The sequence below is a fragment of the Stenotrophomonas sp. STEN056 genome, from assembly GCF_056759635.1.
On sequence record NZ_JBRRDL010000032.1, the window covers coordinates 1 to 46415 of the forward strand.

Genomic DNA, 46415 nt, shown 5'->3' on the forward strand with positions numbered 1-46415 from the left:
AACCGGCCCTTGCCCCTGCCCTAAAGTCCCTGCCCTGCCCGCCGATACAGGTGCATCAGCCACCGGCCCCGGCCAGGATCAGGAACCGCCATGAATGACACGCGCACCACTTCCGCCCAAGGCACCGGCGGCGAGTACCTCAGCTTTACGCTCGGCAACGAGCATTACGGCGTGGATATCCTCAAAGTGCAGGAAATCCGCGGCTATGACGCCGTCACCCGCGTGCCCGATGCCCCGGACTACATCAAGGGCGTAATCAACCTGCGCGGCACCATCGTGCCGGTCATCGACCTGCGGCTGAAGCTGCGCCTGGACCAGGCCCGCTATGACGCCTTCACCGTGATGATCGTGCTCAATGTCGAGGACCGTGTCGTCGGCATCGTCGTGGACAGCGTTTCGGACGTGATCCCGCTGAATGCCGAACAGATCCGCCCGACCCCGGAATTCGGTGCCGCGGTCGATACCCGCTTCATCTCCGGCATCGGCACCCAGGACGACCGCATGCTGATTCTGCTGGACATCGAAACCCTGCTCGACAGCGCCGACCTGGGCCAGCCCAGTCCCGCTGATGAAGTCGCCGCCTGAAGAAAACGGTATGTGAATCACATTTTGCATATCGTGACTTAAATCACTGACAGGCTCGGCCGATAGCCAATGCATGCCCGCCTCCACGCGGGCACTACATGCCCTCTCGGAGATGACAGATGTACAAGCACGTGATTCCGCTGTTCTCGGCAGCCGTCCTGGCTGCCTTCAGTTTCAATGCCGCTGCCGATACCGCCGAGATGATCCCGCCGGAGAACGCAGCGCGCTTCGCCGGCAAGGACGGCATGGTCTGCGGCAAGGTGGAAAAGGCCCGCTACGCGGAAGGTTCCGAAGGTCAGCCGACCTTCCTGCACATGGGTGGCACGTTCCCGCGCCATACCTTCTCCGCACGCATCGCCGGCGCCAACCGCAGCAAGTTCGGTTTCCCGCTGGAAACGCTGGAAGGCAAGACCGTATGCGTGATCGGCAAGATCCAGCGCGACTCCTCCCGCGCTGAAATTGAAGTCAGCTCGCCGGCCGGCCTGAAGCTGGCAAACATCAAGTAACCCGTCCGCCGTTGCGCCGGCACCGCCGGCGCGCTGCGCTGCGCCCGCCAGACGGGTGGCCGCCACCGGAGATGTAGCAAAGATGCAGTGGATCAATTCACTCAAACTGAAGCCGAAGCTGATGCTTACCTTCGGCGTGGTGTTGTTCGTGATGCTGTTGCAGGGCGTCGTTGCCTACCGCGGCCTGCACTCGCTCAATGACGTCACCACCGACCTGAGCAGCAACCGCATGCCCAGCCTGCGCGCCACCGGCGAACTCACCGGCATGGTCAGCGAGTACCGCAACGCCTCCTACCAGAGCCTGGTGCGCGCCAGCGACGAGGTGAAGGCCAATGCAAAAAAACGCGCCACCGAACTGCGCGCGAGCATTGCCGCAACCATCGCCAGCTATCCCAAGCTGATCGACAACCCAGAACAGAAGAAGCTGTTTGACACCTTCGTCCACGACTGGGAGGCCACCGCCGCTTCCTATGATGCCGTGACGGAGATGCTGGAGCTGGATCTGCCCGATGACGCCATCGACACGTTTGTTGGCGAAACCCGCACCCTGCATGGCAAGTCATATGCCGCCCTGCAGGCGCTGGCAGCCAATGACAATGCCCGCGCCCAGGCAGCAGCCAAACAGGCGGCCGACACCTACTCGGCATCGGCCGTGCTCATTGTGCTTGCCGTGCTTGTCGGCGCAGGTGCCGGCCTGTTGCTGGTGTGGCTGTTCGCACGCTCGCTGGTCAGCTCCATGCGTGGTGCGGTAAACGTGGCCAATGAAGTGGCTGGTGGCAAGCTTGATGGCCACATCGATGTCACCCGTGCCGATGAAGTGGGCGACCTGCTGCGCGCCATGCAACGCATGCAACGCGACCTGCGCGAGCGCATCGAAACCGAACAGATTGTTGCCAACGAAAACCTGCGCATCCGTACCGCGCTGGATTATTCCTCCACCGGCGTGTACCTGACCAACTCGCAGCTGGAGATCGTCTACGCCAACCGCGCCCTGCTCGACACGCTGACCCAGTACCACGACGATCTCGCATCCGGGCTGGACCACTATGACGCCAGCAAGCCGCTGGTCGGCCAGCAGGTCACCGCACTGGAATACCACGGCGAGGTGGATGCCAAGGTGCTGGAAATGCTGGAAAGAACCGGCGTCTCCAAGCGCGAGATGCGCTTTGGCAACGCCGAGTTCGCGCAGACCATTTCGGTCATCCGTGACGATCAGGGTGTGGCCGTCGGCCATGTGGTCGAATGGCGTGATCGCACCATTGAGGCACTGGTGGAGAAGGAAGTCGCACAGGTGATCGAGGCCGCTGCCGCCGGTGACCTGAGCGGCCGTGTCGGCACCGAGGACAAGGACGGCTTCTTCCTGCAGTTGGCCGGCCAGATCAACACCCTGCTTGATGCCAACGCCAGCAGCCTGGAGCAGATCTCCGCATTGCTGTCGGCACTGTCACGCGGCGACCTCACCGTGCGCATGCACGGTGACTACCAGGGCGTGTTCGCCACCATGCGCGACGACGCCAATGCCACGGCCGACCAGCTCACCGACATTGTCGGCCGCATCAAGCATTCGTCCACGGCAATCAACTCGGCCGCTACTGAAATTGCCAGCGGCAACAACGACCTGTCGCGTCGCACCGAGCAGCAGGCGGCCAATCTCGAAGAGACTGCCGCATCAATGGAGGAGCTGACCTCCACCGTGCGCCAGAACGCCGAATCCGCCCGCCAGGCCAACCAGCTCGCCATCGGTGCGGCTTCGGTGGCATCGCAGGGTGGCGAGGTGGTGCAGCAGGTTGTGTCCACCATGACCGGCATCGAGCAGTCGTCCAAGAAGATCGCCGAGATCATCTCGGTGATCGACGGCATCGCCTTCCAGACCAATATCCTGGCGCTGAACGCGGCGGTGGAAGCCGCGCGGGCGGGCGAACAAGGCCGTGGCTTTGCCGTGGTTGCCTCCGAAGTGCGTACGCTGGCGCAGCGTTCGGCCGGTGCAGCCAAGGAAATCAAGGGCTTGATCGATGATTCCGTCAGCAAGGTTGCCGATGGCTCGGCGCTGGTGAAGAAGGCCGGCAGCACCATGGGCGAGATCGTGGCCTCGGTGCAGCGCGTGACCGACATCATGGCCGAAATCTCCGCCGCCTCGCAGGAACAGTCCGCCGGCATCGAGCAGGTCAACCAGACCGTGGTGCAGATGGACGAAACCACCCAGCAGAACGCCGCGCTGGTGGAAGAAGCCACCGCCGCAGCTCGGGCCATGGAAGAACAGGCCGGTCATCTGGCCCAGGCCGTGTCGGTGTTCCAACTGGATGACGCTGCCGCCGACATCACAGCGCCCTCCGCACCGGCAATGCCGGCACGCCCCAGCGCACCCGGCAAGGTCATCGAACCGCCCGCTCCGGCACCGCGTCGGCGCAGCCCTGGGCGGGTTGCCGTGGCCGAACTGGCCGACTCCGACTGGCAGGAGTTCTGATCCAGACAAGACCCCGGCTCCGGCCGGGGTTTTGCTTTGGCTGCTCAATGTTCCCGGGTTACGGCCGATAGATACGTAACCCTCCCGTCCAGCGCCTCCGCGGCGCCGAAGCTCGCCTCCTGATGAACATCCATCGTCTCTGGTCGAACTACATCTCCAACATCTCCGTCCGCCGCAAGCTGAATCTGCTTACGGTCCTGATAGCGCTGGGTGTGATCGCGCTATCGGTCATTGCGGCACGCATGCAATACGTGGATCTGTATGAAACCCGCAAGGATGCGCTTCGCACCCAGGTGGAGCTCAGCTACGGTGTGCTTGACCACTATGCCAAGCGCGTTGAAGCGGGCGATCTCAGCCTGCATGACGCGCAGACGCAGGCCGCGGCCGCCGTGCAGGCCATGCGCTCGGACAACGACGTCAACTACTTCAACATCTACAACAGCAATTATGTGTTGCTGATGCACCCGTTCCGCGCCGACCTTGTTGGCAAGGACATGAAGGACTTCCGCAGCGACGACGGCGTCCGCATCTACTACGACCAGGTGCAGGTAGCCAAGAACGGCGGCGGCTATGTCGGCTATACCTGGGCCAAGCCCGGCCACGACGCTCCGGTTGCCAAGCTGGCCTTTGCCGGCTTGTATGCGCCGTGGAACTGGGTCGTTTCCAGTGGCGTCTACATGGACGATGTGCAATCCCAGGCGCTGGAGTTCACCGCCATCATGGCCATCTCCGGTGGCGTGCTGGTGCTGCTGGTGGTTGGCCTGAGCTGGATCATCGGCAACCGCATCGTGTTGCCGCTGCGCAACGCCACCGCCGTGGCCGACGCCATTGCCCAGGGCCGCATGGACAACACCATCGACACGCCCAGCCGCGATGAGACCGGCCAGCTGCTGCTGAGCATGCAACGCATGCAGGAGCAGCTGCGCGCAGTGATCAGCGCGCAGAATGAAATGGCCCGCCAGCATGAGGCCGGCTTCATCAGCTACCGCATCGATGCCAGCGCACTTCCCGGCGACTACGGCACGATGGTGGCCGAGACCAATGCACTGGTAGCCAGCCACATCGACATCAAGATGCAGGTCATTGCCGTTGCACAGCGCTATGCCGTGGGCGACCTCAGTACCGACATGCCGTTGCTGCCCGGCGAGAAGCGTGTCATCACCGAGACCATGGCTTCCATCAAGCAGAACCTGGCCGCGATCAATGGCGAAATCACCCGGCTGGGAATGGCCGCGGCATCCGGTGACTTCAGCCAGCGTGGCGACGAGAGCCGCTTTGAGCATGATTTCCTGAACATGGTTCGCGCTCTGAACGCGATGATGCGCACCAGTGACGACAACCTCGGGCAGATATCGGGCCTGCTGGGTGCACTGGCGGAGGGCGACCTCACCGTGACCATGCATGGCGACTTCCAGGGCGTGTTCGCCCGCATGCGTGACGACGCCAACCGCACCATCGCGCAGCTGTCGGGGATTGTCTCGCGCATCCAGCAATCGGCCGACAGTATCAGCCTGGCGGCCAGCGAAATCGCCACCGGCAACAGCGACCTGTCGCGCCGCACCGAAATGCAGGCCGCCAACCTGGAAGAAACCGCCGCCTCGATGGAGGAACTGACTTCCACCGTGCGCCAGAACGCGGATTCGGCGCGCCAGGCCAACCAGTTGGCCATCGGCGCCGCCAGCGTGGCCTCGCGTGGTGGCACCGTCGTGGAAGATGTCGTTACCACGATGGGCCAGATCTCCCATGCCTCGCGCCGTATCGCCGACATCATTTCGGTGATCGATGGCATCGCCTTCCAGACCAACATCCTGGCGCTGAACGCCGCGGTGGAGGCCGCGCGTGCCGGTGAGCAGGGCCGCGGCTTCGCGGTGGTGGCATCGGAGGTGCGCACGCTGGCACAGCGCTCGGCCGGGGCGGCCAAGGAGATCAAGGCGTTGATCGAGGATTCGGTCGGCAAGGTCGCCGAAGGCTCGCAACTGGTGCAGCAGGCCGGCAGCACCATGGGTGAGATCGTGGCATCGGTGCAGCGCGTTACCGACATCATGGCCGAGATATCAGCCGCGTCCCAGGAGCAGTCCGCCGGCATCGAGCAGGTCAATCAGACCGTCATGCAGATGGACGAAACCACCCAGCAGAACGCTGCGCTGGTGGAAGAAGCCACCGCCGCGGCACGCTCGCTGGAAGAACAGGCCAACCAGCTGGACCAGGCAGTCGCCGTGTTCCGCCTGGAACAGCACCGCGCGTCCGAGGTTGCGAACGCCCCAGCGGCATTCGCACTGGCCAGCTGAGCGGAGCAACATCCCCTATGCCCAGCATTGGCCACGGCGAGCGCGACTTCGAGTTCAATGACCGTGATTTCAAACGTGTCTGCGAGCTCATCCATGCGCGCGCCGGTATCGCATTGGTGCCTGCAAAGCGCGACATGGTCTACGGGCGGTTGTCGCGACGCTTGCGCACGCTTGGCCTGCGCAGCTTCAAGGACTATCTCGATCAGCTGGAGCGGCATGGCGGCGAGGAATGGCAGGCATTCACCAATGCACTGACCACCAATCTCACCTCCTTCTTCCGCGAGCCGCATCACTTTGAAAAGCTGCGTGACGAGCTGTTGCTGCGCGCCCCCAAGGCACCGTTGAAAATCTGGTCGTGCGCGGCCTCCACCGGCGAAGAACCCTACTCGCTGGCAATCACCGCCTGCGAAGCCTTCGGCACGATGACACCACCCGTGCGCATCCTTGCCACCGATGTGGACACCCAGGTGCTGGCCACCGCCAGCCAGGGCGTCTATGCCATGGAGCGCATCGCCGGGCTGGACATCGCGCTCAAGCGGCGCTACTTCCAACGCGGCTCCGGCCCGAACGAAGGCAAATGCCGGGTAGCCCCGGCCTTGCGTTCGCTCATCGAGTTCCGGCCATTGAATCTGCTGGCTCCCCGCTATGACGTCGGGGGTCCATTCGACGCCCTGTTCTGCCGCAACGTAATGATCTATTTCGACAAACCAACACAACGCGGCATCCTGTCACGCCTGGTCGAACACATGGGCGACGACGGCCTGCTCTACACCGGCCATTCCGAGAACTACCTGCACGCCGCTGACCTGATCCAGCCCTGCGGCCGCACCCTGTACCGTCGCACCCGTCGGGGCGCCGCATGAAACCGGCGCATGGCTTTCCCGATGACGTGATGCGCTATCACGACAGTCGTTTCCAGACCACCGCTGCCAAGCTGCTGCCCACGCAGTATCTGGTGGTGGACGACGATACCGCCCTGACCACAACGCTGGGCTCCTGCGTGGCGGCCTGCATCCGTGACCCTCTGCTGGGCATCGGCGGCATGAATCATTTTCTGCTGCCGGAAGGCCATGTCGGCGATGGTGCTCCTGCACGCTACGGCAGCTATGCCATGGAGCTGTTGATCAACGATCTGCTCAAACGCGGCGCCAACCGCAAGCGCCTGGAAGCCAAGGTGTTTGGCGGCGCCAATGTGCTCAAGGGCTTCACCAGCAATCCCGTTGGCACCCGCAATGCCGAGTTCGTGCGGCAGTACCTGCATGCCGAGCACATCCCGGTGATGGCCGAGGATCTGTGCGGCATCCATCCGCGCAAGATATGGTTTTTCCCCATCACTGGCCGCGTGGTGGTGCAGCGCCTGCCGCATGCACACGATGCCGAGGTTGTGGCCGTGGAATCGGCTGCGCGTGCCAAGCTGTCGCGTACCCCGGTCAGCGGCGGCGTGGAGCTGTTTGAATGATGCTGCAACCGCCCTGCCGGGTGCTGGTGATCGACGACTCGGCGCTGGTACGCCAGGTACTGTCCGAACTACTGGCCGCCGACCCCGGCATCGAAGTCGTCGGCACCGCTGCCGATCCCCTGCTGGCACGCGAAAAGATCAAGCGCCTCAATCCCGACGTGCTGACACTGGACGTGGAAATGCCGCGCATGGACGGCCTGGCATTTCTTGAAAACCTGATGCGCCTGCATCCGCTGCCGGTGGTGATGGTGTCCTCCTTGACCGAGCGCGGCGCCGACACCACGTTGCAGGCCCTGGCGTTGGGTGCGGTGGACTTCGTTGCCAAACCCAAGCTGGATATTGCACGCGGGCTGGAGGCCTATGCCGAGGAAATTCGCAGCAAGGTAAAAATGGCCGCGCGCTCGCGGGTGCGCGCGTCGGCGTCATCACCACGCCGGCCACCAGCCGCCAGCAGCGCAACGGCAAACATCGGGTTCCGCACCACCGACCGGCTGATCGCCATCGGCGCCTCGGCCGGTGGTACAGAGGCCCTGCGCGTGGTGCTGGAATCCATGCCGGCCGACGCACCTGCGGTGGTGCTGACCCAGCATCTGCCGGCCAGCTTCAGCACGGCCTTTGCCGAACGGCTGGACCGGCACTCGGCCATGTCGGTGCGCGAGGCCAGCGATGGCGAAGCCATCCTGCCCGGCCACGCCTACCTGCCCGCCGGCGGCCGCCACCTGCGCGTCATCCGCGACGGTGCCCGCTGGCGTTGCCGTGTCGATGACACCGCGCCGGTCAACCTGCACAAGCCGGCGGTGGATGTGTTGTTCAACTCGGTCGCACAGAGCGCCGGGGCCAATGCGGTTGGCGCCCTCCTCACCGGCATGGGCGAGGACGGCGCGCGCGGCCTGCTCGCACTGAAGCAGGCAGGTGCTTCCACACTCGCACAGGACGAAGCCAGCAGTGTGGTCTGGGGCATGCCTGGCAGCGCGGTGCGAATGGGCGCCGTTGACGAGGTGCTGCCGCTGGAGAGAATCGCCGAACGCCTGCTGGCCCTGTCACGCGGCTGAGCCGGCCGGCAAGGCCGTGCCTCAGCTCACCAGGCCGCTGGACTCACGGAAGGCGGCAACCTCGGCAATCAACTGTCCCAGCCCGCGCTCGATCTGATCGGCCAGCGTGTTCATTACCTCGCCATCAGGATCGACCATGGCGCACAGTTGCTCCAGCTGTGAACAGTCCTCAACGATGCCCTGCGCCTGCAGAATGCGTGCGCCGCCCTTGATGCGGTGGACCAGCTGCGCAAGGGCATCGGGGTCGTCCTGCTGCCGTTGTTGCTGCAGCTCGGCCAGGTCATCGATGTAACTCTGGTGCGCTTCCTGCAGCAGCAGCGCACCCATGGTTGTATCGCCGCCGGTCAATTCGCCCAGGATCGATGCCATCGTGACTTCCGCAGTCCCGCTGGCCGGCGCACGCTCCGCTTGCGACATGCCGGCCAGGGACAGCAGCAGCTGTGAAAGCGCACTCAGATTCACCGGCTTGAACAGGCAGTCATCCATTCCCGCCTGCAGACATTTGGCCTTTTCCTCCGGCTGCGCATTGGCGGTGAAACCAATGATTGCGCACGGCGCCAGACCTGCCTGCTCCTCTTCCCGACGGATGGCACGCGCCATCTCATAGCCGTTCATCACCGGCATGTTGCAGTCGGTGATGATCACGTCCACGGCCTGCTCACGCCACACCCGTAAGCCTTCGGCACCATTCTCCGCACTGAGCACGTCCTGCTCGAACAGGCCCAGCTGGCGGGCCAGCAACAAGCGATTGGCCTGCTGGTCGTCGATCACGAGGATGCGCATCCGCGGAATGCTGGCCGCTGGCATCTCCTCCTTGGCCCCGCTTGTGCCAAGCAACCCGGGCAGCACGTTGAATGGTATCTCCAGCGCTACCCGCGTGCCCTGCCCGGCCACGCTGCTCACCGCGATGTGTCCGCCCATCAGCTCGCACAGGGACTTGCATATCGGCAGGCCAAGCCCGGTTCCGCCCCGCGAAGTGCGGCCATGGTCGGCCTGGGCAAACGGCTCGAACAATCCCGCCAGTTCGGCTTCGGCAATGCCGATGCCCGTGTCCTCCACGCTCAGGCACACCAGCAGGCGATCATCTGCCAACGGTTTGCCCCTGACGATGATCCTCACCGAGCCGTTGTCGGTGAATTTGATTGCGTTACCCACCAGGTTGGACAGCACCTGCTTCAGCCGCATGGGGTCAACCAATACATCGCAGCTGACGGTGGCATCCATTTCCAGGGAAAGCGTGATGGACTTCTGCCGTGCAAGGCCATCAAACACCCGCGCCACGGATTCGATCAATTCACGCAGATTCGCGCGCCGCGGGCACAGGCTTGCATGCCCGGATTCGATGCGCACCACGTCGAGGATGTCGCCGATAAGCTCGAGCAGACCCCGCGCCGAATCGTAGGCCACCTCAATGGCAGGCTTGTCGAAATGCCCCTGCTCCGCGCGCTTCATCGCCAGCTCCAGCATGCCAATGATCGCGCTCATGGGCGTGCGTATCTCGTGGCTCATGGTGGCCAGGAAGGTGGTTTTCGCCCGGCTCGACTGGTCAGCGGCATCCAATGCGGCGCGCAGTTCCTCCATCAGCTGGCGACGATCACTGACGTCGATCCACCCACAGATCACCCCGATCAAGCGGCCCTGCGAATCGCAGTACGGATGGATCCAGTGGTACACGCTGAGGGTGCGCCCGGGCAGATGCAGAGTCCGGTCCATCTCCAATGCCTGGCCGCTGGCCGCAACCCGCAGGTAGTCATCGTGGAACTGGCGCGCCTCGTCCTTGTCCAGCTTCACCCCTTCCAGCGCGGTCCTGCCGACCACCGCTTCACGCCTGGCGCCAAAGACCTCCAGGTAGTTGCTGTTGCAGGTAACGAGGCGGCCTTCGCAGTCCCTCACATACATCGGATGCGGTGTGCCATTGATCAGCGATTCGGTGAAATTGAGCTGCTCACTCAGCGCCTTCTCAGCCTGCTGCCGACGCTTGTACTGCGAGCGGATATACAGGTTCCACAGCAGGGACATGAGGATCAACAGCGCCCCGGCCCCGGCTACCTTGTAGATCAGGCCGCGGTAATCCACCCAGGCCGAATGCGAAACATCGGACTTGGGCCGCCAGCGGTTCTGGAAGATATCAATCTCGTCCGGCGGAATCTGCAGCAAGGCCTTTTCCAGGATGGACGCCAGCTCGGCGTCACCCTTGCGCGTGGCAAACGCCAGGTTGGTCGGCGTGTCCTGCACAACCCCTGAGACCTTCAGCGCATTCCCTTCGTGCGTGGCCGTGTAGTACTGGGCGATGGGCAGCAGGGCCATCGTTGCATCGGCCTGGCCGTTGGCCACCATCTCCAATGATGAGCGCATGCCTTCCGAATCGACGAAGCGATACGCCCACGCCGGCTGCAGCAGCTCACGCAACGCATGCCCGGCCGGCAGCGCGATGCGCTTGCCACGCAGGGTCGAGGCGCTGTCCGGCTCTCCTGGCCGGTCCCGGGTGATGATGGCAAACGAGGTCTGCACGAACGGGCGCGAGAAATGGAATTGCTCCTCGCGCGCCTGCGTCGGAATCAGCATGGTCACATCGGCACTGCCCCGCTCCAGGGCCTCTATCTGCTCGCCAATGTGGGATTCCCTGGCCTGCTTGAACTCCAGGCCGGTACGCGCGGAGATGGCCTTGAGCACATCGGCGCTGATGCCACTGAAGCGGCCATCGGAATCGAAGTAGGACAAGGGGGCCGTGTCGTTGCTGACCGCAAAACGCACGACCGGATTGCGTGCCATCCAGCGCCGTTCGGCGGGCGTGAGCTCGGCCCGTTCGCTGGACGCAATGGCGCCGCCACCGGACCAGCGCTTGAGAATCTCGCTGGAATGATGGCCTCGGGTAGCCGTCAACGCCGCGTTCAAGATGGACTTGAGCTGCGCGGCGTCGGACTTCACCGCAAAGGCAAAGCCGCCGGTCGGCATGTCCAGCACCTGGTAGATCCTGACGTAGTTGAAGTAACTCAGGTTGATCAGATAATTGCTGGAAACGGCATCACCCAGGTAGACATCCGCCTTGCCGAAGGCCAGTGCCGACAATGCGTTCACATGCGAATCGTGGGTGAGAAAGGTGGCGTCTGGAAACATCGCCTTGAGCGGCTTCAGCGGCAGGTAGTCCTTTGCCATGGCCACGCGCATGCCGTTGAGCCGTTGCGGCAGCCGCCGGGTATCGGCCTTGTTGACGTACAACGCCGCATCATCGGCCATGTAGCTCTGGGTCAGGGCGATGGAGCGCACGCCAAGCTCGTAGCTGTTGGCACTGCCCACGGCATCCACGCGCCCTTCCTCCAGCGCCTCAAATGCGGCATTACGGTCCGGAAAGCGAACCACGCGCACGTCGACATTCAACATGTTGCCGACAGCCCCGAGCACGTCGGCGGTTACGCCTTCGTAATAGGCGTCGGCGTTGATCATCTCCACCGGCGGGAAGCTGGGAGACGACGTACCGATCACCAGCGCCCGCTTGGTGCGCAACCATTGCCAATCTTCCGTGGAGAGATCGGGCTGCATCTCATCGTTGCTGGCCCGGCTCAGCAGGCGCAGTTCATTCAGGCCGGCATCGGCCGCCGGCGCCCGCGTCGGCAGGAGCGCAGCCGCCACCAGCAGCAGGCAGATGTATGCACGCAACAGGCCGGCAGATCGTTTGAACACGCACATCGGAGCACTACCTCGTCTTGAACTGCTTATTGGTCGACGAGGCTGCTCTGCAACTTGAACAGTTCGGCGTCGGTGCGGATGCCAAGCTTCCGGTAAGCAGCCTGCTTCTGTCCGCTGATGGTTTTCATGCTTCTCAGGAACTTCCGGGCTATCTGCGAGACAGACATCCCGTCCAGGCAGCAACGCAGCACCTCACGCTCCTTGGGAGAGAGCTGCGCCTCGTTGAGCAACTGCCTGGAACCGTCGGGCTGCTCTTCAACCTGCTGCTGCGGCTGGCTTGAACAACGGCCCAGCGCATGCTGCAAGGCAGGCGATATGTAGGTTTCGCCCACCGCCACCCTGCGCACGGCATCGATCAGCAATTCGGTGTCCTCCGACTTCCCGAAAAAGCCGTTGGCCCCTGTATTCAGTGCAAGGTTGACCAGCGATGGCTTCTCCGCAGCCGATGACATCAGGATCCACAGGCGGGGAAAACGCCGCCTGATCAACCCAAGAAGATGCAGGCCATCCAGTTCGGCCTCACCCAGGATGTAGTCCAGGATCAGAATGTCCGGCCGCGTCTCGGGCATCGCCGCAAACAGGTCCTTGCTGTTGGCATACACCCCGACAACCAGGAAATCCGCCTCGCGTGCAAGGCGCATCTTCATCGCCAGTTGGATCAACGAGTGATCGTCCAGTACTGCTACTCGCAAAGGCTCCATGACGGACCATTTCAAACGCATACCCTAGACATCCTGAAACGTCGCCCCGCGTAGGACTCACGCACAGGCGAGCAGTGGCAACCAGGCCACTGCAGCGCGATTGGATACACCGGCCCGCCGATGTCACAGCCATACCCGCGTCACAGCTGGCGTGATCGCGCAGGTACGGACCTGCTCCATGGCCCCGATGCTGGCAGTAACTCAAGCTGCCCTGCCACGCATTGCAAACTGCATGGCCACAGCATCCTGCTTGTTCTGTTCAATGCCCCGGCCGACGGCCGGCATTGACCTGCTGGTATCTGCTCATGGGGCGATCACGGCGCCCGGCTTGAACGCACCTCCACCCTGACCACTACCCGACGATTGGGTGCATAGCACACCCGCTGTTCCTGGTGACTGCCGTAGCAGCTGTGACGGACAAGGTCGCGGCTTCCCGAACTGGAGGCTGACACTACCGATTGCGGCACACCGCGCTCGATCAGGGCGCGGCGCACACCGTCTGCCCAGCGTTGCCCCTGTGCCTGGTTGTCGGCAGTGGCGCCCATCGGATCGGTATGGCCTTCCACTTCGACACGGACGATCTGTGCATTGCTCTTCTGCAGCTCGGCCAAAAATGCCGAAACAGCTTGGTCGCCCTCGGCCGTCAACGCGCCCCGGGCATTGAAGCCGGTGTCTGCCAGCAGTGAGAAATCGCGCACCGAAAATTGCGGATCATCAAGGAAGTCGTAGTAGCGGCACGGCTCGGCACGCGATGCACGCGACAGCAGGTGCACCTGCCGACGGGTCGCGCCGAGCTCGGATTCAGCCGTTTTCCTGCTGACCGGCATCGGCTGGTTAAGCCCCTCCTCGCGCACCTTCAGGTAGTACGTCGCACCGCCCTTGAAGGTGGCCGCGAACAACTCGCGCGTCTTTCCGGCGTAGTCCGGCGCATCATCCAGATACGCACCCAGCGTATGCCGGCCCGGTGCAAGGCAGAACACGGTATAGCCGCCTGGCGTCAGCCCGGTCACGAACTCCTGGTCCAGGTAGACATTGGCTGCGCCGTGGCCCAGTTCGTCCGCAGCACGGTAATAGACCACCTGTGCCTGGTCTTCACCTACCCGGCCGGTTTCGGCGAAATGGTTGCCCAGCACATCGCCCTGCAGGCCCTGCGCCAGACTCGCCGCCGGCAACAGCGCTGACAGCGTAGCCAGCGCGGCGACAAAAGCGCGCGTGCTTGCACTCATTGCAGAACACATCAACCCGATATTCCAAAACATGAATCACCTACCTGTATTCCATAAAGGCGCCTGCGCTTGCCTGCGCCATGCGAACGTGGGCTCCGGGCGGCGCCAGAAGGCGCCGCTACGGATTACCTTCCGTTACTTCCGCCCGCGCGCCGAGACCTCGACCACCACACGACGATTCGGCGCATAGCAGGCGATCTGTGCACTGCGGCTGCCATAGCAACCATCGGTCACCGGCTGTCGGCTGCCTGCGGAACTGGCGCTGATACGCTCCGGCACGATTCCGGCGTCGATCAACAACTGGCGCACTGTCTGCGCGCGGCGCAGACCCAGGGCGTCGTTGTACGCCATGCTGCCAATTGCATCGGTGTGACCAACCACTTCGATCTGGTCAACCTGCAGGTTCTCCGCACTCAACTTGCGCAACATCTCAGCGAACTCCTTGCGGCCCTCCGCACGGATATCTTCGTAGGCCGACTTGCCAAAGCCGAACAACACATCGCTGGACAGCGAGTAGGCATGAACTTCCGGCCGCTTGACGTAATCGCAGGCCTGTACCGATGTCGCACGCGAGACCACATGCGCCTGGCGCAGCGCACCTGCAAGTTCGCGCTCGGCGATCTCCCGTTCGACCAGCTGCGGCTCCGGGCTGCCCGCTTCACTTACACGGATGAAGCGCGTCTGACCTGGCGTCAAACGGACACCCGGCTGCACACGTTTGCCGCTGTAACGCGGCGCATCGTCCAACACTGCGCTCAAGCCATGGCGGCCCGGCGCAACACAGAACACGGTATAGCCGCCAGGCAGCAGGCCGGTATGGAATTCCTTGTCGATATAGACAAAGGCCGGGTCTGCCTTCTGGCCCGGCGTGCCGGGACGGTAATAGACCACCTGGGCCTGGGTATCGGCCACGCCCTGAACAGGCTGATACGCATCACTGAAGGCAGACTGCAGGACTGCGGACTGGGCATTTGCTGCCAACAGCGACAGTGCGACAGCGGCAAAAAAAGCGGTTGCCAGCTTTGAGAAGTTGATTTTCGGATACATGGATTTCTCTTTCGGGGCGTGTAGTTGCCCAGATACGGGTTTGTGGTGACTGGACACAGACAATTTGGCTGCCGGTGTCCAATCCGGTAGCCAGCTTTCTCATGAGATGTGACTTACCTTCACCGCGTCCTGGACCAGAACTCCGGCATTCATTCCCGGGAGCAGGTGGACCGCAGGGGAAACTCCGGCTGCGCCGCTGAAGCGCCGTGGAAGACAATCATCGGCATCACGTCGCCCAGCCCGTACATCATCCGAGTCAATCGCATCACCCGTCCGCCCTTTGACCTGCCTTCGTGCATGAGCCCTGGAGGGAGATTCCTTGGCGGCTACAGCGGTGATTACAGCCATCTCGAACATACCTGCTTGATCCGCAACGAGTTCCGGAGTCATCCCCGGTGCACTGATGACGGGAGTAGGACTAAACGCCATCAGCACATCATTGCCGCGAGTATTCCGGCAGCGCCAATTTGAGTACATAGGAAATGTCTCAAACTGCAGGCGCACCGCCAGGGACCCATCCCAGATCGCACCAGCAGTACCGCCGAATGTGCATCACAGCACCTTTTCAGCCCATACCACATGCGCAGCAGAGCGCCCAACGCCCTGCATCCAACACGCAACCCAGCAACACGCAAATGCCGCACACGCTTCGCGCATCGGCGATGAACAGTGGATTCAGCGGCCATGGATGGGCAGCCACCTCAGCGGCAGCTGCCCAACCGTTGGATCAGATCAGGTTGACCTTCACCACATCCTGGACCATTACCTCGGCATCCATGCCCGAGTGCTGATAGACCGCGTAGGCAACGCCGTCCATCAGCCTGGAGCCCAACAGGGACCAATCACCCAGGTCACGGCCATCGGCCAACAAGTCGTCCAGTTCAATCGTGTCGCCGACCCGTCCCTTGACCTGCATCTGCATGCGACTCGGCGCGCCGTCATCAAACAGATTCACACTGCCCTCATTCATGACCTGCGAGAGATTCAGCGTCAGCATCGTTCCCGCCATGCGAACGCCCTCCCCGCCGTCGCCGCCATAGCTGCGGCCGGGTGCGTTGCTGACCGTGACGCTGAGTGTCTTCTGCAGAAGAATCTCGGCACCCAGCGCGGAATGTTGGTACGAGTCGTACATCACTCCGCCAATCGCTACTGCCGGCTTCACAATCCAATCGCCAAAGTCGTTGCCATTGGCCAGCAGGTCACTCAGGTTCACCTTGTCGCCTGCATTGCCCTTGACCATCATCTGCACACGCCCTGCACCATCGTTGTAGAACGCGTTGACTGTGCCATTTTCCAGTACATCCGAAACCCCGAGCGTCAGCGTGTTGTTGCCGCTGCCAGTGATGTCGATGATCTCAACCGAGCTGACCCTGGTGCCGAGTGCGGTCAGGTCAAGCACCTGGTTGGCACCCGTGAGCCTGAGCGTATCGATGCCACCGTTGCCGGCGATGCTCGAATCGCCCAGGTCAACTGCCCTGCTCACAAGGAAGGTGTTGTTGGCGGCATCACCGCGCAGCCCACCCACGGTGGCGCTGGTCAGCGTGTACAGCCCCGGCGTCTTGACGCTGCCAATACTGGAGATCTGGATGTTGTCGATCCATACCTGGTCATCGCCCTTCTGCAGCCAGTTGTAGGACGTGGTGATTTCAAACCTGGAGAACGATTTCCCGGTCGCCGATACATCAATGTTCACCATCCCATTCAGGGCGGCGACGCTGGAGCTGTGCAGCAGGCTTCCGTCCGCAGCGTACAAGCGGACTTGAGCGTAGTGGTTGTTGTCACCCATGTAGAAACTGAGCTTGTCCCCCTTCAGCCCATTGTCCAGGTTGATCCGCATGCTGCCCGCCACCCAAAGCGAGTTCGAGTACGGCTTGGAATGCATGTGGGAGGTGTAAGCGCTTGAAAAAAGGCCTTGCGGATAGAAGCAGTTCAAGAACCATCCACCGCTTGAACAAATGCTATGGAACGTCAAGCTTCCCAGCTTGTAGGTTGTGCCGGTGGCCATCTTGTAGCCACCCATGATGCTGTCGAAGTTCTCACTGTACGACGACTGCTGCAATGACTGGCTGGACATGTTACCTGCCTTGTCCACCAGCGCGGCAGCGGTCTGGGCTCCCAATGAGAACGGCGCAGTAACGGCAACGCGTCCGGCAGCCACGTCCGCGGCGGTCAGCACCTTTTCGTAACGATTGCTGCCATAGGTCAGGCTGATGCTGCCGCCCACTTCGGCATCCTTCTTGTTGAAGGTGACAGTCGCCTGCGTACCACTGGTCGTCAACGAAAGGGGCGCGCCAGGCGCCGTGGTGTCCAGGACAACCGCCTGCACACTGGTTGGTCCGGCATTTCCGCTGGCATTGACCACGCGCGTCTGCACTGACCAATCGCTCGCGTGACTGTTGGCATCCTGCGCGCTCCATGCATCGCCCTTGACCAGCGCGGCAGTCCAGGTCCGGCCTCCATCAGTCGAGACCTGAAGCACGTCGCCAGCGGCCAACGGCGCCGACAACGTGCCCACCATCAGGCGGCCTGCGCTGCCATCGTTGGTGAGGAAATCCGTTGCGCTGGAGCCACTGTCCTTGCCGATGCCGGTAAGCGTTGCCGTCTGCATCGGCGGAAGGTTCTGAATGGTGATGGCATAAGGCGCCGAAGGCGCACTGACGTTGCCAGCCTTGTCGGCGGCCACAACCGTGAACGCGTGCATGCCATAGGGCAGTGCAACGGCCGGCGTCAGGCTCCAGTTGCCCTGCGCATCCGCCACTGTGGTGCCCAGCTTGGCCCCGTTGTCATACACCGTCACCGTGCTGCCGGCTTCGGCCTGCCCCACCAGCGTGGGCGTCTCGTCATCGGTGGCAGCACCGTTCGCCAACACACCCTGTTGGCTGCCGACATCGTCCAGGATTTCGGTGATGCTCGGTGCCGCGGGCGCGGTGAGGTCGATGATCAGGTTGAACTCTGGCGAGCGCGCACTCTCACCCTTGGCCGGCAGCGTTACTGTGGCTTCAAACGCGTGCAGGCCTTCGCTCAACGGCGTGGTCATCGTGAATGTCCAACGACCATCGGCACCGGCCGTCGTATTGCCCAGCAACACCGCACCTTCATAAATCTGCACGACGCCACCGGCCGTCGCCGTGCCGCGCAAGGTCGGCGTGGCGTCATCGGTCAGGCTGCCGGACACCAGCATGCCGGTGATGCTTCCGACATCGTCTTCGCCACTGTCAATGTTGATCAGTTCCGGGCGCGTATCGACCAGGAATTCGAAAGGAGCGGACAATTCACTCTGGTTACCGGCCCGATCCATTGCCACAACTTCCAGCACATGCGTGCCATCGGCCAGCGCCGGCTCGGGCTTGAAGCGCCATGCGCCGTCATCGCCCGCCTGCACACGGGCGACCTCGATGCCGTTGTCGTAGACAATGACCGTAGCGTTGGCTTCAGCAGTGCCATTGACCACGGGGCGATTGTCGTCGGTAACTCCCTTATTGCCGATGGGGCCGGTAATGCGGCCTTCGTCGTCGGTCGCCCCAAGAATGATTGGGGTGTCCGGGCCAATCCTGTCCACATGAATTACGTGCGGAGCGGATGCGTCACTGAAGTCTCCATCTGGATACTGGTAGATGACGGAGATTTCATGCCAGCCATCCGCCAGCGACAAACGCGGAATGAATGACCACTCTCCATCCGCACCTGCTATGGCCTGCCCCATCAGCTCCGAGTCGTTATAGAGATGCACCACTATGCCGGGAGCCGCCTTACCCGTTACCTGGGGGCGGCTGTCATCCGTATATCCACCATTCTCAACGGCGCCTTGCTTGGCCCCCCTGTGATCCAGCACCAAACCCACCGCCGGCGTGGGCTTGTGGGTGTTGAACAGGTTGGCGTTACGCCAGGCGTTATCTTGTACGGGCACGATTGAACTTACCTCTTGAGCCGTGGGTTATTGGGGGCCGGAACATCTTTCCGGAAGATGAAGAAGATGCAGCAAGCTGCGTGACGCGGCCTGTTGAGACTGCGGCGCGTACTTCGGGTGTGGAAGCAGGTAGTCAGGCGAGTTTGTCAGCGGTCGCACCGCCAGCAGCTACGGCAATGCCGGGCGGATTACCACCCTCCACCGATACGAATGAGCTCATCATTTGAAGTTGCCAGTTGTGACTGCGCGGAATTCAGGTCCGGACGCATTGAGCCAGCAGGCGCTACACCGCGCAGCCGATTCGTGACTCGCGGCGAGTATCCCGACCTGAAAACTTCAAGTACATAGGAAAGCACTCAAACCGGAAAAAATGCGCGCAACATCCGTTTCAACCGGCATCGAAACGGTTCTCCGCCGGGCTCTTTTTACCAACGCCCATCCCGAGTAGACCTGCTGTGGAACGAACTCAAGCGCGACCAGGATCGTTCGGCTGGAATGCTGGCTCATGCAGAAACATCCCAACCGGCCCGATGTTCTGAAAAGACAGTTAAAAAACAAAGCGGCAGCCGACCCATGGTCGACTGCCGCTCTGTTGTGTCACATCAGTTTTTGAATGAGACCAGATTGACCTTCACCGCATCCTGCACCAGAAGTTCCGCGTCCAGCCCGGAATGTTGGTAAATGGCATACGAGATTCCACCGATGGACTGAAAACCCGTCTGCGCCCAATCGCCAAAGTCCAAACCATTGGCGCCCAGCAGATCATCCAGGTTGACGACATCACCGGCGTTGCCCTTCACCATCATCTGCACGGTGTGGTTTCTCGTGGCATGGAACAGATCCGTCTGCCCGTTTGCCAGCACATCCTGCAACGAGAGCATCAGCGTGTTGTTGCCAGTGCCGGTCAGGTCGATGACCTCCACACCCGTCAGCTTTCCTGCCGACGCAGGCAGGTTCAGGTTCATTGCATGCCCGGCACCAAGGAGCTTGAGCGTATCAACACCATCACCGCCATGAATGCCCTTGTTGTTGGCATTGTTGAAATAGATGGCCGCTGAGTAGCCCAGGCTGATGACGTCATCCCCGATGCCGCCGTAGTAGCTGTCTGCGCTGTCGTCGATCTTGTGTGCATCGCGCCCGTCGGCTACATGCAAGGCCTGTGTTTGATTGAAGGCATCCAGGGTGACGCTGCCGGTTGCCGACACCACCTCGAAGCTGCCCACATCCACGCCCTCGGCAGCCGTATAGACGAAGCTCTTGACGTATCGGCCGGAAGCCAGGGTTCCCGTCACTGTTTCACGATGGACCTCGTTGCCCGCCGTGTCGTAAATAATGATCAGCGCACCGCCAGCGGCGTTATCCAGGCCGGACAAGCGCAGCCCAAAACGGGTCGCCGGCAAGGTCAATTCAAACAGTGCGTTGGCCGAAACCGGATCCGTCAACGTCAGGCCGGCAAGCGTGGCGGACGTGGCCGCTGTTTTTGCCATGCCGGCACCGGCAGTGCTGACCTTCATCCCGTTGCCTGCGTAGGTGTTGTCGACAACAACCGTGGCTGCCACGTTCAGTGTGTCGGCAAGCGTCTTCGTCGAGAAGGTCCCACCGACCACCTCGTAGACATCGGAGACTGCGCCCTTCACGCCATTGGAAACAATGGACGCGGTGACCTGGAAGTCATGCAGCGTGCCCTGCCCGGTTCCAGAGCTATTGGAAGCCGTCACTGCGGCCGGCACTTTCACCAGCACCAGGCCCGTCATGACATCCAGTGTGGTCAGCACCTGCGAGTACATGCCGATCCCCCAACGCACGTGCACGATGTCGCCGGCCTTGGCTCCGGTATCGGCCAGGGACAGGTTGATATCCACGCCGTTCGAGGCTTCAGCAGCCGTCAGGACGCCCTCGGCCTCCACGATCCGCACGATCTTCGGCGCACCGCAGCGGGCAGCCAGCACCATGTCCTGCTCGATGAAGCCGCCGGTGTTACCGGCCTTGTCCACGATGCGGGTCTGCACCGTCCAATCGCCGCCGTGTGCGGCCTTGTCCACGGCCGCCCATTGCAGGCCGGGCAGCACACGCACGGACTCCCAGGAGGCGCCCTTGTCGAAGGACACCTGCAGCGCCATGCCTTCACCAAGCTTCATGGCGATTTCACCCGTGACCACGCGACCGGCGCTGCCATCAGCGGTGACATGGTCACCCGCATCACCGGAATCCTTGCCGATGGAGGTGATCCGGACCGTATCGCCGTCAACCCTGTTCACCGTTTTGACATCAGCCGTCAACGTGGCGGACTGACTGCCGCCACCCGCGTCCGCGGCGATGTATCCAAACACGTTGCTCACCACATCGAGCAGCGTCAGTGCCTGGCTGGCCTTCACCTCGTAGCGGTAGTCGCCAGCCTTGTGGCCTGGCGAGTCATGCATGTACATGATCAGTCGGCCGGTATCGTTCTCCAGCAGCAGCTTGCCGCTGACACGGTCATAGCTGGCCACCACCGTGTTGGACGCCCCTTCAATCTCCAGCATGTTTGCGCTGTTGATCTTGTAGAGGACGCCCTCAAAGCTGATCTGCTTGATATGCGGATCGTTGCCCTGGTCGATCCTGGCATCGTTGCCCAGAATATTGCCGTCGGCGCTGTCAACAACCACGTTGTTGATCACCGCTTGGCTCAGATCACCCGGATTGGTGGCCTGGATCGTGCCGCCGCTTGTGGAGATTTCGTTCAATTTCTGAACATTGGCACCCCCACCGATGCCTATCGTGGTAGTAACGATCGGGTTCTGCGTGGCTGCATTCCCGTCCGGATCCGCCATCAGCGCATGCCACCGCTGCAAGGTCTCCGTCGAAGTCGTCGCGCCGCCATCAGACAGGAAAAAGACCTGCTTGTTGGCATTGGGGTCATAATCGGCCGCGATGCTTTCTGCCGATATTTTTTGCATCGCGAGATTGAGTGCAGCTTCAAAGCTGGTTCCACCGCTGGCGGACAGCCCGTTCACCGCACTCAGGAGCTTGGCGTAGTCAGCATCATCGGTGCTGCTGAATTTGTAGATGCCCCGGTCCTGCGCCGAAGAGGAAAAGCTGATCAATCGGAAGGTGACGGGAGTGCCCATGGCAGCGTAGGTGGCAATCAGCTTGGTCAGCGCTGCCCGCATCTCCGCCTGTTTTCCAGTCATGCTGCCCGAAACGTCGGCGATGAAGGTCACGCTCATTGGCTTTAGCCCGCTGCCCAGCAGGCCGGTCGCGTCATCCCCGCTGGGATAGACATTCAGGTCAAAGGTATCGGAGAGCTGGCTGATGTTCCCAGCAGGATCCATCGCCTCGGCAGTGAACGCATGGTCACCGTCCTTCAGCGCCACGCCGGGCTCGAAGCTCCACTTGCCATCGGCGCCCGCTTGTACGCGGCCAATTTCCACTGCGCCATCCTTGATGATAACGGTACTGTTGGGCTCGGCCGTACCGGACAACAATGGCTGTCCATCATCTGTATGCGCGCCTGAAGTCAGGTTTCCGGTTTCAGCACCCACGTCATCGTAAGCACTGTCGATGGTCGGTCTATTTGGTGCAGTAGTATCGACCACCACCCCGTAGACATCCGATGCAGCACTGACATTGCCTGCGGCGTCGGTGCTGGTCACGAAGAAATCATGCGCACCCTCGGCCAGCGGCACCGCCGGTGTGAAGCTCCACAGGCCGTCACTTCCCGCCAGTGTGCTGCCCAACAGCGTGCCGTTGTCATGAATGTATACGCTGCTACCGGCTTCGGCATGGCCGGTCAGCATCGGCTGGGCGTCATCGGTAAGCTGTCCTTTGACCAGCACACCCTGAAGATGGCCAACGTCGTCAACGATCGTATCGATGCTCGGCTGGGCCGGGGCGGTGGTGTCCACGACCAGATTGAAGCCCGGTGAGCGCTCGCTCTCGCCCTTGGCTACCAGCGTCACCGTCGCCTGCAGCGAATGGGCGCCTTCGCTCAACGGTGTGGACGGCGTGAACGACCAGCGGCCATCCACCCCCGCCGTGGTTTCGCCCAGAAGCACCGCGCCCTCGTAGATCCGGACGATTCCGCCGGCAGTGGCCGAGCCCAGCAGCGTCGGCGTGGCGTCATCGGTGATGCTGTTGGAAACCAATACGCCAGTCACACTGCCAACGTCGTCATTGGCAATGTTGATGTCGATACGTTCCGGCCGCGTGTCCACAATGAACTCGAACAAGCCGGTCTCATCGCTCTGATTGCCGGCCTGGTCCATTGCCACGTATTTCAGGATATGCGTGCCGTCAGCCAACGGCTGCTCCGGGGTAAAACTCCAGTTGCCTTCGGCGTTGGCCTGCGCACGACCGACTTCCTTGCCCTTGTCATAGACAATGATCGTGGCGTTCGCCTCAGCAGTACCTTCTACCGTTGGGCGGTTGTCATCGGTGACGCCTTCACTGGCAATTATCCCGGTGATGCGGCCTTCATCATCTGTCATTCCAAGAATGACCGGAATGTCCGGTGCGATCTTGTCCACGAAGATCACATATGGCGCGGAGACATCGCTGAAATCGCCGCTCGGATACTGATAAATCACTGAAATTTCATGACGACCATCTGCCAACGACATCCGTGGAGCAAAGGACCATTCGCCATCTGCACCGGCTGTAACGCGGCCCATCAGCCCCGAGTCGTCGTAGAGATGCACCACCACGCCGGGAGCCGCTGTGCCGGTGATCAGTGGCCGGCTGTCGTCGGTATACCCTCCCTCCTCAACGACGCCCTGCTTGGCACCTTTGCCATCCAGCACCGCTCCAACGACGGGCAGCGGATGGACGACCGCCGGAATGGAGCCACGCAATGTGTTGCTGTCTACGGACGCGCTTGAGTTCATCTTCTTCAATCCCATCTGGTCGGTTGCGGCCATCCCGAAATCTCTGTTCCGGAACAGTAAAGAAGGGCTGCCTGCGAAACGAGGCCGCCCCATCATCACAAGGAGTATCACTACAACCAGTGGTTGAAAAAAATAGGAACTACCTCAAAAACAAGAAGCAGATAAACCGGCGCTTATTGAAGAAATATCTGATTGACGCCCATCAATATTCGCTTGTTCAAAAGCACTCGCAGGCACCTTCCGTACGCGCAGAGCACACGTTCTTTGATTGAATTGCGACTCGCTCACATCCAGGGTGATCGGCACGTTCCATCTACAGATTGACTTCATCCGGCCCACACGCTCTCCCGAGCTTGTGGATGGGTCCACCGATATCCGCACTGCACCCAGTACCTGTGAACCATCGATTCGACGCATAAAAAAAGGCGACTGGCATCACTGCCAGCCGCCTGTTTTCATCCATGTCAGATCAAATTGACCTTAACGGCTTCCTGCACCAGCAGTTCAGCCTCCATGCCGGAGTGCTGGTAAACGGTGTACGCCACACCGTCGACGGTATGGCTGCCCGATGCTGCCCAGTCGCCCAGATCGGTGACGCCATCGTCCAGCAGATCATCCAGGTTGATGCTGTCACCAGCGCCTCCCTTGACCATCATCTGGGTCCGGCCACTGTCATGGAACAGATTCACGCCGCCGTCGTTCATTACCTGCGAGAGGTTCAATGTCAGCATCGCATCTTCGACGGGAAGCCCACTACTCTTGACCTGATCCGTGCCGGAAGCACTCTCCACCCCCACCGTTGCAGAGTTGGTAACCGTCACTGTCACGCCAATCCGCACCAACAGCTCCGCGCCCAGCGACGAGTGTTGGTACGAGTCGTACGCCTGGCCGTTGACAATCACAGCCGACGCCTTCACCCAATCGCCAAAATCATTGCCGTTGGCCAGCAGATCACTGAGGACAACCTTGTCACCTGCATCGCCATTGACGAGCATCTGCACGCGACTCTTGTCTCCCGTGTGGAATGCGTTGACCGCACCATTTTCCAATACCTGCGACAAACCCAATGTCAGCGTATTGTTGCCGGTGCCGGTGAGGTCGATGATCTCCATTGAACTCACCTTGCTCCCCGCGCTTGAAAGATTGAGCTGGTGATTGGCGCCAGCCAGTGCGAGCGTATCGATACCGGCACCACCGTGAATGCCCGCGGAATCCTGCTTGAAGTAGGTCGCCGATGAGATGGACAGCGATACCACATCATTGCCTTCGGTTCCCGCAAAGGTCTCCAATGCGGAGTCGATCAGATTCGGATCGCGGAGTTCTGCCGAATGGGTGACTACAGTCTGGGTGAAGGCATCCAATGTCACGCTGGAGCCCAAGGTCACCACCTTGAACGAACCAATGTCCACCAACTCCGTGGAGGCGAACGAGAAGACCTTCGTGTGGCGTGCATCGGTTCCGCCGATGAAGTTCTCCGAATGGATCAGGTTGCCCTTCACATCAAACACCTGGATCTGCGTCCCCACGGTGTTGTCGATGCCCGTCAGGCGAAGCGTGAAGTAGCTCGCCGGTTTATCCAGTGCAAACGTGGTTTCAGCATGTACGTCCCCGCTCAGGGTCAGGCCTGCCAATGCAGTCGGAGTCTGTCCCGTCTTGCTGAGGCTACCCGTACTGCTTACCTTGAAACCGGATCCCACATATTCCCCATCCACCACCACCTTCTGCAGCGTATCGGACACGTTCGCCTTAACTGGCGTGCCGACCACCGCGTACGGGGCCGACACCGCGCCGATGGCACCATCGGTTGTGATGATCTGCGCAGTTACCGAGAAATCCTTGGACGCCCCCTGGGTTGAGTACGTGGCCGTCGCGGGCACATTGATGGTAGCCAGGCCGGAGTTGATATCCACCTGCGTCAATACCTGCTCGTAGGTGGTTATGCCCCATTGGATGTGCACCGTATCGCCCGCCTTGGCACCTGTACCACCCAATGACAGCAACACCTGCGATCCATCGCGCGCCTTGGCGGTGGTGTAGATGCCCTCGGCATCAGGAATCCGGGTGATGGTCGGAGCTCCAGCGCCTTCCACCAGCGTTACCTGCTGCGACTGCAACAGCTTGCCGTGCGTGGTGCCGTCACTGATACGGGCCTGGATCTCCCAGCTGCTGGCATGTGAAGTCATGTCCAGGTACATCCAGTTCTTTCCTTTGGTCACGGCCTCGTGCCATGTCTTTCCGCCATCGGTCGACACCTCGACCTTCAGCCCCTCTGCCAACGGGTAATCCAAGGTGCCGCTGACCTCCCGACCGGCTGAACCATCCGCTGTCGAATAATCCCCCATGGCACCACTGTCCTTGCCCATGGCAGCAAGGGTTACCGTGCCTTCCTTTTGTTTGATTTCGACATACAGGTTCGAGGCCTGGGTCCCCCCTGCGTTACTGGTAGCGACATAGCCAAATACATCCGTGATGACCCGCTCCAGTCCAGCCTCCAGGCGCATTTTTGACTGATAGGTGTAGTCACCGGCTTCATGCCCGCCACCGCCCGTCAGATAGACAATCAGCCTTCCGGAAACGGTATCGATGCTCAATCGCCCGGTGGTCGCGTCGTAACGTGCAGCTGTCTTGCCATCAGAGTTTTCGACCACCAGGGTGCCGCTGGCGTCGACGCTGAAAACCTGCCCTTCAAACGAAACCTGAGTCAGGCGCTCGCTCCCATCACGCACCACATCCTCATCGTTGTCCAGCAAGTTGCCAGACACCGTACCTGCGACAAGCAGTGAGGCCACGACTTCTTCAATCTCTGCCGGGCCCGGAGCAACCAACAGAGGCTGGTTCACAATCGCCTCAACCGGGCCCTGATAGGCCGGATATCCATTGTTCTTGGGCTCAGCAGGTATCAGCACGAAAGTGGAACTGATCGGCGATTTCTCGGACAGATCCGAGATCATGTTCTGCCAACTTGCGATCCCGGTCGCCGACAACGGATTGAGACCATCGCCAAAGAAGAACACCTGCTTGAGCGTGTTCGGATCAAAATTTTTATCGGCGTACTCCGCCTTGATTGCAGCTTCAACCCGACTGATCACGGAGTAGTGCGTATAGTCCAGCCCAATACTGCTATTCACTGACGTCACAAAGGCCGCGTAGGCAGGATCTTCCTTGCCTGTGATGGTGAATGTTCTATCACTGACGCCGGTTATCACATTGACAGTGACCGTAGAACCAAAATTCAGATAGCTCGACACCGTTGTTCTCAACGCTTCCCGCGCAGCAGCCAGAAAAGATCCATTCATCGAACCCGAGTTGTCCAGGACCACCGACAGACTGATGTTGCGACCAGTGGTCTCCAAGGGCTCGGCATAGTCATCGCCGTTGCTGACGACACTGAAGTCAAACCTGTCTGAAGGAGCACTGGTGTTGCCCGCAACGTCCATTGCCTCCACGGAAAGCTCATGGCCGCCCTTGTTCAGCGGAGCAGCCGGCTCAAAGCTCCATTTGCCATTGGCATCCGATACAACGCGGCCGATCTCAACGCCCTTGTCGCGGATTATCACGGTACTTCCAGCTTCCGCCTGGCCACTGACAAGTGGCTGCCGGTCATCGGTGGAGCCTCCATTCACCACCTCACCCGTCACCGCGCCGGCATCATCCAGGACGCTGACAATGGTTGGCTTCTCAGGTGCCGTGGTATCCACAATCACGGCGTGTGAAGCCGAACTGCCACTGGCGTTGCCCACTGCGTCCACCGCCACTGCAGTAAAGACATGCTCACCGTCCTGCAACGATGCAACAGGGGTGAAGCTCCAATTGCCATTGGTGTCGGCCACAGTGCTGCCCAGCAGAGTGCCGTGGTCGAAGATGCGCACTGTGCTGCCCGCCTCAGCCTTGCCGTTCAGCGTCGGCGTGCTGTCGTCAGTCGTGGCACCACTTGCCAGGCTGCCCTGATGTGGGCCGGCATCATCGAGCACCGATACGATGCTTGGTGCATCCGGCGCTGCAGAATCCACCACCAGGTTGAAATTCGGCGAACGCTCGCTTTCCCCCTTGGCCGGCAACGACACCGTTGCCTGCAGTGAATGCGCGCCTTCGCTCAGCGGCGTTGCCGGCGTGAACGACCAGCGACCATCGAAGCCAACCGCGGTCTGCCCCAGCAGCACGTCACCTTCATAGATTTTGACGATGCCGCCGGCAGTAGCAGTACCCTCAAGGGTCGGCGTGGAATCGTCGGTGATGCTGTCGGAGACCAGCAACCCGGTCACGCTGCCGGCATTGTCGTCGGCAAAATAGATTTGAACCAATTCCGGCCGTGTATCGACGACGAACTCGAAGGAGCCGGTCTCATCGCTCTGGTTGCCGGCCTGGTCCACTGCCACATACTTCAGGATGTGCGTGCCGTCGGCCAACGGCGGCTCCGGAGTAAAACGCCACTTGCCATCGGCATCGGCCTGCGCGCGGCCGATTTCCCTGCCCTTGTCATAGACAATGACCGTGGCGTTCGCCTCGGCGGTGCCTTCCACCGTGGGGCGGTTGTCGTCGGTGATCCCTTCACTGGTAACCAAACCTGTGATGCGGCCTTCATCATCTGTCATTCCCAGAATGACCGGCATGTCCGGGGCAATCTTGTCCACGAAGATCACATACGGCGCGGAGACGTCACTGAAGTCCCCATTCGGGTATTGATAAATGGTCGAGATTTCATGGCGACCATCCGCCAGCGACATCCGTGGAGTAAAGGACCACTCGCCATCGGCACCGGCCGTCACCCGGCCCATCAGCCCCGAGTCGTCGTAGAGATGTACCACTACGCCGGGCGCCGCCACGCCGGTGATCAATGGCCGGCTGTCGTCGGTATAGCCGCCTTCGGCGACGACGCCCTGCTTGGCGCCCTTGTCATCCAGCACCGCTCCAATGGCAGGCAGCGGATGGACGGTGGCTGGAATGGCGTTACGCGGTGTGTTGTTCTCTACGGACACGCTTGAGTTCATCTTCATCAATACCCATCTGGTCAGTTTCAGCCATCCGGAATTTTCTCTTCCGGAATGAAAATAATGAGGCTGCCACTAAACGCAGCTGCCCCATCGTCACAGGGGAGTATCACCACGATCATTCAGGGGAAAAATAGGGATTCACTCAAACAAAGCCGCGAGATAATCAGGCACGTCCTAGAGACAATGCTTGACTGACATTCGTTCAGACTCAACCGTGTCTTCGGCCTTCTTCATGCGCCCTTCCGAGCAAGGCGCTGGCATGAGCTCGGAACATATTCAAGAACCAGGCGTTGATCTTCAACGCCTCCACGGTGCTGCCTGCTTCCGCACGGAACAAGTATTGATCCGAAAGCACGTTGAAGATTCCAGGTTCCAACGCTGGCCAATTGCGGGGCGTGCCTGCGCAGAAGGTGCTCGCTGGCTGAGATTCGGTTCCCGACCTCTTGGCGGGTGTAGATGCATGGACCGCCAGTGAAGCAGCGATTCGACGCATAAAAAAACGGCGACTGGCATCACTGCCAGCCGCCGTTTTTTACTTGCTTCAGATCAGGTTGACCTTCACCGCTTCCTGCACCAGCAGTTCAGCCTCCATGCCGGAGTGCTGGTAGATGGTGTACGCCACACCATCGACGGTCTGGCTGCCGGACGTCGCCCAGTCGCCCAGGTCGGTGACGCCATCGTCCAGCAGATCATCCAGGTTGATGCTGTCGCCAGCGCCGCCCTTGACCATCATCTGCGTCCGGCCACTGTCATGGAACAGATTCACTCCGCCGTCGTTCAGCACCTGCGAAAGGTTCAACGTCAGCATGGCGTCAGCCGGAGCAGCCTGCACATCGTCAACGTCCTGTTCTGCTGCGCGGGTGACATTGCCGATCATCAAGGTCCATTTCGCCGAGTCACTGACGTTGCCCGCCTTGTCGTATGCCTCAAATTCGAATACATGCTCACCAAACTTGAGGTTGCTTTCAGGGGTCCAGGTCCAGTTGCCATTGGCATCCACTCGAGCATTGTCGCCAACGTCATCACCGTTGTCATAGATGACCACTATGGAACCGGGTTCGGCCTTGCCACTGAAGACTGGCCTGCGGTCATCCGTGTACTGTCCATCGCTCAAGTTGCCTGTCCACTCGCCAACGTCGTCATACACAGACTCGATGGTCGGTGCATCCTGAGTAACCGTATCCAGCTGAACCGAGTACTCATTGCTCGCAGCGCTCGGAACACCTGCTGCGCTGACCGCGACGGCAGTAAAGACACGCAGACCATCCTTCATGCCGACATCCAACTTGATCCGCCATGAGCCAAGGTCGTCGACAACAGTGCTTCCAGCCACGACGCCATCGACGCTCAGCAGGATCTTCTCACCGGGAATGCCCTTTCCGTTAATGGTCGGCTTACGGTCGTCAGTGAAGTTTCCGCTCTGAACATTACCGATGAACTGGCCAACCATGTCGATGACGCCCTTGATGGAGGGCGGGGTGGCCGGCACGGTGTCGATGATGAAGTTGAACGATGGAGTTGCTGCGCTCACATTGCCGGCGGTGTCCGTCGCCGTGGCTGAGATTGCATGCGCGCCCTGCCCCAGGTCGGCAGTGGGGGTGAAGCTCCACGTACCATTGGCCTGGATTGTGGTCTGGCCCAACAGGGTGGCGCCGTCATACACCTTGACGGTGCTGCCTACCTTGCCCGTGCCCTGAATCTCGGGACGGGTGTCGTCGGTAATACCATTGGAAGCGATCGCGCCGGTGATGGCACCCTGGTCATCCAGCAATGTATCGATCGACAACACCACGGGCGAAGTGTCCACAGTGATGTTCAGAACCGGCCCCTTGCCGGCGCTGTTGCCGGCCACGTCCACCACGTCGGTAGTGAATGCGTGTTTGCCATCCGCCAGTGGCACATTCGGCGTGAAGCTCCAGTTGCCATTGCTGTCCACCAGCGCGCCACCCAGTACCGTCTCACCGTCGTAGATGACCACGGTGGTGCCGGGCTCGGCCTTGCCTGTGAACTCAGGCGTGTTGTCGTCAGTGGTATCACCGTCAACCAACGCGGCCTGTTTGTCGCCCACGTTGTCGTTGACCACCAGATTGGTGACCTGATCGGGTGCCGTGATATCAACCACGAAGTTCCAGACTTCGGTCGCAGCACTGGTCTGGCCCACCGGGTTGGTAGCTGTTGCGGTGATGTCATGCGGGCCTTCGCTCAGCGCCGCGCCCGGAGTGAACTCCCACTTGCCGTCGGCACCCGCCAGGGCTTCGCCCAGCAGGGTCGCGCCATCGTAGATCTTGATGACGTGGTTGGCCTGCGCCGTGCCACTGATGGTTGGCATTTCGTCGTTGGTGACTTCGCCCTTCTGCATGTCATGCGGAATGCCTACGTCGTCCCACACGCTCACGATGACCGGCACCTGCGGTGTGCTGGTGTCGATGATGATCGTGTGTGGAGCGCTCGGTGCGGTCTTGTTGCCTGCCGGATCCATCTCGATGGCCGTGAACACATTGGAACCGGCGGCCAGCGGCACGGTCACCTGCAGCGTCCAGTTACCGCTTGCATCCACGGTTGCCTGACCCAGCTCACGTTCGCCTGCGCCATCCTTGACCATCACGAAAATGGTGTCACCCACCGTGCCGGTGCCACTCAGCAACGGGCAATCATCGTCGGTGGTGCTGCCCGAGGCCACATTGCCCTGGACGCCGCCCACATCGTCTTCCACCCCTGTGATGGCCAGCTTGCTGGTATCCGGCGCGGTGTAGTCGGTGGTCAACACGAATTCGCCGGAAAGCGCGCCCGTGTTGCCCGCCTTGTCAGTGGCACTAGCGGTGAACGTATGCACGCCCTCGTTGAGCGGCGTGGTCGGCGTGAGGCTCCAATTGCCCAATTCGTCAGCTACAGCCGTGCCCAGCGTTGCGCCATTGTCGTAAACCGTCACGACGCTACCTGCCTCGGCCTTGCCCATCAGCGTCGGCGACGGATCATCCGTCACCGAACCGTTGGCCAGATTCTCCTGCACTGCACCCACGTCATCCTTGGCCAGGTCGATGCTCGGTGCTGACGGCGGCGCCGTGTCGACAGTGAAATTGAACGGCGGTGTCGCCTTGCTGACGTTGCCCGCCTTGTCCGTGGCCGTAGCCGTGATGGCATGCTGGCCCTGGGCCAAATCCACAGCCGGCGTAAAGCTCCACATACCGCTGGCCTTGACCTCCGTCTGGCCCAGCAGCGTTGCGCCGTCATATACCTTGATGATGCTGCCCGCCTTACCCAGGCCCTGAATCTCGGGACGGGTGTCATCGGTCACGCCATTGGCACTGATCGCACCAGTGATCGCACCCTGGTCATCCACCAACGTGTTGATCGATACGGTCACATCCGTCGTGTCAACGGTCACGCTCAGTACCGGGCCCTTGCCGCTGCTGTTGCCTGCCGGATCCACCACTTCCGTGGTGAAATCATGCTTTCCGTCGGCCAACGGAACATTCGGAGTGAACGTCCAACTGCCGTCTGCCGCCACATCCGCACTGCCCAGCAGCGTGTCGCCGTCGTACACATTCACGGTTGCACCCGGCTCGGCCTTGCCGGTGAATGTGGGCGTGCTGTCATCAGTGACATCGCCGTTTACCAGCGCGCCCTGTTTGTCGCCCACGTCATCACTGACGAGCAGATTGCTGGCCTGGCCTGGGGCGGTGGCGTCAATCTCGAAGTTCCAGATGCCGGTTGCATCACTGGTCTGCCCAACCGCGCTTGTCGCAGTGGCAGTAATGTTGTGTGTGCCGTCCGCCAGATCAGCCGTTGGAGTGTACTCCCACTTGCCATTGAGATCGGCCAAGGTTTCGCCCAGCAGGTTTCCCCCATCGTAGATTTTGATGGTATTGCCCGCCTGTGCGGTACCGATGATGGTCGGCCGGGCGTCGTCCGTTACTTCGCCCTTCTGCAGCATGTGCACCGTGCCTACGTTGTCCTGCACGTTCTCGATGACCGGCACTTCCGGACGGCCGGTATCAACGGTGACCTTGTACGGCTCGCTCGGCGCCGTCTCATTGCCCGCAGGATCCCTCTCGATGGCCGTGAATTCGTTGGCGCCCGCGGTCAGCGGCGCATCTACCTGCAGCGTCCACTTGCCGTCCACATCCACCGTGGCGCGGCCAAGTTCGCGCTGCCCCAGGCCGTCCTTGACCATGACGATGACGGTATCGCCAGCCGTGCCTGTGCCACTAAGCAACGGGCGGCTGTCATCAGTGACGCCACCGGAGGCGATATTGCCCTGGATCCCACCCAGGTCGTCTTCCAGGCCTGTGATGGCCAGTTTGCTGGTATCCGGCGCGGTGTAGTCGGTGGTCAGTACAAACGCTTCCGAAGGCGCACTTGTATTGCCAACGTTGTCGATGGCAGTGACCGTGAAGCGGTGATCACCTTCGGTCAACGGAGCGCCCGGCGTGAAAGTCCAGTTGCCATCCTTGTCCGCCACAACCCCCGTCAGCAGGCTGCCGTTGTCGTAGATATTCACAACGCTGCCGGCTTCCGCCCTGCCCTTCAAGGTCGGTGTGCTGTCATCGGTAACAGCGCCATTTTCCAACGGGCCCTGCTGGACGCCAACGTTGTCGATTACCTCGACAATGCTCGGGGCTTCCGGCGCACTCAGGTCAATGACCAGGTTGAAGCTGGGCGAACGCTCGCCTTCGCCCTTGGCAGGCAGCGTCACTGTCGCCTGGAGCTCATGCGGGCCTTCACTCAGCGGTTGCAGCGGCGTGAACGACCAGCGGCCATCCATGCCAGCGGTTGCTTCACCCAGCAGCACCGTACCTTCATAGATTTTGACGATGCCGCCGGCTGTCGCGGTGCCGTGCAGAGTCGGCGTTGCGTCATCCGTGGAATTACCCGAAACCAAGGTACCCGTGAGGACGCCAGCGTCGTCATGGGCGTTGTCGATATTGATCAACTGGGGACGCGTGTCCACCACAAACTCGAAGGATACGGATTCCGAGCTTTGGTTCCCGGCCTGATCCACAGCGACGTACTTCAGAACGTGCGTACCCTCAGGCAATGGGGGCTCCGGGGTAAAGCGCCACTTACCTTCGTGGTTCGCCTCCGCGCGGCCAATCTCCTTGTCCTTGTCATAGACGATGACCGTGGCGTTTGCTTCTGTCGTGCCTTCCACGACAGGACGGTTGTCATCGGTGATGTCACCCACGGCAATAGTGCCCGTGATGCTACCTTCGTCATCCACCATGCCCAGGATGACAGGCGTGTCCGGCGCAATCCTGTCCACGAAGATCAGATATGGCGCGGAGACATCGCTGAAGTTTCCATCCGGATACTGATGAATGATGGAAATCTCATGCTGTCCATATCCCAACGAGAGCCGCGGGGTAAATGACCAGCTGCCATCTTCACCGACCAAGACATGCCCCATCAGCTCAGAATCGTCGTAAAGGTGTACCACTACACCTGCCGGAGCCTTGCCGGTGATCTGCGGCCGGCTGTCATCCGTAACACCGCCGTTCCCAACGTTGCCCTGATAGACGCCCCTGTCGTCCAGCACATTCTCGATAACCGGAGTGGGATTGTTTGCAGTCGCCAGGACGCCAGCGTCGGCATTCACAACCGCGCGGTCTACCGCGACGGAATTTTCTTCATTTTTCGATACTTGAGAGTTCATTGCCTTCTCTTCCATTCAATACGCAGCAAAGGAGAGGAATACCGATGCAGCAGCCACCTAAAGGCATGCGCTCGGCATCCATGATTCACACTGATCAATCCATTTCATCTGGCCAGGCAGCCTCATGACGGCAACCCGGCAAATGCGTCGGGGATGCCCAAACGACCGGGGAAACGTAGATGCCCCCGGCGATGTTCCGGCCGTTTCCATCTCATTCTCTGAGTGACGACCGGGGTCACTCTTGAAGATGCTTGAACGTTCTTCGCTTGAACGTTCTTCGCCGCAACGCTGGCCGCAGCAGAATCCGCCATGCCAATCTCGTGCAGGGGGCGGTCTGCACCAAGCACCGGAGAGTCTCACCGAGACTCTCCGGCAACTGTTCGTCAACCGACCATCTGGTTATCAAACTGATGCAGATTTTCCGGCAGGACAGCCACTTCAGACGCCACTCCTTCATTTGAAGAAGTGCTCAACGGATCCACCTCGGAAAGCCATTCATCAGCAATGACCTGTGCATTCAAACTATGCTCAAGAATCAAAACAGGATGCGCATCCATACCGCCGACAAGAACTTCATTGGCACCATCCGTCAAAAGCTCCTGGATGGACAGTGAATCGTCCAATTCATCGACCGACGATGCAGCCCGCGTGACACTGCCAATCATCAGTGTCCACTTTGTCGTTTCACTGACATTTCCCGCCTTGTCGTATGCCTCAAATTCGAATACGTGCTCACCAAACTTGAGGTTACTTTCCGGGGTCCATGTCCAGTTGCCATTGGCATCTACCCGCGCGTTGTCACCAACATCTTCACCGTTGTCATAGATAACAATCATGGAACCCGGCTCAGCCTTGCCACTGAATACCGGCCTGCGGTCATCGGTGTACTGGCCGTCGGTCAAATTGCCCGTCCAAGCACCGACGTCGTCGTACACAGATTCGATGGTTGGAGCATCCTGAGCCACCGTATCCAGCAGAACGGAGTATTCATTGCTCACATCGCTGGGGATACCTGCCGCACTGAGTGAGACCGCAGTAAACACTCGCAGGCCATCAGCCATTCCAACATCCAGCTTGATCCGCCATGAGCCATCCTCGCCCACAACGGTGGTTCCAGCCACGACACCGTCCACGCTCAGCTGGATCGTCTCACCGGGTGCCCCCTTGCCGTGGATCGTTGGTTTTCTATCGTCCGTGGAACTACCACTTTGAACGTTGCCGACGAACTCGCCAACCATGTCGATGACGCCATTGATGGAAGGGGCTGAAGGCAATTCCCGGTTGATCGAGAAATCGAAAGCTTCCGACGGCTCACTCACGTTGCCGGCCTTGTCCACGGCAGTCACATGGATTGCGTGCGCGCCAAGCTGCAGCGGGCCGGCCGGTACAAAGGTCCAGTCGCCATTTGCATCAGCCTGCACTTGGCCGATCTTCAGGCCGTTGTCCCATATGGTCACGCTGCTGTTGGCCTCGGCCTTGCCGGAGACCTCCGGCTGCAGATCGTCGGTAACTTCCCCTATGACCAGTTGCCCCTGTTTCGCGCCTTCGTTATCGACAACAGAAGTAATCTGCGGCTTCACCGGCTGCATGGTGTCGATGACGAGGGTGAAGACTTCCGACGGTGCACTTTCGTTGCCGGCGCTGTCTACGTTCACCACGGACAAGTCGTGCTTCCCGTCGAGCAGTGCCTGACCTGGCTCGAAGGTCCACTTGCCATCGTCGCCTACCACCGCTTCGCCGATCTTTTCCCCGTCGCTGTAGAGGACCACGGTGCTGCCCGGCTCGGCGCTGCCGCTGATCTGCGGCTTGGCGTCATCCGTGGCGTCACCGGAGTTCAAATTGCCGGTCACATCGCCCTGGTCGTCATACACGGTCTCGATTACCGGCTTGTTCGGTGCCACGGTATCAACCACCACGCCATAGACATCGGACGGCACGCTGACGTTGCCGGCCTTGTCTTCGCTGGTCACGGTGAAGTCGTGCGGGCCGTTGTTCAGCGGCGTGGTCGGGGTGAAGTTCCACAAGCCATTGCTGCCGGCCTGCACGCTGCCCAGCAGCGTGCCGTTGTCGTAGATATGAACCGTGCTGTTGGCTTCGGCCTGGCCCTTCAGGGTTGGCGTGGTGTCATCGGTGCTTGCACCCTTGGCAATCACGTCCTGGATGCTGCCCACGTCATCACGGATTTCAGTGATGCGGGGCTGGGCGGGGGCGCTCAGGTCTACGGTGAAGTCGTAGCTGGCACTGGGCTGGCTTTCGCCCATCACAGGCGTGGTGACAGTCACATACAACGAGTGCGGGCCCTCACTCAACGGAACGTCCAGCTTAAACGTCCAATTGCCTTCGCCATCGACCTGAGCCTCACCCAACAATGTGCGACCCTCAAAGACTTTCACCGTGCCGTTGACGGTGGCCATTCCATGCAGCGTAGGCATCGGATCATCCATCACCCCACCAAATGCTATGGGACCGATCTTGGCTCCAACGTTGTCAACGATAGAGAGAATGCGCGCTTCTGTCGTCCCGGTGAAGACGGTGAAGCTAATGCCCTCCGACATATCACTAACGTTTCCAGCCTTGTCCACGACCTCATACGAGAAATCGTAGTCCCCGTCATCAAGCGAAAAGGATGGCGTAAAACTCCAGTCGCCAAAAGAATCCGCCATCACGCGACCGATCTCGCTGCCATCGTCATAGATGACAATCGTCGCCCCCGGCTCTGCCTTGCCACTCAATGTCGGTGTCGTGTCGTCCGTGATCGCACCATCAACAATTTCACCCGTAATCTGCCCCGCGTTATCAAACAGCTTCGCAGTTCCCAGGTCCGGCGCCAGCGTATCCACTTCAATGGGATAAATACCCGTCTCGGGGCTTACGTTGCCGACTGAGTTTGTCGCGGTGGCGGTGATGTTGTGCTGGCCGTCTGCCAGATCAATGGATGGCGTGAAGCGCCATGCCCCGCCCGCACCCACCGACACCTTGCCCAGCAACGTGCCATTGCTATACAGCGACACCGTCGTGCCTGCCTCGGCAGTGCCTTCGATGGTCGGACGCGTGTCATCGGTAACACCGTTCTTCTGAATGTTGCCCTTGATCGAGCCGGCGTCATCAATCACTGCAGTAATTGCCGGCGATGGCGGCATGCCCGGGTTGACCAGGGTCAGATCAAAGTTGTCCGACTTGGCACCGACATTGCCTGCAGCGTCCACTGATTCGGCCGTCAGGCTGTGGTTGCCCAATCCCATCGGGAGCTTGGGCTCAAACGTCCACTTGCCCTGCGCATCGACCGTGGTGCGGCCCAGCTCCTGGCCATTGTCACGGATGATCACCGTGCTGCCGGCCTCGGCGGTGCCGCTGATGGTCGGCTTGGCATCGTCGGTCTCGGCGCCACTCACCAGATTGCCGGTAACTGCACCTTCATCGTCATAAACCGAGTCAATGGTCGCTTTGGCGGGCGCAAACGTATCGACCGTGAAGTCGATGGCATCGGACTTCTCGCCGACATTGCCGGCCTTGTCGATGACCTGGTAGTTCAGGCTGTGCGCGCCGTCATTCAGCGGCGTCGATGGCGTAAACGTCCACTCGCCTGCAGCATTTGTCTGCGTGCGGCCGATCTCCTTGCCGTTGTCGTAAATGACAACGGTCGCATTTGGCTCGGCCTTGCCCACGTAGGTCGGCGTGCTGTCATCGGTGACGCTGCCACTGGTGATCGGGCCAACAACCGCGCCCTCATCGTCGATCAGCTGTGCGTCCTGGGTGCCCGGTTTGGTCGGCGCCAGCGTATCGACGGTGAAGTCGATCACATCGGACTTCTCGCCGACATTGCCGGCCTGGTCGATGACCTGGTAGTTCAGGCTGTGCGCGCCGTCATTCAGCGGCGTCGATGGCGTAAACGTCCACTCGCCTGCAACGTTGGTCTGCGTGCGGCCGATCTCCTTGCCGTTGTCGTAAACGACGACGGTCGCGTTCGGCTCGGCCTTGCCCACGTAGGTCGGCGTGCTGTCATCGGTGACGCTGCCACTGGTGATCGGGCCAACAACCGCGCCCTCGTCGTCCATCAGCTGCGCGTCCTGGGTGCCCGGCTTGGTCGGCGCGGCCGTATCCACCGTCACCGCGTACTCGTCCGACGGCGCGCTGATGTTGCCTGCCTTGTCCTGACTGGTCACCGTGAAGCTGTAGTCGCCGTCGGCCAGTGGCGTGGCGGGCGTGTAGGTCCATGCGCCCTTTGCGTCGGCAGTCACACTGCCAAGCAACTCGCCATTTGCATACACGCGGACCGTGCTACCGGCTTCGGCCTTGCCGCTCAGTGTCGGGGTGTTGTCGTCGGTGATCTGATCCTGCGCGACCACGCCGGTGATCGCGCCGTGGTCGTCCACAATGCTCTCGATCTGCGGCTGCGCTGGCGCCTTGGTATCGACGATCACAACAAACTCGTCGGACGGATCGGAAGTATTGCCTTCCGGGTCTTTCACCACCACTTCAAGCGCGTGCTCGCCGTCCTCCAGCCCCTTCTCGGGCGTGAAGGTCCAGTTACCACCTTCGTCGACGACAACTTCACCAATCACCTTGCCGTTATCAATGACGATGACGGTGTCGCCCGGCTTCTGGCCGCTGCCACCCAGCGTCGGGCGGTCGTCATCGGTGATGCCGCCCTTGCCGATATCACCCTGGATTGGCCCCTTGTCGTCCACCACCTTGCCGATGCCGTTGTTCTCCGGCGCAGTGGGATCCACCACCGGCTTCTTGCCACCGCTGTTGTGGTTGTCGATGGCAACACCGCCGCCGATCAAGCCCAGCCCAGCCAGTGCCCAAGGCAGAATGCCACCACCGGCAACCACCAACCCGTCGGCAAAGCCAACCAGCTCGCCACTGCCCAGCGCCAGCGGCGATGAAACACCTTCAAGCAGGAACGGCGCATTGCTGTCGCTGTTGCCGTCCACTGCGATGTATTCGTGATACGCGCCATCTTCGGCCAGGCCAACCAATTGCCCTTCGCTGCCGAAGAAATTTTCAATGATCAGTTCGGGCTGATCCGGGTCGCTGCCTTCAAGCGCAACGTGCAGGTTCTTGCCCACACGCTTGACCGTGATGTTCTCCGGGGAAATGCCAGTCTCATCATCCGCAAGCAGGTACTTGCCATGCTTGATCGCCTTGATACGGGCGGGCTTGCCTGCCCCACCTTTCAACAACTCCTTGCTCGTTGCGATGGATTTATCGGCGACTACAGATACGATTACAGTCATTTCAGGAACACCCGCTTGGTCAGTTCGACGTACCGGAAAAATTACCGGCGCATAAGAGAGGAGAAAGGGTCATGCATGGCCCTCCGCCATCGTTGCGGCGAGTATTCCGACCGGGCGTCGCTGCGTACACAGGATTTGTCCCAAATGTAAGTCGATATCCATAGGATTAGGAAAATACTGATCCTGCGAATGGACCCATTCAGACTCGGATGTATTTTTTCAGGAAAAACACCGGGAATGGCTACCGCGACAACCTCACCCATGCTCCTGCATTGGCCTGCGGATAATTGATTCGCTCACCCATTCCAGCACATCAAAATTCAACATCCACGAATGCGGAAACATCACCGCAGCCGATTGCATTGCCCTGCGCAGCGGCGTTGATTCAATCGCGCCGGTCTTCCGCTATGCGATGCCTGTTGCTCGCATATGGAATGAGCCATTCGCGCGATTGCACTGGCACATCGCACGCAGCCGTACTCCGCCCATCTTCATGGGCGGGCGAATTTCATCCCTATGAATCAGTTTCAGGTTTTTCCGGCGCTCAACCAACGCACCAACGTGCCAGCACTTGCGTACTGCCGCATGACGGCCTGGTAACCATCGAACCGACTGGTCACCTCGCCCACCTGATTGTTGTAATGCTCACTTTCCGAGCTCAGCACATCCAGCAATGTGCGACGTCCCAGGTGATACCACTGTTCGTAGAACGCTTCGCGTACCTTGTTGGTTTCCACGGTCAGACCGCGATAGAGTTCAGCGCGGTCGATCAGTGCACGCGCATCATGATTGGCCGCGCGTATGCGGTATTCCAGGTCCAGCGCCTGTTGTTCCGCGGCCTTCCAGCCAGCTTCTGCACGCTGACGCGCGGCACGCTCGGAGGCCCGCGAGGAGCCGCCGCGGAACGCCCCCCAGGAGAACGTCAGCCCCGTGCTCCACGCCGCCTCACGCCCGTTCGCATCTTCGCCGGTGACTTTGCCGACCACCCAGTTCACCTGGGGCAGCGCGGCGGAGCGCACAACATCGGCCTGCAGGTCCGACGACGATGCCTGTGCCTGCGCCTGACGGATCACCGGGTGCCTGACCGCCTCGGCCAGCAACCAGGAAAGCTCCGGCAAACGGATGTCCCAGTACGAAGCCGAAGGAAGCGTAGGCAACGGTCGATCACCGACCATCCTTCGCAGGTTGATTTCGATATCACGCGCACGCGTATCGGCGGTGCTGCGCGATGCCTCGGCCTGCAGCAGGCGCGCACGCGCCTGGGTCAACTCACTCACGCGGCCGGCATCCACGGCAACGATGCCTTCCAGCATCTTCACCAGCTCGCTCATGCGGTCAACGTACTGCTGGCTGATGTCGACGATGATGCGCTGCTTTCCCAGCTCGACAAGGCTGGAAGTCACCTCGTAGGCGGAGGCTTCCAGTTCTGCCTCGAACGCCCAGTCTGCCGCGTTGGCCAGCTCCGAGCGCGCCTGGATGGTCTTGCTGATGCGGCCCCAGTCGAACACCGGCGTGGTCACATCAAGGCTCAGGCGGGGATCATTGCCGTTGCGGCTGCCGGAACCGAATTCCACCGAGCTGTTGCCGCCCAGGTTCACCTGCGGGTATCGCTGCCCCTTGGCTTCAGCAACATCGGCTTCCGATGCCGAACGCTCCGCCAGGGCGCGCGCGACGGTCGGACTGCGCCCTGCTGCCGCTTCCACGACATGCAGGAACAGCTCCCGCAGCTGGCGCTCGCTCGAGGTCGAAGAGCTCGATGCAGCCAACAGTGCCGCCGGCACCGTTCGATCCAGCCTGGGCACCCCACTGGGGACCGAAGTGGCATCCGGCGATTCCAGCAACATCCCGGGGCGGGCTGAGGACACATCCGGCACATGACGTACGCCGGGCACAACGGTATCCGCACGTTCGATCTTCTCGAATTCCAATGCGGGGATCTCGGGCTGCTGCGCGGCAAGTGGCGCCAGGCTCTGACGCACCGCCTGGATAACCTGCAATGAGGAAGACCGTCGGGCATCGATAAGCTGCGCCGCGACACGCTCCACCTCCGCATCCGCGCTTGCAGAGAGTGCAACCCTGCGCGGGGCTTCCGGAGACACCTTCTCAAACTGCAGGATGTCATCGTCAGCACGTGCCTGCGTGCAAACCAACCCCATGCAGGCCAATGCAAGTGCGGACATCGGCAGGAAGCGATCCCCCACCACCACGGGTTTGCGACGTCGATTGTCCGGGTACGAACTGCGCATATTCACCTCTGAATGCCTCATTCTCGATGAGGCGGAAATTTCAGATTGCCGCGCAGCTCCAGCCACACAAGCAACAATTTGCTGGCGATCGATTCAATAAACCGATTCGCCACCATCGCCAATGAATCGTTCTCTCACCACTGATGCATTCTCGCGATCGACGGCGGGAACAACCGGGCGCATTCAATATCGTTTGATGCACCAACGCTCCATCGACGAGTGATTCAGTAGATGCCAATCGCATCACAGGCCCCGAAACGCCGGCCCTTCATCAGCGATGGCGAAGGCTAAGAGTGGCGGCAATCAAAGTACATGGGACACGTCCGAAATCCCCGGCACCTTTGCCCGGATTGATGTTCCAGTTTCATGGCGAGCACAGGCAGCCCGTATCCGCCTTTCTCATTCCAGCGCCAAATAGGCCAGCAGCCTTTCGCCTGACGGGGATTTTGAGACAAATCCGATTTCCTACCCGGGGTTTGAGCCGCAGAATTCCGGCCTACTGTCCGAGACTGCTGTTGCAGTCCGTCCTATTGCGCAATTGCCAGCCGCACTTATCAGGGCGGTCACTCACGGGAACCTGCAATGACCTCCTCCACCACGCCAGCACAGGCGGACGAAGCCGTGCTGCTTGCCGACACCAGAACCAGCATCGACGACACGCTGCTGCAGAGCGTCTCCTGGATCTGCAATCACTACGAAACACAGCGCAGCACCGCTGCGCTCCTGGCCGGACTTCCACACGCCGGTCTGCTCACGCCATCACTGGCACTCTCTGCGTTGAACAACGCCGGCATGACCGGCGGCCTGGTCAAGCGCAACGTGCGCGCCCTGCCCGCGCAGGTGATGCCCATGGTCCTGCTGCGCAAGGAAAGCGGCGGTTGCATTCTGCTGGCGCGCACCGAGCGCCGCGATGCAGAGAACAAGCGGCAGCTTCATTACTCGGTGATCCTGCCGGAAGTTTCCAGCGAGCCGATCGAGCTGTCGCAGGAAGAAATGGATGCGATGTATGCCGGTTACGCCATCCTGGTGAAGCCGCGCGCCACGGTTGACAACCGCGCCGGCGAAACCTTGCCGGCGCCCACCGGCCATTGGCTGCTCAGCACACTGTGGCGCTATCGTCGCTATTACCGCAGCGCAGCCATCGCCTCGGTCGTGGCCAATGTGCTTGCGCTGGCCAGCATCTTCTTCACCATGAACGTGTATGACCGCGTGGTTCCCAACCAGGCGTTCGTGACGCTCTGGTCGCTGGGCATCGGCGTGATCGTGGCGATGTTGTTTGAAGCCATGATCCGCTTCGTGCGCGCACATCTGCTGGATGTCGCCGGCAAGAAGGCAGATCTGGTGCTGGGCGCCATGCTGTTCCGTCAGGCGTTGTCGGTGCGGATGGAACACAAGCCTGCGTCCTCGGGCAGTTTTGCCAACCAGCTGCGTGAGTTTGAATCCGTACGCGACTTTGCCTCCTCGGCAACGCTGGCCGCAATCTCCGACCTGCCGTTCGTGCTGCTGTTCGTCGGCGTGATCTTCTTCATCGGTGGGCCGCTGGGCTGGATTCCGCTGCTGATCCTGCCGTTGATCCTGATCATCTCCATCTGCATCCAGTGGCCACTGGCCCGGGTAATGCAGGAAAACCTGCGCGAGTCCTCACTCAAGCAGGGTGTGCTGGTGGAATCTGTCGAGGGGCTTGAGACGCTGAAGGCCACCGGCGGTTACGCCTACATGCAGCGCCGCTGGGAGCATTTCAGCGCGCTGCAGTCCGCGACATCCATGAAGTCACGCAAGCTCTCCAGTGCCGCCACCGGCACCGTGACACTGCTGCAGCAGCTGCAGACCGTGGTGCTGGTGATCACCGGCGTCTACCTGATCAGCGACGGCACCCTGACCATGGGCGCACTGATCGGCACGGTGATGCTGGCCGGTCGCGCCACTGCTCCGCTGGGACAGGTGATTGGCCTGGCGGTGCGCTTCCAGCAGGCCAAGGCCGCGCTCACCTCGTTGAACAAACTGATGGAGTTGCCGGTGGACCGCGATGCGCAGTGCGACTATCTGCCCAGCCCGGCACTGACTGGCCAGCTGACCTTGAAGAATGTCGGCTTCAGCTACCCTGCGCCACCGATGCAGCCCAATCCGCCGGTACTGACCGGCATCAATGTGAACATCCAGGCCGGTGAACGCATCGCCATTCTCGGCCGCATTGGCAGCGGCAAATCCACCCTGCTGCGCGTCATGTCGCGCTTGTACGCGCCCGTTGAAGGCCAGATGTTCAGCGACGGCCTGGACGTCAACCAGATCGACCCGGCCGATTGGCGCAAGAGCGTGGGCTTTGTCTCGCAGGAAGCACGGTTGTTCTATGGCTCGCTGCGCGAGAACGTGATGATCGGCAAACCCGAAGCAACCGCCGAAGAGTTCCTGCGTGTGCTGCAGCTCACCGGCCTGGACCACATTGCCGGCGCGCACCCGCGTGGCATCAACCTGCCCATCGGTGAAATGGGCGAAGGTGTCTCCGGTGGTCAGCGCCAGCTGATCTCATTGGCGCGCACATTGTTGAGCCGGCCCAACCTGCTGTTGATGGACGAACCCACCAGCGCCATGGATTCGCAAACCGAGGCGTTGTTCCTGGATCATCTCAAGCGTGCAATGGAAGGCCAGACCCTGGTCGTGGTTACCCATCGCCCATCCGTACTCAGCCTGGTGGACCGCATCATCGTCGTGGACGGCGGCAAGATCGTGGCCGATGGCCCCAAGGCAAACGTGATGGCAGCGCTGGCCAATGCACCGGCCAATGCAGATGCCAGCGGCGACGGCGCCCAAGCCACACCTGCGACACCTTCCGACACCGCCGCCATGCCTGCCACGCGCCCCCTGCGCCCCCACGGCATGCGCGTGCAACGCACCCGCGCAGCCGTCCAGGAGACACCGTGATGTTGGGCTGGTTCAAGCAGAACAAGAATGTTGCAGGCATCAGCAGCAGTGATGCCGCCTTCATGAATGATGTGCAGGAGTCACTGCTTGCGCAGACCACGCCGGGCTCGCGGCTGGTTCTGTACATGGTGGTTGCCGTGCTCGCCGCAGGGTTGATCTGGGCGTCCCTTGCACGCGTGGAGGAAATCACACAGGGCGAGGCCAAGATCATCTCCAAGAGCCGCGAACAGGTCATCCAGAGCCTGGAAGGCGGCATCCTGGCCGAGATGAACGTGCGCGAAGGCGATATCGTCAACGCCGGCCAGGTGCTGTTGAAGATAGATCCCACCCGCGCCAACGCCAGTTACCGCGAAGCATTGAGCAAGGTCATCTCACTGAAGGCCACGCTGGCGCGCCTGCGTGCCGAAGCCTATGGGCAACCGCTGGAATTCGACGCACAGGTGCTTGCCGCGCCGGATGAAGTTGCCAACGAAACCCGCGCCTACAACGCCCGCCGCCGCGCCCTGGTGGAAAGCGTGGCCGCGCTGGAGCGCAGCTATTCCCTGGCCATGCGCGAAATCAACCTGGCCGAACCGCTTGCGGCCAAGGGCCTGTTGTCCGATGTCGAACTGCTGCGCATGCGGCGCCAGGCCAACGACATCAAATCGCAGGTTGTCGAACGGCAGAATCGGTACCGCGCCGATGCCAACTCCGAGCTGCTGAAGCTGGAGATGGAACTGGCGCAGACCAACGAAAACCTGGTTGGCCGTGCCGACGTGGTCGAGCGCACCACCATCGCCGCGCCGGTACATGGCACGGTGAAGAACGTCCGCGTCAACACCATCGGCGGCGTGATCCAGCCGGGCGAGCACATTCTTGAGATCGTGCCGCTGGAAGACCAGTTGCTGGTCGAAGGCAAGATCCGGCCCAAGGACGTCGCCTTCCTGCGTCCCGGCCTGCCGGCTACGGTCAAGATCACTGCGTATGACTACGCCATCTACGGCGGCCTGACCGGCAAGGTCGAGCACATCAGCCCGGACACGTTGAAGGACGAGCAGAAGACCGCTTCCGGACGCGGCGACGACACGTATTACCGCGTGCTGGTGCTCACCGACAAGAGCGCCCTGCAGGCCGGTGACAAGGAACTGCCGATCATTCCGGGCATGGTGGCCTCGGTGGAAATCCGCACCGGCGAAAAGACCGTGTTGGAGTACCTGCTCAAGCCCATCCTCAAGACCCGCGAGGCATTCCGCGAGCGATGATCGCGTCGTGTAGGAGCGACCTTGGTCGCGAGGCACGCGATGCAACGGCAAGCCGAACTGAAGGCAATTGCAGAATGCTTGCAACATTCACGCACTGCCAGCTTCGCGGCTGAAGCCGCTCCTACAAAAGCACATCCGTAGGAGCGACCTTGGTCGCGAGGCACGTGATACGACAGCGACCCGAATTACATGCAATTGCAGAAGGCTTGCAACCTTCACGCACGACCAGCTTCGCGGCTGAAGCCGCTTGTGTCTGCCACCGGAGTAGGTTTGCAGGTGAGAGCGGAGTGCGGCAGCCCGTTATGCCGCGGTGCGCACAAGCACGTGTAGGAGTTGGGGCG

The 46415-nt window shown here is 61.0% G+C and carries 19 protein-coding genes; 9 read left to right on the plus strand and 10 right to left on the minus strand.

Annotated features, from left to right (window positions below; translation table 11 throughout):
- Positions 1-90: 90 nt before the first annotated feature.
- The 7 genes from ACVOLO_RS14760 (at position 91) to ACVOLO_RS14790 (ending at position 8354) form a co-directional block, all read left to right on the plus strand.
- Complete coding sequence (locus ACVOLO_RS14760) at positions 91-585, plus strand: chemotaxis protein CheW (RefSeq protein WP_481571072.1); 495 nt, start codon at positions 91-93, stop codon at positions 583-585.
- 200 nt (positions 586-785) lie between these two features.
- Complete coding sequence (locus ACVOLO_RS14765; protein ID WP_481571089.1) at positions 786-1091, plus strand: hypothetical protein; 306 nt, start codon at positions 786-788, stop codon at positions 1089-1091.
- Between the two features lie 82 nt (positions 1092-1173).
- Positions 1174-3555 carry a methyl-accepting chemotaxis protein gene (locus ACVOLO_RS14770; RefSeq protein WP_481571073.1) on the plus strand — a complete coding sequence of 794 codons (2382 nt, stop codon included), beginning with the start codon at positions 1174-1176 and terminating at the stop codon, positions 3553-3555.
- A gap of 122 nt (positions 3556-3677) precedes the next feature.
- A complete protein-coding gene (locus ACVOLO_RS14775; RefSeq protein WP_481571074.1) occupies positions 3678-5843 on the plus strand; it encodes a methyl-accepting chemotaxis protein in 2166 nt (721 codons plus the stop codon).
- A gap of 17 nt (positions 5844-5860) precedes the next feature.
- On the plus strand, positions 5861-6706 hold the full coding sequence (locus ACVOLO_RS14780; protein WP_481571075.1) for a CheR family methyltransferase: 846 nt from the start codon (positions 5861-5863) through the stop codon (positions 6704-6706).
- Complete coding sequence (cheD, locus tag ACVOLO_RS14785) at positions 6703-7302, plus strand: chemoreceptor glutamine deamidase CheD (protein ID WP_481571076.1); 600 nt, start codon at positions 6703-6705, stop codon at positions 7300-7302. Before ACVOLO_RS14780 ends, cheD begins: the two co-directional genes overlap by 4 nt.
- Complete coding sequence (locus ACVOLO_RS14790) at positions 7299-8354, plus strand: protein-glutamate methylesterase/protein-glutamine glutaminase (protein ID WP_481571077.1); 1056 nt, start codon at positions 7299-7301, stop codon at positions 8352-8354. The genes cheD and ACVOLO_RS14790 overlap by 4 nt, the downstream gene beginning before the upstream one ends.
- Positions 8355-8375: 21 nt before the next feature.
- Here the strand turns inward: ACVOLO_RS14790 and ACVOLO_RS14795 are convergent, their stop codons facing one another.
- The 10 genes from ACVOLO_RS14795 to ACVOLO_RS14840 form a co-directional block, all read right to left on the minus strand.
- Positions 8376-12035, minus strand: coding sequence for a transporter substrate-binding domain-containing protein (locus ACVOLO_RS14795; protein ID WP_481571078.1), 3660 nt, complete (start codon positions 12033-12035; stop codon positions 8376-8378).
- Between the two features lie 32 nt (positions 12036-12067).
- The gene (locus ACVOLO_RS14800) at positions 12068-12763 is read right to left on the minus strand and encodes a response regulator transcription factor (protein ID WP_481571079.1); all 696 of its coding nucleotides are present in this window, start codon (positions 12761-12763) and stop codon (positions 12068-12070) included.
- Positions 12764-13056: 293 nt separating this feature from the next.
- On the minus strand, positions 13057-13968 hold the full coding sequence (locus tag ACVOLO_RS14805; protein WP_481571080.1) for an OmpA family protein: 912 nt from the start codon (positions 13966-13968) through the stop codon (positions 13057-13059).
- Between the two features lie 135 nt (positions 13969-14103).
- Positions 14104-15015: an OmpA family protein gene (locus ACVOLO_RS14810; RefSeq protein ID WP_481571081.1), complete on the minus strand. Its 912-nt coding sequence runs from the start codon at positions 15013-15015 to the stop codon at positions 14104-14106.
- Between the two features lie 727 nt (positions 15016-15742).
- Positions 15743-18922 carry an Ig-like domain-containing protein gene (locus ACVOLO_RS14815; RefSeq protein ID WP_481571082.1) on the minus strand — a complete coding sequence of 1060 codons (3180 nt, stop codon included), beginning with the start codon at positions 18920-18922 and terminating at the stop codon, positions 15743-15745.
- A 602-nt stretch (positions 18923-19524) separates the two neighbouring features.
- Complete coding sequence (locus ACVOLO_RS14820) at positions 19525-23817, minus strand: Ig-like domain-containing protein (RefSeq protein WP_481571083.1); 4293 nt, start codon at positions 23815-23817, stop codon at positions 19525-19527.
- Between the two features lie 431 nt (positions 23818-24248).
- Positions 24249-28778, minus strand: a complete 4530-nt coding sequence (locus ACVOLO_RS14825; RefSeq protein WP_481571084.1) for an Ig-like domain-containing protein — start codon at positions 28776-28778, stop codon at positions 24249-24251.
- 538 nt (positions 28779-29316) lie between these two features.
- Positions 29317-34428 carry an Ig-like domain-containing protein gene (locus ACVOLO_RS14830; RefSeq protein WP_481571085.1) on the minus strand — a complete coding sequence of 1704 codons (5112 nt, stop codon included), beginning with the start codon at positions 34426-34428 and terminating at the stop codon, positions 29317-29319.
- Between the two features lie 383 nt (positions 34429-34811).
- Complete coding sequence (locus tag ACVOLO_RS14835) at positions 34812-39668, minus strand: Ig-like domain-containing protein (RefSeq protein ID WP_481571086.1); 4857 nt, start codon at positions 39666-39668, stop codon at positions 34812-34814.
- Positions 39669-40195: 527 nt separating this feature from the next.
- A complete protein-coding gene (locus ACVOLO_RS14840) occupies positions 40196-41914 on the minus strand; it encodes a TolC family protein (protein WP_481571090.1) in 1719 nt (572 codons plus the stop codon).
- Positions 41915-42496: 582 nt separating this feature from the next.
- Here ACVOLO_RS14840 and ACVOLO_RS14845 point away from each other — a divergent pair.
- Positions 42497-44833 (plus strand): type I secretion system permease/ATPase, encoded by a 2337-nt coding sequence (locus ACVOLO_RS14845; protein WP_481571087.1) that lies wholly within the window; start codon positions 42497-42499, stop codon positions 44831-44833.
- On the plus strand, positions 44833-46074 hold the full coding sequence (locus ACVOLO_RS14850; RefSeq protein ID WP_481571088.1) for an HlyD family type I secretion periplasmic adaptor subunit: 1242 nt from the start codon (positions 44833-44835) through the stop codon (positions 46072-46074). Before ACVOLO_RS14845 ends, ACVOLO_RS14850 begins: the two co-directional genes overlap by 1 nt.
- Positions 46075-46415 lie beyond the last annotated feature (341 nt).

What these genes read in the sequence shown, in the direction of transcription:
- ACVOLO_RS14760 (WP_481571072.1), top strand. Translation starts at nt 91, where the DNA reads ATGAATGACACGCGCACCACTTCCGCCCAAGGCACCGGCGGCGAGTAC.
- ACVOLO_RS14765 (WP_481571089.1), top strand. Translation starts at nt 786, where the DNA reads ATGATCCCGCCGGAGAACGCAGCGCGCTTCGCCGGCAAGGACGGCATG.
- ACVOLO_RS14770 (WP_481571073.1), top strand. Translation starts at nt 1,174, where the DNA reads ATGCAGTGGATCAATTCACTCAAACTGAAGCCGAAGCTGATGCTTACC.
- ACVOLO_RS14775 (WP_481571074.1), top strand. Translation starts at nt 3,678, where the DNA reads ATGAACATCCATCGTCTCTGGTCGAACTACATCTCCAACATCTCCGTC.
- ACVOLO_RS14780 (WP_481571075.1), top strand. Translation starts at nt 5,861, where the DNA reads ATGCCCAGCATTGGCCACGGCGAGCGCGACTTCGAGTTCAATGACCGT.
- cheD (WP_481571076.1), top strand. Translation starts at nt 6,703, where the DNA reads ATGAAACCGGCGCATGGCTTTCCCGATGACGTGATGCGCTATCACGAC.
- ACVOLO_RS14790 (WP_481571077.1), top strand. Translation starts at nt 7,299, where the DNA reads ATGATGCTGCAACCGCCCTGCCGGGTGCTGGTGATCGACGACTCGGCG.
- ACVOLO_RS14800 (WP_481571079.1), bottom strand. Translation starts at nt 12,763, where the DNA reads ATGCGTTTGAAATGGTCCGTCATGGAGCCTTTGCGAGTAGCAGTACTG.
- ACVOLO_RS14805 (WP_481571080.1), bottom strand. Translation starts at nt 13,968, where the DNA reads ATGAGTGCAAGCACGCGCGCTTTTGTCGCCGCGCTGGCTACGCTGTCA.
- ACVOLO_RS14810 (WP_481571081.1), bottom strand. Translation starts at nt 15,015, where the DNA reads ATGTATCCGAAAATCAACTTCTCAAAGCTGGCAACCGCTTTTTTTGCC.
- ACVOLO_RS14820 (WP_481571083.1), bottom strand. Translation starts at nt 23,817, where the DNA reads ATGGCCGCAACCGACCAGATGGGATTGAAGAAGATGAACTCAAGCGCG.
- ACVOLO_RS14825 (WP_481571084.1), bottom strand. Translation starts at nt 28,778, where the DNA reads ATGAAGATGAACTCAAGCGTGTCCGTAGAGAACAACACACCGCGTAAC.
- ACVOLO_RS14830 (WP_481571085.1), bottom strand. Translation starts at nt 34,428, where the DNA reads ATGAACTCTCAAGTATCGAAAAATGAAGAAAATTCCGTCGCGGTAGAC.
- ACVOLO_RS14835 (WP_481571086.1), bottom strand. Translation starts at nt 39,668, where the DNA reads ATGACTGTAATCGTATCTGTAGTCGCCGATAAATCCATCGCAACGAGC.
- ACVOLO_RS14840 (WP_481571090.1), bottom strand. Translation starts at nt 41,914, where the DNA reads ATGCGCAGTTCGTACCCGGACAATCGACGTCGCAAACCCGTGGTGGTG.
- ACVOLO_RS14845 (WP_481571087.1), top strand. Translation starts at nt 42,497, where the DNA reads ATGACCTCCTCCACCACGCCAGCACAGGCGGACGAAGCCGTGCTGCTT.
- ACVOLO_RS14850 (WP_481571088.1), top strand. Translation starts at nt 44,833, where the DNA reads ATGTTGGGCTGGTTCAAGCAGAACAAGAATGTTGCAGGCATCAGCAGC.